We start from the raw sequence: 57,347 nt of genomic DNA on the forward strand, positions 1-57,347 counted from the left end.
GTTGTTAACGAATTCGTAGCTTACCTAAACTTCGTACCTTACGTTGGCGAGAACGCTCAAGTTGTTGCAGCGACAGGTGCAGTAATGTCTGAGAAGACTCAAGCAATCATCGCATTCGCTCTATGTGGTTTCGCAAACCTTTCTTCTATCGCGATTCTACTAGGTGGTCTAGGTGGTCTAGCTCCAAACCGTCGTCACGACATCGCTCGTATGGGTGTTAAAGCGGTTTGTGCTGGTACTCTATCTAACCTGATGGCAGCGACAATTGCTGGCTTCTTCCTATCTTTCTAATCTAGTAAGAAAGATTATATAGACGCCGTTTTATAAAGCCCCGTAGCAAGTTTCTTGCTGCGGGGCTTTTGTTTTTTCTGGATAGTGAGTGCAATAACTACGTTGAATGCGGTTTCTCACCTCGTTCACCTAGTTAACTAAGCTCCTGAGGATTCGATTCCATAGGAACCTTGTTCTTACACTCACTATATTGAAAAACGTTATGGAGGGATTAATTACCTTCATAACCAACACTTGATGAGAGTGTTTAAGGGTGTTTGCAATTGAGCAAACGTTGAACACCCTCTTTTTTGAGATACAAACCGTTTGCGCTCTATGAGCCACTACAGTTTTGCGACAAATATCTATAATGTATATATCTATAGAAAGTAGGGCATAGCTCATGAATGAAGTTATCCTCGCAACCCTAGCTGGGTTTGTTGTCGGAATCCTGTTTTCAGTCATCAAGTTACCGGTACCCGCGCCACCCGTTTTATCAGGAGTGATGGGGATTGTCGGTGTTTACTTAGGTGGCGTAACTTATCAATGGATTATTGAAAAGTTTTTTAGCTAGCGCTGATTAATACAAGGAGTATGATACGCGCTAGTCGCAGCGTGAGCTGCATATACCGTTAGACACTCAATCGCAGATTGTTGTGCCATAGACCAAACTGGTACTGTGCGGTGACAAGGATAGCAATTAGGGGGCAATTCGCTGTTTCCCCCTGAGTCTTCAAGGAACCAAGTCCGTTCATTAATGACTACATCGCCAACTCGATAGTCGGGTTGAGCCGTAAAATTTTTGAATATTGATCGGAGATAGAAATGAGCGATTTAAAAGCAGCAGCACTACGTGCACTTAAACTAATGGACCTAACTACGCTGAATGATGATGATACAGATGCGAAAGTTATTTCACTTTGTCATGACGCAAAATCAGCAGTAGGTAACACAGCTGCCATTTGTATTTACCCTCGCTTTATTCCTATTGCTAAGAAGACACTTCGTGAGCAAGGTACACCAGAAGTTCGTATCGCAACTGTAACTAACTTCCCACACGGTAACGACGACATCGAGATCGCAGTTGCTGAGACAAAAGCGGCAGTTGCTTATGGTGCAGATGAAGTAGACGTAGTATTCCCATACCGTGCTCTAATGGCAGGTAACGAAGAAGTTGGCTTCGAGCTAGTGAAGCAATGTAAAGAAGCGTGTGGTGACATCCTTCTTAAAGTGATCATCGAAACTGGTGAACTAAAAGAAGAAGCGCTAATCAAAAAAGCTTCTGAAATCTGTATCAAAGCAGGTGCTGATTTCATTAAAACTTCAACGGGTAAAGTGCCAGTAAACGCGACACCAGAATACGCTCGCATGATGCTTGAAGTGATCCGCGATATGGGCGTTGCAGAAACTGTAGGCTTCAAGCCAGCGGGTGGCGTACGTACAGCAGAAGACGCGCAAGCGTACTTAGCAATGGCTGATGATATCCTAGGTGACAACTGGGTTGATGCTCGTCACTACCGTTTCGGTGCGTCAAGCCTGCTAACTAACCTACTTAATACATTAGAAGTGACAGACGAAACTGCTGATCCAGCAGCTTACTAATTTTCTCTTCCTATTTAGAGAATTAATAAAAATAAAGTCTGTTTGGTGGAGTAGTGATTCACTGCTCCACATTACCTCTATACCTTACAACCTTGCTTCTCAAAGCATGGGAGGATCTAATGTACTTACCTCAAGAAATTATTCGTAAAAAGCGTGACGGCGAAGTTCTAACAGCCGAAGAAATCAACTTTTTCATTCAAGGCGTTGCAAAAAATGAAGTGTCTGAAGGTCAGATCGCGGCATTTGCAATGGCAATCTTTTTCAACGAAATGACAATGCCTGAGCGTATCGCACTAACTTGTGCAATGCGTGATTCTGGTATGGTGATCGACTGGAGCCACAAAGAGTTTGGTGGTCCTATCGTTGATAAACACTCAACCGGTGGTGTGGGTGACGTTACTTCACTAATGCTTGGCCCTATGGTGGCAGCATGTGGTGGTTTCGTTCCAATGATTTCTGGTCGTGGTCTTGGCCACACTGGCGGCACGCTAGACAAGCTTGAGTCAATTCCTGGCTACAACATCACACCAACCAACGAAGTATTTGGTGATGTAACTAAAGATGCAGGCGTGGCGATTATTGGTCAAACTGGTGATTTAGCACCAGCTGACAAGCGTGTATACGCGACTCGCGATATTACCGCGACAGTAGACAATATTTCGCTTATCACTGCTTCAATTCTATCTAAAAAACTAGCAGCAGGCCTTGAATCTCTAGTTATGGATGTAAAAGTAGGTTCTGGTGCATTCATGCCAACTTACGAAGCATCTGAAGAGCTAGCTAAATCAATCGTAGCAGTAGCAAATGGTGCTGGTACCAAGACAACCGCAATCCTAACTGACATGAACCAAGTACTTGCGTCTTCAGCTGGTAACGCTGTGGAAGTACGTGAAGCGGTACAGTTTTTAACGGGTGAATACCGTAACCCTCGTCTACTTGAAGTGACTATGGCATCTTGTGCAGAAATGTTAGTACTGGCTAAGCTTGCTGATAGCACTGAAGATGCGCGCGAAAAGCTGATGGCTGTGCTAGATAACGGTAAAGCTGCAGAGTGCTTTGGTAAGATGGTTGCAGGCCTTGGTGGCCCAGTAGATTTCGTAGAAAACTACGACAATTACCTCGAAAAAGCAGAAATCATCAAGCCAGTATATGCTGATGAGTCTGGCGTTGTTTCAGCAATGGACACTCGTGCAATTGGTATGGCAGTGGTTGCTATGGGCGGCGGTCGCCGTGTGGCAACGGACGTAATCGACTATGCTGTTGGTTTTGATAGCTTTATCCGCTTGGGTGAACAAGCGTCAAGTGACAAGCCTCTTGCGGTAATCCATGCTCGCAGTGAAGAGCAGTGGCAAGAAGCAGCGAATGCACTGAAAGCCGCAATCACGATTGGTGGTGAATATACGCCAACGCCAGAGGTGTACCGTCAGATTCGCGCTGAAGATCTTTAAACTCTTCATATTTGAACTTGCAGCGGCGTTAACTACGCTCGCTCACCCCAGTCACATAGACGAGCTATGCTCAGGGGATTCACTTGCTTGTTGCCTTGCTGCAAGTCCAACTATTTAGAGTTGAATTACTATTATTATTAGATTGGTCGATTGAGCTTTTGCTCTCGGCCAGTTAAAGGAAGAGAGCAATGAAAAGAGCATTTATTTTAGTCTTAGACTCATTTGGTATCGGTGCAACGGCTGATGCGAAAGATTTTGGTGATGTGGGTTCTGATACCTTAGGTCACATCGCGGAGCAGTGTGATAAAGGTTTGGCTGACAACGCAGATCGTAGCGGTGCACTTAAGCTACCTAACCTATCGAAACTTGGTCTAGCGATGGCACATAAAGAGTCGACAGGTAACTTTGCTCCTGGTCTTGACGCTGACGCTGAAATCATCGGTGCTTACGGCCATGCAGCTGAGCTTTCTTCCGGTAAAGATACACCGTCAGGCCACTGGGAAATCGCAGGCGTGCCAGTTCTATTTGATTGGGGCTATTTCACTGATAAAGAGAATAGCTTCCCTAAAGAGCTAACAGACCGCATTTTAGAGCGTGCTGGCCTAGATGGTTTCTTAGGTAATTGCCACTCATCAGGTACTGAGATCCTAGATAACCTAGGTGAAGAGCACATGAAGTCTGGTCTACCAATCTTCTATACTTCAGCGGATTCGGTATTCCAGATTGCGTGTCACGAAGAGACATTCGGTCTGCAAAAACTTCTAGACCTATGCCAAATTGCACGTGAAGAGCTTGAAGACTACAACATTGGCCGTGTTATTGCTCGTCCATTCATTGGTGCTGGTAAAGGCCAATTTGAGCGGACTGGTAACCGTCGTGACCTATCGGTCGAGCCACCAGCAGCAACCGTATTGCAAAAATTGGTTGAAGAGAAACAAGGTGAAGTGGTTTCTATCGGTAAGATTGCCGATATCTACGCTAACTGCGGTATCACTCAAAAAGTGAAAGCGACAGGCATTCCTGCACTATTTGAAGCAACGCTAGAGCAGATCAAACAAGCGGAAGACAATACAATTGTTTTCACTAACTTCGTAGATTTCGACTCAGCGTACGGCCACCGCCGTGATGTTGCAGGCTACGCGGCTGCACTAGAATATTTTGATGGTCGCATCAACGAAGTCCTAGAGCTAATGGAAGAAGACGATGTGCTTATCCTAACGGCTGACCACGGTTGTGATCCGACATGGCCAGGTACTGACCACACTCGTGAGCACATCCCAGTGATCGTTTACGGTCCAAAGGTACCAGCGGGTTCGCTTGGCCTGCGTGATACTTTTGCAGATATTGGCCAAACGCTAGCAAGCCATTTTGGTACATCACCGATGGAATATGGGAAAAACTTCCTATAATCATTTAATTCTTAATCAATAGAGGAGCATGCTCCTCTATTATTTTGTCTGTGTTTACTGACTCTGTTCAAGAAAAGGAAATTGAATCATGGCAACTCCACATATCAATGCTGAAATGGGCGCATTTGCTGATGTTGTACTTATGCCGGGTGATCCGCTACGTGCAAAATACATCGCAGAAACCTTCCTAGAAGAAGTAGTTCAAGTGTGTGATGTACGCAATATGTACGGCTACACAGGCACTTACAAAGGCCGTAAAGTCTCTGTAATGGGCCACGGTATGGGTATTCCATCATGTTCAATCTACGCTACTGAGCTGATCAAAGATTTTGGCGTGAAGAAGATCATTCGCGTCGGTAGTTGTGGCGCTGTGAGCGAAGATATTAAAGTTCGTGATGTTGTGATCGGTATGGGTGCATGTACGGATTCTAAAGTGAACCGTATTCGCTTTAAAGGTCATGACTTTGCTGCAATTGCTGACTACAAAATGGTTCGCGCAGCAGAAGATGCAGCGAAAGCATTGGGTGTGGAAGTTAAGGTTGGTAACCTATTTTCAGCAGAACTTTTCTACACGCCAGATCCTGAAATGTTCGATGTGATGGACAAATATGGCATTGTGGGCGTAGAGATGGAAGCGGCAGGTATTTATGGGGTATGTGCAGAGTACGGCGCAAAAGCACTGACAATCTGTACTGTATCTGACCATATTAAGACAGGCGAGCAAACGACTTCTGATGAGCGCCAAACCACGTTCAACGACATGATGATCATCGCGCTTGATTCGGTTCTTCTTGGTGATCAAGAGTAGAAATCAGGCTGAGTCATTCCCTATTTTCTCCTTCTGAACAGGGATGATGCGTAAAACAAAGGGTCGGCACAATGTGTCGACCCTTTCAATTCTCTTGCTTCTCGTTACATATCTTTCAGCAACAAGTTCTCACCTTGGCGTTTCGGTCTACGTCGAATAACCACCGCAAGTAAAAAGCCAGCAACGAAACTCATACCTACCATGGTGTACATGTATCGATCACTTTTACGATAATAGTGATCAGAATAGGCCGTCAGGCGTCCATTCTCAAAAGTAACGCGCACGAAACCTAACACTACATTGTCGCGAATAATAGGTTCGACTAGTTGTTGCTTACCAATACGAGCTGTTTCTAGTGGGGTATCTAGACCTAAGATCTCACGCACGGATTTAGCGCTATCACTCGATGCTAAACGAATGCCTTCAGCATCATAAATGGTTGCGTCATACACTAGTGTATCTTGCGCTAGTTGATTCGTCAGTTTAAGTAAGCGCTCTTGATCTTGGCCTACGATCATATCTCCAGCCGACAATGAAGCTTGAGAGATCAAGGTTTGAGTTAGCGTCTCAAGTTGGTTTTTCTGGATCTGCTCATTACTCTTGGTAATTTTGACACTATTTACGCCAATTACAGCCACCATAGCGATCAAAGAGAGGATTGCGAGCGCTCTAAGCGCATTTCGAAATGAAAACAGAGATGAGTCCATTAGGCACCAAAATATCGTTAAATTTAGCTGAAGAACATATTGAGACTTGCGCTTTCAAATTGCAATAGGTTAACGTGTTGTCAGGTTTTCTAAGGATTTTAAACATGGACAGGTTTACAACACTTTCTATTCGTCGTCATATCCCACTTGTTAATCGTCTCCCTGAAACTCGTTCGAGCAATAGCTTTGATAAAGCCAAAGCAAATTGGATTGTTTATGGGACTTTCTTATCAGCAGGTCAGTTTGAAGACATTGATTTCTTTACCGGATACTACAACTCAGTGGTTGATGTATGGAAAGTGGGTCAATACGAAGTGGCACTCATGGCAGGGCAATTAACACCTGAGCACGAAGAGATTTTGCAAGCACTTGAGCTTGATTATGCCAAACTGCAAGACATTCCAGATTTAACCAGGCCGGGCGTTGTGGTATTTGATATGGATTCCACTGCCATTCAAATTGAGTGTATTGATGAAATTGCAAAGCTTGCCGGTGTTGGGGAAGAAGTTGCCGAAGTCACCGAGCGCGCGATGCAAGGTGAGTTGGATTTTGAACAAAGCTTACGCCAGCGTGTTGGCACGTTAGCGGGTGCAGACGAAGCGATTCTAGCTGAAGTAAGAAAAGACCTTCCTTTCATGCCGGACTTGGTTGAGCTGATCAATACTTTTAAGCAGTTTGGTTGGAAAACGGCCATTGCATCAGGCGGATTTACCTACTTCTCCGATTATCTTAAGCAAGAGCTGGGTCTTGATCATGCTCAATCCAATCAACTGGAAATCGTTGATGGAAAGTTAACTGGGCAAGTATTAGGTGGCGTCGTTTCTGCGCAAACAAAAGCGGATATTTTGGAAGAATTAGCAGAGCAGTATGATGTTGAGCCACATAACACGATTGCCGTGGGTGATGGTGCAAATGATTTGACCATGATGGGCGTTGCAGGGTTAGGTATCGCTTACCATGCAAAACCTAAGGTTGAGCAACAAGCGCAGGCTGCGATTCGTTACAGTGGTCTTGGTGGCGTGATTTGTATTCTTTCCGCTATGCTAGTGAAGCAAAAAAGAGTGAGCTTTTCTCCACTTTAAAGAATGACTAGGGATATTAAAAAGGTGAGCTGGAATGCTCACCTTTTTTATTGAGTGAGCTCCAAGCGTATGAGTACTTCTTCCGTGATATCGGTGATCTCTCCATAGCCGACGATGCTGTTGATCTCTTTTTCAAGAGCTCTCGCTTTGTGAAGGCTAACCTGGCTCAACTCACCTAAATCTTTTTGAACCAGCGCAGTCATTGGATCAAATACGGGGGCGCCACAAACACGAATTGCGTAAAACTCACCCATCAATTGTGCTTTCTTGATGAAATCGATACGTTCTTTAATCCCATTGAATTCGCTTACTAGCTTGGATTCAACGGATTGAATACGCTTACCAAATTTAAGTACCATCAAGTAAAGGTCATGATACTGAGGTTGTGCCCCTTCGATACGCTTCATCGGTTGGGCCAATAAAGTACTCGCACGACCTTTATAGATAGGTTCTAGTGAATAGTTTTCTCCGCTACCGAGTTTTGCTAGCAGCTTTAAATAGCCTGGAATAGGGTAGTTAATACCGATGACTTTAGGGCTTAAATTACTGCCTCTTTTTTCGACGAAAATAGGTGTGCTAACTACTTTATCGAGCAGGATGTCATGCAGCCCTTCAAGCAATTCATTGCTAGGGAGCAGTTCTTGCTTCGCGACCAATTTTTCTTGGTTGTGGCTAATCAAACGACCAAAAAAGGCGATAACACGTAGGTTTTGGCTCTCTTCGATAATGGCGAGTTGCAGGCGTTTACCACTTGGGCTAATGCGAACCACTTTGTAAGGAACACTATCAAGGGGGAGCTTTTTATCGTAGAGCTGCAATTCGTTAAAGTTGATATGACAAAGATCGTCCGCTTTTAGGCGAGTAGGTTGCGAAAGGGCGATGCTTGCCCCATGCTTCGATAAGTCTAATGTCACACCAGATAAAACTTCGTCATTCTCCGTCGTGAGCTCTAATGGAGATTTAAATTGATATCTTGCTTCTTTACGACGTGATTTAGCATCAAAATAGAGGCAAACAGGGTTGTAGCTTGGGTTTCGAGTATGGCGAAAGCGGTTTAGCTCGCTACTGGCTAGTTTAGGCTTATCGGTTAACAGATAATCTTTGCGACAGGTTTCGTCACTGATCTCTTGCAGCATACCGCAATGAGTCAATGAGTTTGGCTCAAGGCCTAATTCAGTTGAGTGTTGTGATAGCTCTGCACGCTCCTCATCGGAGAGTTCAAAGACCGAGAGTCGAAACGCTTTCCAAGTCTCTTTCTTTGCACCTATGTGCCAAAAGAGTTGTCTCACTTCGCGAGTGGCTTCAGGCATCATCATTGAAAAGAATAGCGTTTGCCCTTTGTGCTCATGAGTAAAAGCGTAAAGTACGTTGTTACTGCCTTTCATACCCGGTGTGGTGAGCTGCGCCATCCTTTGATCGTGAAATAAACTATTCAAGGTTTGTTGATTGCGCTCATCTTGCCAATATTGCCAAATGGACTGATTGTTTTCCGTCATCAACACCAGCTTGAGTTCATTACCACTAAAGAAGACCGGTAAATTGCAGGTATGCTTTAGGTAAGTATGTTCAAAGCCACGTGATCGGGCGCGGATGATTTTGTCTTGGTTGTCGTGACGAGCTTTCTGCGCATCGCTTTTTAGATATTTCTCTATAACGGCAGCAAGCGTGTTGCTGTCGTCGAGTTTGAGTAAGCGCAAAAACTTGACTGCATCATTTTCATAAGAGTCATCAACACCAACAATGCGGTATGAAATAGGCTGATCGATGCCTTCGATGTCACTGTTTTTTTCCAGTTCAACAAATCGAACTTGGATGATCTCTCCAAGTTTGTAATCAAACGCAGAAGGTACCTTGAATTTTGCACCAGATGGAGAAAGATCGACGGTTACTGCATGAACGAGTTGACGGCTGGCAAGATGAATTTCTATTTGAGAAGAGAGCCTCAAGCGGTTTTCTTGACGTTTTAAGTCATAACCTAGGTTAATTGCCTCAACTTCAAGTGCGTGGCTCTCAGGGGCGCTATCGCTGCGTGCTGATTGGCCTCTTTGTTTCATAACTCGGAAGTTATTGTGAGTATTGCAAAGAGCTTCCCATACTCCCTCGGTATAGGTGCCAAATTTACGCGTGTTTTTGTGATAGGCATTGAATGCAACGTCATCTAGCCAGTGTTTTAGACCGTCTAATTCATACTCACGGCACTCACCTTGGACTCGACCTCTGAGATCAATACTCTTGGTGCAAGGCGCCATGACACGATTCAGTTCCATTTTTACTAGGATTTTGACCGATGGCGGTTCACCCTCAGTCATCTGACCTAGAAGGAAATCAAAATCGTCAGCATGATAAGCAGGTATTAGTCTTTCTGCTATAGACAGTATTTCTGGCTGTTGCATATTTTCTGTTTAAAGTACTCCGTACTTAGTGTATCGACCTTGATATTAAGATCTTTAGTGATATGTTACCGCGAATCAAGCAAAATTAAGCTCGAATCAATCTCTCACTTCACAAATACTAATTTGAGGCGACATGGCTAAAGCAAAAAGAGCATATGTATGTAATGACTGTGGTGCAGACTTCCCTCGTTGGCAAGGGCAATGTAACGCATGTGGCGCATGGAACACGATCAGTGAAGTGCGTTTAGCGGCGTCACCTGCTGCTGCTCGAAGCGAACGTTTAATGGGTTATGCGGGTAATAGTGGCGAAACGCAAGTTCAGACGTTATCTGAGATCGATCTACAAGAAGTGCCCCGCTTTACGACAGGATATAAAGAATTCGACCGTGTTTTAGGGGGCGGCGTTGTACCTGGAGCTGCAATCTTAATTGGTGGTAACCCTGGTGCGGGTAAATCGACACTATTGTTGCAAACTATGTGTTATCTAGCATCTCAAATGCCAACGCTTTATGTCACTGGTGAAGAGTCATTGCAGCAGGTCGCAATGCGCGCGTCTCGTTTAGGTTTGCCAAAAGAAAACTTAAAGATGTTGTCTGAGACCAACGTGGATCGCATCTGCCAGATCGCTGAAAAAGAGCAGCCGAAGATCATGGTGATTGACTCCATTCAGGTGATGCATGTTGCTGATGTTCAATCTTCTCCGGGAAGTGTGGCGCAAGTGAGAGAATCTGCGACGGCGCTGACCCGCTATGCAAAGCAGAACAATGTTTCTGTATTTATTGTCGGACATGTAACGAAAGACGGTACGCTTGCTGGCCCGAAAGTGCTCGAACACATCATTGACTGCTCCGTGTTGCTCGATGGGGGGACAGACAACCGTTTTAGAACCATGCGCAGCCACAAGAACCGTTTTGGTGCTGTGAATGAACTTGGTGTATTTGCGATGACGGGACAGGGACTTAGAGAGGTAAGCAACCCTTCGGCAATTTTCCTTTCTCGCGGTGAAGAAGAGACCTCTGGTAGCTCTGTGATGGTGGTTTGGGAAGGGACTCGCCCATTATTGGTAGAGATCCAAGCGTTAGTAGATTACTCGCAACTGGCAAACCCACGCCGCGTTGCTGTCGGCCTTGAGCAAAACCGCTTGTCTCTTTTACTGGCGGTACTTCACAAGCATGGTGGTCTGCAAATGGCTGATCAGGATGTCTTTGTCAATGTTGTAGGCGGCGTTAAGGTGACTGAAACCAGTGCTGACTTGGCGCTAGTGATGGCTCTGCTTTCAAGTTTCAGAGATAGACCTTTGGCTAAAGATGTCGTGGTATTTGGTGAAGTGGGCCTAGCTGGTGAAATTCGCCCAGTTCCAAGCGGGCAAGAGCGATTGAATGAAGCCTTTAAACATGGCTTTAAAAAGGCAATTGTTCCAGCTGCCAACATGCCTAAAGGTGGCATTCCAGGTATGCAGATTCATGGCGTGAAGAAGCTGTCGGAAGCGATTGAAGCGTTTGATGAGTTGTAGACGAAAGCTTTTTTAGGATCTAGAACTGTCATTCTATAGACCGAAGACGGAGCCAAAAAACGAAGGGTTGGCATTTTGCCAACCCTAAACACTCTCCATCTTTACAGCATATCTACTGCTTTCTCGACGGCTTCGATCAGCCTATCTACATCTTCTTGTGTATTGTAGATAGCAAACGAAGCTCGAATAGTCCCTTTAACATTCAAAGCGTCCATTAACGGATGGGCACAGTGGTTGCCAGCGCGGACAGCAATACCTTGTTGATCGAGCAAGGTTGCGACATCTTGGTGGTGGACTCCATCGATAACAAAAGAGATCACTGAAGCACCAGTTTGATAGCCTAATAAAGTGACATCCTCAATTTTGCTGAGGCGCTGGCGAGCGTTTTCAACCAAGCTGTGAATATGCTGTTCAACTTCAATTGGGTTAAATGATTGGCTCCAATCTATGGCTGTTTTAAGAGCAATAGCGCCTGCAACATTCGGTGTACCTGCTTCAAATTTTCCAGGTAATGCGCTGTAGGTGGTGCCAGAAAACGAGACTTTCTCAACCATCTTTCCGCCACCATGCCAAGGTGGCATAGCTTCGAGTAAATCGAGTCTTCCCCATAAAACGCCGATACCCGCAGGAGCAAATAGTTTGTGTCCTGAGAAGACATAAAAGTCCGCGCCTAGATCTTGAACGTTTACCTTTTCATGTACGATGCCTTGCGCGCCATCGATGACTACAACAGCCCCCATTTGATGGGCTTGCTCTATAATGTGTTCGATGGGCTGGCGAGTACCGGTAACATTCGTAATATGTGCCACGGCAACCAGCTTAGTTTTCTCTGACAATCGCTTTTGAAACTGCGCTATATCGAGTTGGCAGTCATCTGTCATTGGTATTTTTACTACCGTTGCACCAGTCTGCTCCGCAACGATTTGCCAAGGAACAATATTGGCATGGTGCTCCATTTCACCCACTAGAATTTCATCACCGGGCTGCAGGATGCTACGTGCATAAGTTTGAGCGATTAAGTTCAGTGCTTCTGTCGCCCCGCGAGTCCAAATGATCTCTTTGCTGGTTGCTGCGCCAATAAATTGTGCAACTGACTCACGCGCGGCTTCAAATTGGCTGGTGGCATTGGCGGTTAAGCTGTGGCTACCGCGGTGAACATTGGCATTTTGTTGGCTGTAATAGTGGCTAATACTATCAATTACACACTGGGGTTTTTGCGTTGTTGCCGCGCTATCTAAATAGACCAATCGCTGTTGGTTTACTTGTTGTTTGAGTGCCGGAAACTGAGACTGAATTTGGCTTACATCCAGCATTACGCTTCACCGAATTTGGAGTAGTGAAGCGTCGGTAAAGTGATCATGGGTTCAGCGACTTCCCAAGCCAGCGCTTTACCTGATAGGTTAAGAATGATCTCGATAGCAAACTCTAGAGCTGTCCCCGGGCCTTGGCTAGTGAGCAGGTTATGGTTTACATCATAAGTGACGCGTTTTACTCGCCATAATTTATCCGCAATGTGCTGCTGAAAGCTTGGGTGGCAAGTCATTAGAGCTTCTGGGTAGAGATTATGGTGAGCTAGAACCAGAGCAGGGGCGGCGCAAATGGCAGCAACCAGTTTGCTTTCGTACATTTGTTGTCGAACAATCTCAACTAAAACGGTGCTATCTCGGAAAGTTTCAGCGCCACCTACGCCACCAGGAAGGATGACAGCATCAAACTCATCATCTGCAATATCGACCAACTTGCAGTCAGCAGTCAAAGTGATATTACGAGAGCCTTTCATGGTTAATTGACCATCGAAATCAGCACTGGCGACCACGACGTCATATCCGGCGCGAACCATAATATCGATAATGGTTACCGCTTCCATTTCTTCGGTGCCAGGGGCGATAGGGATTAGTACTTTTTTACTCATGATTCCAGCTCTGTTCAATTTGTTTAATCTGTTGGTATAAGGCTGTATTTTCAGTTGCCGCAATATTGTGATGCTTGGCTTTATGCAGCAAATAGCCAGTAATGAAATCTATCTCAGTAGCACGGCGATGAAAAACATCTTGCTGCATAGAGGAGTGATTTTTTGCTGTTAACTCAATGACTTTGAAAATGCTATCTTCAAGTTGTTTTTTCGACAACCTTATCTCTTCTGCCGTTAGGATTTGTGATACTTCATCGATAACTCTGCTTAACAGTAGGGAAAACTCTTCTTGAGCCAGAGTTCCGTTAGTCACTTGATGAATTGCAGTAAGAGGGTTGATAGCACAGTTGATGGCTAACTTATGCCACAACGCATGAAGGATATCGTGATTCCACTTTACCTCAGGCAGTGCATGTTGAAAGACCTCTTCGAGGAACGCGCACTGTTTACCTTTATCATTGTAGCCACCTAACTGGGTTGTACCTAATCCCGTATGTAAGACACGTTGAGATGATTCTCGGTAAGCGCCATGGGTGGTTGTCGCAAGTAATAATGGATTGTTAGGCAGGAACTCAATCACATCTTCTGCCGTACCCATGCCATTGTGCATTAACATGATCATACAATCCGGAGATATCTGAGGCAGCAGAGGCGTGAGAGCAGTTATCACGTGTGGTGCTTTGACCGTAACTAATAGTAAGTCGGCATCTTGAATGCTTTGCTTATCATTGTTAGCAAATAGCGCTGCATTATACTGATCGACTTGAATCGAAAGCTGTTTGGCCGATTGCCTTGAGCAGAGAGAAACGGAGTGCCCAGCATGGAGGAATGCATTCGCCCAAAGCGAACCAACCGCTCCGGGACCGAGTATCACGATGTTCATGAGTTCAAGCTAAAAATGGATTTGCAGAAAGGATAAGGGTATCAAGGTGGAATGCAAACAAAAATGGCACCCGAAGGTGCCATTTAACAAGTCATACTTCCAATTAGAAGTTGTACTGTACGCGGTAGATTAGAATGTCTTGGTAATCACGACGCGCTAGTTTGTTCACTGTGTAACGGTAAAGAATACCTGTTGACCAATCTTGAGTAACATTCCACATTGCGTTGATGCTACCGTTCAAGCCCCAGCTTTCAGAACCTTCGCCATTACCCATGTAAGTGCTTTGAAGATCTGCATATTCATCGTTGCGAGCGAATTCTAGTTCATTCCATGTTGAGAATGTAAAGTTTTGACCAGCGATGTCAGTGTTGTAGTAACCAACGTAACCAAACATACCGCCGTTGTTACCGCTGATACCACCTTCAGTGTTTACTTGGTGAAGACCTAGGAATGGAGTGAAGCCCCAACCGTCGCCTTTAAGACCAGTATAACCAAGACCTAGAACACGGTTTTGCTCATGTAGAACTGGGCCTTTGTCTTTATCAGTATTGTAAACTTGTGCGTATAGAGATACACCAGACTCAGTTAGATTGTAGTGAATCGTACCTTTGAGTGAAGCACCACGGTCATCACCTGCACGATCAACACCTTCGTAGTCGTAGAAGCCGTAGATTTGCCCCCAATCGAATACCGCACCACCTTCGATACCGACTACCGCTTGGTTACGTTCTGAGATTTCTTGATCAAAGTTTGAAGCGTCATTACCAATACCGTGGTCCCATGATTGGTAGTCTACATACATGCTACCGAAACCGAAAAGATATTCTGCTTGTGCTGGTACTGCTGATACTGCTGCCACAACACCAAGAGCTAGAAGTGATTTACGCATAGTGGAACTCTCTATGTTTGTTAATTCAATTATTCATTGGATATTTGTTTAATTGCACAATCTTTAGCCGTGCTTTATGGGGCTGCATAATATCGATAAAAATCTCAAAATCCATCTGCAAACTATGTAAAAAAACATAAAACAGGTGATCTAGATCTCGTTAATGATCTAAATTTGTTCATGTAACGGAACCAAAGTTGAATTGCACAAAAAATGATAGAGGTAACGATTACGCAAACGCTAAAGCGCAATTTGATGGTCATCACATGTTCAACATAAAAGATAACTGATCGCTAAGCCTGCTTGTTGCGTATCTGTAATTAAAATGTTTGTTGAGAAAAAATGAATGACAGAAATAATGCTTTTTCCACTTAGCTCAATTGTTTTGCCTGAAGGAAAAATGCGTCTGAGGATCTTTGAGGCGCGTTACAAACGACTAGTGGTTGAAGCAATGAAAAATGACGGTGAATTTGGGATTTGTCTATTCGAAAAGCCTCTTAATGTAGGTGATAGTGAACTTTCTAGCGTTGGAACATTAGTAAAAATTGTTGATTTTGAGCGATTAGAGGATGGACTACTGGGTATTACGGTGACAGGTATCAAGCGCTTTACCCTAAGTAGGGTTAGAGTTGAACATGATGGTTTGCGTGTTGCTAAAGTCGTCTGGCTTCCTAATTGGGAAATGAAAGTTTTTAATAAAGAGAGTGAAGTGCTTAGCCTTCAATTGCAGCGTGTATACCAACAATTTCCTCAACTAAATGAGTTGTACGGGCAGAAGTTTTTCGATGATGCGAGTTGGGTGAGCCAGCGGTGGTTAGAGATTCTTCCTTTATCTAATAAGCAGTTCGACAATTTGGCGCTAGAGTTAGATTGTAAGGTAGCGTTAGATTTTTTAAACGATGCATTAAATAGTTCAGGATCGAGTGATCCATTGGCAACTAACTAATGTATAAAACGATACAAAAGCTGTGCAAAGGACATTGAAATGGACAATCTGGATACGCAGAACTTTTCACGAGCAGACTGGGCGTCTTGCATGGAAAAGGTCAAGCTGCAAGATAAGCAGGCATTTGCTTTGGTCTTCTTGCACTTTTCTCCGCGTTTGAAGCAATTTATTTATCGCCATGTTGGGAATGAACATACCGCTGTTGAAGTCGTTCAAGAGACGCTTGCAACTGTTTGGCAAAAAAGCGCATTGTTCAATGGCGAAAAAAGCTCTCTGTCTACGTGGATTTATACAATCGCAAGAAACCTTTGTTTCGATATGCTTAGGAAACAGAAAGGTCGAGAACAACATCTGCATTCGGAAGACTTATGGCCAAATGATTATTGCCCACCAGACATGGTCGAACACTATTCACCTGAGACTGATTTATTGAAAGATCAGGTAGTTCGTTTTTTAGATACATTACCGGATGCCCAAAAACAAGTGGTAAAGGCTGTCTATTTGGAGGAGCTACCACACCAGCAAGTCGCAGAAATGTTCAATATTCCTTTGGGTACGGTGAAATCCCGCTTGAGACTTGCGGTGGAGAAACTACGACATTCAATAGAGGCGGATAAGTTATGAGTTACCATCCAGAAAAACAAATGCTACAAGCCTATGTTGAAGGTTCATTGGATGAAATTGCAGCATTTACAGTTGCAATCCATCTAGAATCTTGTCCTGAATGTAAACGTAGAGTCGCAATACTAGAGCAAGCATGTGGTGATCGTCTTGCAGCAGATCCTGTTTTGGAGTCTAGTGGTGAAGATTTATCTGCTATGCTTGAAGCTATTGTGTCAATGGAGCAAAACAGTGAGCCATTCCGCGTCCCTCCTCAGCCGCAGCAGATAATGGTCAATGGTAAAGCGTTTTTGTTACCGCGAGCATTATCCAGACACATGGGAAAAATTGGCCAATGGCGTAGCTATGGTGGGAAAGTGTTTAGCGCTTCAGTTGATATAGCTCAAGAGTGCCGGGTAAACCTAATGTATATCGCTGAAAATGTTCAAATTCCTCAGCACACCCATAAAGGCACAGAATCAACTTTAATTCTTCATGGTGGCTTTAGTGATGAAGATGGTCACTATGAGGCTGGGGATTTTTTAGTTAAAGACGCGTCAGTGAAACATAGCCCATCAACAGGTGTTGGAGAGGATTGCTTATGTTTAACAGTTCTGACAGAACCTATGGTGTTTACTCAAGGGGTAGCACGCTTGTTTAACCGATTTGGCAAAGGGATGTACCCTTAATTGTCTGTCTATTGGATAGAAAAAAGGCTTGGTGAGTACCAAGCCTTTTTGTTATTTAGCGCGTCATGCTCATGATTCCTGTGGTGAGCGCTGTTTGTTCTCTTCGCTATCTCGTTTACGTGCTTTGGTGAGCATATCATCAAAGTAATGACGTAGAGAGTAAAGCATCAACAGACTTGGGATTACCATTAAGGCCGTTAAGATAAAGAAGGTTGACCAGTCGTTGAGGTAATCGACTAACTCACCAGAGAAAGAAGCTAATGTTGTACGACCGAAGTTTCCTAATGAAGCTAATAGAGCATATTGAGTAGCTGAGAAGGCTTGCCCAGTGACAACAGTTAAGAAAGAAACAAAGGCAACGGTCGAGAACGCAGAAGTAAAGTTATCTACGACTAATGTTGCTAAGAACAACTGTTCGTTTGGTCCGACTTTCGCAATCCATGCAAACATCAGATTACTTGCTGCCATGGCAATACCACCGATCATCAAACCGCGGACAATACCAAATTTCACGTTGACCATACTGCCAATCAAGGTAAAGAGCATGGTTAACCCCCAGCCGATTAGCTTAGAGTAGTAGCCGATCTGTTCATTCGAAAAGCCGATTTCTTTGTAGAAGGTAATCGACATACGACCTAGGAATGCTTCACCTATCTTGAATAGGAAGACGAACAATAATAGTGTCAACGCAACACGGAAACCGTTACGTTTAAAGAAGTCTAAGAAGGGTTCAACCACTGTTACTGTCAACCAAGCAACAGCACGATTGCCAACAATTTTACTATGGCGTTGTTCGGCTTCAGCTTGTAACGTATCTCGTAGCGTTTTCGGCTCTTTGACTAATAGCGTGAACACCATTAACAGAGCGACAATACCCGCCATACCATAGTAAACGCCATTCCAACCAATGGCATCCGCATTAATAAACGCTAGATATCCCGGTACTGAATAACCTGTCCACCAGCCAATAACGGCCATCGCAGAAGCTTGTGGTAGCTTAGATGGTTCAGATTTAGGGAAGGTATCAATCCGGTAAGCATCGATCGCAATATCTTGCGTTGCCGATGAAAGGGCAATACCCAGAGCCAGCATTGAGGTTAAGGCAAGGTTTTTCGATGGGTCGACGCCAGCAATAAATAGTGTGCAGATCAGCACCAAAGATTGACACAAGAAGATCCAGCTGCGTCGTTGGCCTAGCATTGCATGCAGTAATGGCAGTCTCACTCGGTCTACTAAAGGGGCCCATAAAAAGTTGATGGCATAGACGGCGAAGACACTACCAAAATAACCAATGGCTGCGCGAGTAAGGCCAGCGTCTTTGAGCCACCCAGACATGTTTGAGCCAATTAATACCCATGGAAAACCACTCGAGCAGCCCAACATGAACACCCACAATAAGCGTTTATCCATGTAGCTACGGAATGTTTCTCGCCATGACATGGAAGGGGAGTCGAAAGACATACACTATTCCTTGTTATAGTTTCGGTCAGCAAAAAAGGCTCTAACATGAGGGTTAGAGCCGAAAAGTGTTTATGGTAGGAGTGTGGCTTTAGTAATAATAATTGGCTCTACAGGAACATCACGATAACGTCCAACAGTATGCGTTGGTTTTTGTCCCATCGCTTGGATAACACCAAAACCTTTGGTTACTTTACCAAACACAGCATAGCCAGGTGGGCGCTGGTCTGGATCTAAAAAGCCATTGTCAACTAGGTTTATGAAAAACTGACGTGTTGCTGAATGAGGATCATTGGTCCGTGCCATCGCAATCGTACCTGTTTTGTTTTTCAGGCCGTTAGACGCTTCATTTTTGACAGGTGCATAGGTTGGTTTCATAGACATGTTTTTATCAAAGCCACCACCCTGAGCCATAAAGCCAGGAATAATGCGGTGGAATTGAGTGCCTACGTAACTTCCATCTTCAACATAGCGTAGAAAGTTTTTAACCGTTAATGGTGCTCGTTGTTCATTGAGCTCAACTGTGAATGCCCCAACAGTTGTTTCAAATTCAACCTTTGGTCCAGCAAGCGCGATAGTGCTAAATAAGGCGAGAGAAGCTATTGCCAACTTACGCATTAGAATCTCTCCTGCATGTATGTTTGTAGCTCTTTGTCGTTTGCTACTTCCTGAAGAACAAGGTTAACCACATCATTTAAAACGCCTTCAATATCTTCGTTAGAAGCACTTAGAGCACCAGTGCGCTTAGCTGTACCAGTGTATGTCTTTACTAATTTACCTTGAGGAGTTTCTGCTGTGATCTCGATGATGACTTTTCCGTCCATCTCATTTTCCATCACAGTATGCTTGATAGAGACTAGTGCTTCTTGTACTTCAATTTTGATGTTGTTTTCGCTGTTAACTGTATTGCGGAAACCTTGTGATTGGAATTGCTCAAGTAAAGCGTTCTCAATTGAAATTCGAACATTCTGTTTTGAGTGGATTGGTTCAATATTTGAGCGGCCACTATCCACCAAAGCTACGTATTGTGCAGAGCGTACATCCTTGCTGGTCAGGTTAAATGTAGCATCTTGAACTAGGTCGCCACTGCTGAGTACCGCTTTAGGCATAAAATTAATCTGCTGTTGCTGCGGTGCAGAACAAGCAGTGAGAAGTGCCATTGACGCGGCTAAAACCAGTTTTCTCATTGTAATTTCCTTAATTCATAACTCTATAGGTTCTAGAGATAGGATAGTGAACTATTTAGTCGCTTGTAAAATAACAAATTTATTGTTGGAAGCGATTTGCTTGACGTTCGACTTGCCAAATAATCTTGATAACTTCACATCGTAGCCGAGGTGGCGGTTACCGATAACTAATAATTGCCCAGCATTGTCGAGAACATGCTTTGCATCACAGAACATTTGCCATGCAATATGATCAGTCACTGCTTGTTGTTGGTGGAATGGCGGATTGCATACCACCAGATCGGCGCTTTTAGCTTCAAAATTGTCCAAACAGTTGTTAGCGATACAGCGAATTTCTCGTTCACCTTCTAGATTGCGCTCTAGGTTACGCTTTGCTGACTCAACAGACATGAAACTCTCGTCAACACAGGTTAAAGATATGTCAGGATTCAATTGGCCTAGTTTTACTGAAAGGACACCGTTACCACAACCTAAGTCAATGACCTTTTTATCACCAAGATTAGAAGGTAGGTGTTGTAGCATGAAGCGTGCGCCTAAATCCAAGCTCTCACCCGAGTATACATTGGGTAAGTTATCGAGCCAGAAACCATGTTCTTCAACCTCCCAGCTTGTTACTGGGCTTACTTCTTTAAGTTGAATGCTGTCTGCTTGGGAAAAGACCAAACGATGCTTTTTCCATGCTAAAGACGTCGTGGTTGTACCTAAATGCTTTTCAAATAATTTAAGTGTTGATGTGTGGATCTCTTTCGCTTTATTGACACCAATAACCGGCACATGTTCAGGGAGGGCATTTCTTAATTGGTGTAATTGCCAGATCAGATGCCGATTACTCTTCGGTAACTGCATTAATACCAGATCGACCTTGCTAGGGATTGCTTCGAAAGTGGTGGAAAATTCAACAGGATTACACTGGTTAAGAGTTAGATTAGCTTTACAGCCTTGATGAGAGATAAAGGAATCACTCATAACGGTTACGTTGTGGTTTTGAGAGAACCAGCAGCTCAGTGCGCCAAAATTGTCATTTAAAATGAGAATATGGCGGTTGGGTTCTAAGGCTAATTCTTCGACATGATTAATGAGGTACTCATCTCCGGCATCCCATGCTTGGAGTGTTTCGTTGTTTCTTTTAGGGAAACGATGCAAAGAAAGGGTGCGCTCATGTAGAGCAAGCTCAGTTTTCATAATTGAGTGATTAGCTAATAAACATGAGCTAAATTGTCGCAGATGCTAAGCAAACTGGGAACTAAAACCTTTTGCTTTGTCGCGAAGGCGATTATTATCTATCTCTTAATGCTGTTCATATTGTTATGGTGAAACACAATGCTGCAAGAAGTGATCGAGACCAAACTACACGCTCAGTTCGAGCCGGATTACCTAAAGGTCATTAATGAAAGTTATATGCACAATGTTCCTCCCGGTTCTGAAAGTCATTTCAAAGTGATTGTGGTCAGTAGTGAGTTTGAAGGACTGAGGTTGATTGCTCGTCATCGTCTCGTGAATCAAGCATTGTCAGATGAACTGGCAAATCATATCCATGCTTTATCGATTCACACCTATACTGGTGAAGAATGGAAAGCGCAAAGTGAATCTGCCCCAGATAGCCCTATGTGTTTAGGTGGCTCTAAATAAGGTGTGACAAGGCGGCGTTTGCCGCTTTTTTTGTGGCGAAGAAAACCAGTAAATATTAACAACGTATAAACAAATAAAATATTTTACTAGTTTTAAAACGAAATGTTTCACGATGTGAATGATTGGCAAAGTCGTCTGTTTTCCTTAAATAGGTGTTTGTGCGATGCATCAAACTTATGACTATTCCTTAGCCTTTTAGACTCAATTCGTTCGAAATATCGCCCCTAATGCATGCATTGGTCATGGCATCAACTTCCCAAAAGATGCTAGACTATCGCACCTGATAAATCTCGATGATTTCTTGTTGCGAGATTTTTAATAGGATGTTGCGATTTTGGCGTTTAAAACAACGCCGAAACCGGACACTAGTGTCGTGTCTAAAAGTTACGCAATCAAAGAATCTTTTTCCCGATAAAAGTAGTGCAAGTGCGTATGATTACAATAAAGAAGGGTCTGGACCTGCCAATCGCAGGAACTCCTACCCAGGTGATTAATGATGGTAAGACCATCAAAAAAGTCGCCTTGCTTGGCGAAGAGTACGTCGGCATGCGTCCTACTATGCATGTCCGCGTAGGCGATGAAGTGAAGAAAGCTCAAGTTCTTTTTGAAGACAAGAAGAACCCAGGTGTGAAATTTACTTCTCCTGTAGCCGGTAAAGTGATCGAAGTGAACCGTGGTGCAAAACGTGTTCTTCAATCTGTAGTGATTGAAGCAGCAGGTGATGAACAGGTGACATTCGATAAGTTTGAAGCTGACCAATTAGCAAAACTTGACCGTGAAGCGGTTAAAACTCAGTTAGTTGATTCAGGTCTTTGGACCGCTTTACGTACTCGTCCGTTCAGCAAGGTTCCAGCAATCGAATCTTCTACACAGGCTATCTTTGTGACTGCAATGGATACTAATCCTCTTGCGGCAGAGCCTGAGTTGATCATTAACGAACAGCAAGAAGCGTTTGTTGCCGGTTTAGATGTGCTTTCAACTCTGACTGACGGCAAGGTTTACGTTTGTAAATCTGGCACCAGTCTTCCTCGTTCTTCTCAGTCAAACGTTGAAGAGCATGTATTTGATGGCCCTCACCCAGCAGGTTTGGCTGGTACCCACATGCATTTCCTGTACCCAGTGAATGCAAACAATGTGGCATGGAGCATCGGCTACCAAGACGTTATTGCGTTTGGTAAGTTGTTCCTGACTGGTGAACTTTACACTGACCGTGTTATTTCTCTGGCTGGTCCAGTGGTAAATAACCCTCGTCTAGTTCGTACAATACTAGGTGCTAGCCTAGATGACGTAACGGACAACGAGCTAATGCCAGGTGAAGTACGTGTGATTTCTGGTTCTGTACTAACAGGTACGCAAGCAACTGGTCCTCACGCTTACCTTGGTCGTTACCACATGCAAGTTTCTGTATTGCGTGAAGGCAATGAAAAAGAACTGTTTGGCTGGGCTATGCCTGGTAAGAACAAGTTCTCAGTAACTCGCTCATTCCTTGGTCATATCTTCAAAGGTCAGTTGTTCAACATGACAACGACAACGAATGGTAGTGATCGTTCAATGGTTCCAATCGGTAACTACGAACGCGTAATGCCATTAGATATGGAGCCTACTCTGCTACTTCGTGACTTATGTGCAGGTGATACTGACAGTGCAGCAGCACTGGGTGCACTTGAATTAGACGAAGAAGACTTAGCATTGTGTACCTTTGTGTGTCCTGGTAAATACGAATACGGTGAACTCCTTCGTGAATGCCTAGATACCATCGAAAAGGAAGGGTAATTTTTCATGGGCCTTAAAAAGTTTATTGAAGACATCGAGCATCATTTTGAGCCAGGTGGTAAACATGAGAAGTGGTTTGCGCTTTACGAAGCAGCAGCAACACTTTTCTACACGCCAGGTTTGGTAACGAAAAAAAGCTCGCACGTTCGTGATAGTGTTGACTTGAAACGTATCATGATCATGGTTTGGTTCGCGGTATTCCCAGCAATGTTCTGGGGTATGTACAACGCGGGTGGCCAAGCTATCTCTGCACTTAACCATATGTACGCTGGTGAACAACTAGCGGCTGTAGTGGCTGGTAACTGGCACTACTGGTTGACGGAAGTGCTAGGTGGCACGATTGCCGCAGATGCAGGCGTCGGCAGTAAAATGCTACTGGGTGCAACTTACTTCCTACCTATTTATGCAACGGTCTTTATCGTTGGTGGTTTCTGGGAAGTTCTTTTCTGTATGGTGCGTAAGCACGAAGTTAACGAAGGTTTCTTTGTTACTTCTATCCTGTTTGCACTTATCGTTCCGCCAACACTTCCTTTATGGCAAGCAGCGCTAGGTATTACCTTCGGTGTTGTTGTTGCCAAGGAAATCTTCGGTGGTACGGGTCGTAACTTCCTTAACCCAGCGCTAGCTGGTCGTGCTTTCCTATTCTTCGCTTACCCAGCGCAAATCTCGGGTGACGTAGTTTGGACTGCAGCTGACGGCTTCTCAGGTGCTACGGCGCTAAGCCAGTGGGCTCAAGGTGGTAACGGTGCGCTAGTGAACACTGTAACAGGTGCTCCTATCACGTGGATGGACGCATTCATCGGTAACATCCCAGGTTCTATTGGTGAAGTTTCGACTCTTGCTCTAATGATTGGCGCGGCGATGATCGTTTACATGCGAATTGCATCTTGGCGCATCATTGCAGGTGTGATGATCGGTATGATTGCAACAGCTACGCTGTTTAATGTTATCGGCTCTGATACTAACCCAATGTTCAACATGCCATGGCACTGGCACCTAGTTTTAGGTGGTTTTGCATTCGGTATGTTCTTCATGGCGACAGACCCTGTATCCGCTTCATTTACTAATAAAGGTAAGTGGTGGTACGGCGCTCTAATCGGCGTAATGTGTGTACTAATCCGTGTAGTTAACCCAGCATACCCAGAAGGTATGATGCTGGCGATTCTATTCGCTAACCTGTTCGCACCTCTATTCGACCATGTAGTAATCGAGAAGAACATCAAGCGGAGACTAGCACGCTATGGCAAGTAATAACGACAGCATTAAAAAGACGCTGGGTGTTGTTGTCGGGTTGAGCCTTGTTTGTTCAATCATCGTATCAACAGCAGCCGTTGGTCTTCGTGATAAGCAAAAAGCTAACGCTGTACTAGATAAGCAAACTAAGATCGTTGAAGTTGCAGGTATCGATACTGAAGGTAAAAAAATCACAGATTTATTTGCTGAGTACATCGAACCTCGTCTTGTTGATTTCAACACAGGTAACTTTGTAGATGGTGATGCAGCAACTTACGATCAGCGTAAAGCAGCAAAAGATCCATCAGAGTCTATCAAGCTAACTGCTGAACAAGACAAAGCGAAGATCCTACGCCGTGCAAACACAGGTGTTGTTTACCTAGTGAAAGACGGCGATGCAGTATCTAAGATCATCCTTCCTGTTCACGGTAACGGTCTTTGGTCAATGATGTATGCATTTGTTGCAGTAGAAACTGATGCAAACACAGTATCTGCGATCACTTACTATGAGCAAGGTGAAACTCCTGGACTTGGTGGCGAAGTTGAAAACCCATCTTGGCGCGCTCAGTTCGAAGGTAAGAAACTGTTTGATGAGAACCACAAACCAGCAATCAAGATTGTTAAAGGTGGCGCTCCAGCAGGTTCTGAACACGGTGTTGATGGCCTTTCAGGTGCGACACTAACAGGTAACGGTGTTCAAGGTACATTTGATTTCTGGTTAGGCGATATGGGCTTTGGTCCATTCCTAGCAAAAGTTCGTGACGGAGGTCTGAACTAATGTCTAGCGCACAAAACGTTAAGAAGAGTCTGTTAGCACCAGTATTGGATAACAACCCAATCGCACTTCAGGTTCTTGGTGTTTGTTCTGCTCTTGCAGTAACAACCAAACTAGAAACGGCTTTTGTAATGACACTAGCGGTTATCTTTGTAACTGCACTGTCTAACTTCTTCGTTTCGGTAATCCGTAACCACATTCCAAACAGCGTGCGTATCATCGTACAGATGGCTATCATCGCATCGCTAGTAATCGTGGTAGACCAAGTGTTAAAAGCATACCTATACGATATCTCTAAGCAGCTATCTGTATTCGTAGGCCTAATCATTACGAACTGTATTGTAATGGGCCGTGCTGAAGCATTTGCTATGAAGTCAGAGCCACTACCGTCACTTATCGATGGTATTGGTAACGGCCTTGGTTACGGTTTCGTTCTTATCACTGTTGGTTTCTTCCGTGAACTATTTGGCTCAGGCAAACTGTTCGGTATGGAAGTGCTTCCACTAGTGAGCAATGGTGGTTGGTATCAACCAAACGGTTTGATGCTTCTAGCACCATCTGCATTCTTCCTAATCGGCTTCCTAATCTGGGCAATCCGTATTCTGAAACCAGAACAAGTAGAAGCGAAGGAGTAAGGACGTCATGGAACATTACATTAGCTTGCTAGTTAAATCGATTTTCATCGAAAACTTAGCACTATCGTTCTTCTTAGGTATGTGTACATTCCTTGCTGTATCTAAGAAAGTTAAGACCTCTTTCGGTCTTGGTGTAGCGGTTGTTTTCGTACTGACTGTAGCGGTACCTGTGAACAACCTACTTTACACCTTCGTTCTAAAAGAGAATGCGTTAGTTGAAGGTGTGGATCTTAGTTTCCTTAACTTCATCACCTTTATCGGTGTAATCGCGGCTTTGGTACAGATTCTTGAGATGATCTTGGATCGCTTCTTCCCACCTTTGTATAACGCGCTAGGTATTTTCCTACCGTTGATCACAGTAAACTGTGCGATCTTCGGTGGTGTATCTTTCATGGTTACGCGTGATTACAACTTTGCAGAGTCAGTCGTTTACGGCTTTGGTTCTGGTATTGGTTGGATGCTAGCAATCGTTGCTCTAGCAGGTATCCGCGAGAAGATGAAGTACTCAGACGTGCCTCCAGGTCTACGTGGCCTTGGTATCACGTTTATTACAGTAGGTCTGATGGCGTTAGGCTTTATGTCTTTCTCTGGTGTTCAACTGTAAGTCGGGTAAACCGCAGCAATTAAAGGAATAGTCATGAATACTATTATTTTTGGTGTAGTGATGTTTACCCTGATTATCTTGGCGCTAGTTTTAGTGATTCTTTTCGCTAAATCGAAACTAGTTCCATCAGGTGACATTACAATTTCAGTTAACGGTGATCCTGAAAAGGCGATCGTTACTCAGCCAGGTAGCAAACTACTTGGTGCACTAGCAGGCGCAGGCGTATTCGTTTCTTCTGCTTGTGGTGGCGGTGGCTCTTGTGGTCAGTGTCGCGTAAAAGTTAAATCTGGTGGTGGTGACATTCTACCAACTGAGCTTGACCATATTACTAAAGGTGAAGCACGTGAAGGTGAGCGTCTAGCGTGTCAGGTTGCAATGAAAACTGACATGGACATCGAGCTTCCAGAAGAGATTTTCGGCGTGAAGAAGTGGGAATGTTCAGTTATCTCTAACGATAACAAAGCGACATTCATCAAAGAGCTTAAGCTACAAATCCCAGATGGCGAATCAGTACCTTTCCGTGCTGGTGGTTACATCCAGATTGAAGCGCCAGCTCACCACGTGAAGTACGCTGACTTCGATGTACCTGATGAGTACCGTGAAGATTGGGACAAGTTCAATCTTTTCCGCTACGAGTCAAAGGTAAACGAAGAGACAATTCGTGCTTACTCAATGGCTAACTACCCTGAAGAAGAAGGTATTATTATGCTAAACGTGCGTATCGCTACGCCGCCGCCTAATAATCCTGATGTACCACCTGGTATTATGTCTTCATTTATCTGGTCTCTTAAAGAGGGCGATAAGTGTACGATCTCTGGTCCATTTGGTGAGTTCTTCGCGAAAGACACTGACAACGAGATGGTTTTCGTTGGTGGTGGTGCAGGTATGGCGCCAATGCGTTCACATATCTTCGATCAGCTTAAGCGTCTAAACTCTACGCGTAAGATGTCATTCTGGTATGGTGCGCGTTCTAAGCGTGAAATGTTCTACGTAGAAGATTTCGACGGCCTAGCGGCAGAAAACGACAACTTCGTGTGGCACTGTGCACTGTCTGATCCTATGCCAGAAGATAACTGGGATGGTTACACAGGCTTCATCCACAACGTATTGTACGAAAACTACCTGAAGGATCACGAAGCTCCTGAAGATTGTGAATTCTACATGTGTGGTCCACCTATGATGAATGCAGCTGTTATCGGCATGCTAAAAGATCTAGGTGTAGAAGATGAAAACATCTTGCTAGATGACTTCGGCGGTTAACCTGTCTAAGTGATTGATATTATGGCTGGCTCTTAGGAGTCAGCCATTTCTTTTTGAAATTAAGTAATTGATATAGAAAATTGGTCTTCAAGGCTGAATCAATTTCCTATATCCATTTAACGACAATAGGAGTTAACAAGTGAAAAAGTGGCTTGTTGCATTTGCTTCTCTATTGGTTCTTGCTGGTTGTGAAAAACCGGTAGAGCAAATCCATCTTAGTGGCCCAACAATGGGCACCACCTATAACATTAAGTATATTCCATCTGAAACCACGCCATCTCCAGAGGTTCTGCAAGCAGAAGTTGATCGTTTACTGGAAGAGGTAAATGATCAGATGTCGACGTATCGCAAAGACTCTGAACTAAGCCGTTTCAATCAAAACCAAAGCTCGGAGGCGTTTGAAGTATCTCCTCAAACCGCAACTGTGGTGAAAGAAGCGATTCGTTTGAACGGTCTTACTTTAGGCGCGTTAGATGTGACGGTTGGCCCTTTGGTAAATTTATGGGGCTTTGGTCCTGAAGCTCGCCCTGAGGTCGTTCCAACCGATGCGGAGTTGGCGGAACGTAAAGCGAATACGGGCATTGTGCATTTATCTGTAGAAGGTAATACACTATCTAAAGATATTCCGAACTTGTATGTCGACCTATCAACCATTGCCAAAGGATGGGGTGTGGATGTGGTGGCGGATTACATTCAGTCAGAAGGCATTCAAAACTATATGGTTGAAGTAGGCGGTGAAATGCGTCTAAAAGGCGTCAACCGTGAAGGTGTCGCTTGGCGTATTGCAATTGAAAAACCATCAGTAGAAGAGCGTGCGATCCAAGAAATCATTGAACCAGGAGATATGGCTATCGCGACGTCTGGTGATTATCGCAATTATTTTGAGCGTGATGGTGTGCGCTACTCTCACATCATTAATCCAGAGACAGGAAAGCCAATTAATCATAAGGTAGTTTCAGTCACTGTTTTGGATAAGTCTTCGATGACGGCTGACGGCTTGGCAACGGGGCTGATGGTATTAGGCGAAGAGCAAGGCATGAAGATTGCGGAAGAAAACAATATTCCTGTGTTTATGATTGTAAAAACAGAAAACGGATTCAAAGAGCTTGCATCATCGGCATACAAGCCTTTTATGAACAAATAATTACCGAGTGAGCATGTCATTATGAGTACATATCTAATTACCTTTGGCGTATTTCTAGCTGTAATAGCAGCCATGTCTATTGGTTATATTATCCAGAAGAAAGTGGTGAAAGGCAGCTGTGGTGGCTTAGGCGCTGTAGGCATCGATAAAGTGTGTAATTGTCCTGAGCCTTGTGATGCGCGTAAAAAGCGCGAAGCTCGTGAAGCAGCTAGACAAGAAAAGCTTGCTGCGTGGGAGAAAGACCGTATTGCATAGGTCATTCCCTCTGCGAGACTAATTAAATAAAAACCCCAGCTCTAGGCTGGGGTTTTGTTATCCGTCACTGACTAATTGATTTCGCCCTGCTTCTTTAGCTATATAAAGCCTATCATCGGCGCGCTTAATCTGCTCTTCCAGTGATCCTTCCGATGTACAAACACCAATACTGATTGTCACGTCAATTTGCTGTTCATTATGCTTGATACTGGTTTTCTCAACCCGTTGACGCATTTTCTCTAGTCGCGTGAGGAATTCATCAGTTTCTGCACAGGATTGGATACAAAACTCTTCCCCCCCAAAACGAACGACCACATCATCAGGGAAATAAATTTTAAGAATGTTTGCGAGTGTGACTAGTGCAGAATCACCACCATCATGCCCGTAGGTGTCATTGACCTTTTTGAAGTGATCTATATCGAGCATTGCGATGCTACGTTTTTCACACCCACTACATGCTTGATTGAATAAAAATCTGCGATTCCATAGACCAGTCAATGCATCTTGATTGGCCATTCTATATAGGTTATCTGTCGCTTCTTTCATGTCTAGTAATTGATGTACTCGACAGTAAAACTCTTCCTGATTGAACGGCTTATGTAAGAAGTCATTCGCACCAGCTTTCAGAAATCGAGCGGTCATGGTGCTATCATCACTGCCAGATAAACCGAGTATTCCCATGGTGTTTTTATCAAAAATTTGTCGAATCTCTCGTGTCATCGTAATGCCATCTTTAATCGGCATATCGTGATCGGTAATGACGAAAGTTATGTCGTTAGACTCGTTCAATACTTTTAATGCTTCCTCACCGTTTTCAACTTGAGTCGTTTTTATATATTGGTGTTCAAGTAGCTGAGTGACATGACGTCTTACAGTTTGAGAGTCATCAACCACAAGTGCGTGATGATGGATATTGTTGATGAGGCGCTTGGCTAATGGGAGTAGGTACGACACTGATGCCATGCTGTCTTTGAGAATATAGTCAACAACACCTTTTGCAATGAAATGTTCCCGAGTTTGTTCGTTGAAGGTTCCCGTCAAAACAATCACTTTTTGCTCATGGTTTAAAACAAGATCAATGACCTCGCCGTCTTGCGCATCGGGCAAGCAGTAATCAAGCACTGCAAAATGAAAATTGCCATGCTTGTCGAGAGCTTGTTTCGTTTCTTGGTAGTTTTCACAGTCCACAACATCACAACCTAAAGAGGTCAATTGCTGACACAAGTAATTTCGGTAGGCGCGACTGTCTTCAACGACCAATATTTTATGGTTCAACCTTGTTACTCCATGTTTAAGGGACGTCGATCTAATAATAACGGCTTATTTTGATACTTCTATAATCTAGTGCAAAAATTTGACGCTGTGACACGCTATTGGATTAAATCAAGTTAACGATTATACTGTGTTTGTGTACAGTGTTTGGCGTAAGCAATGAGCAGCGAAAAAGTAAAAAAAATTATCCATGTTGATATGGATTGTTTTTATGCCGCGGTTGAAATGCGTGATAACCCTAGCTATCGCGGCAGGCCTTTGGCTGTTGGCGGCCATGAAAAGCAACGGGGTGTGCTTAGTACGTGCAATTATGAGGCGCGCAAGTTTGGCATTCGTAGCGCGATGCCTACCGCTAGAGCATTGCAGCTTTGCCCGAATCTTTTGGTGGTGCCAGGGCGAATGCAGGTTTACAAAGAAGTATCTGGGCAGATTAGAGCCATCTTTGAACGTTATACTCATTTGATTGAACCTCTCTCTTTGGATGAAGCTTTCTTAGATGTTACAGAGTCTAAGCAATGCCACGGTTCCGCGACGCTGATTGCAGAGTCCATCCGACGAGATATTTGGTCAGAACTCAATTTAACCGCCTCGGCAGGTATTGCTCCTGTCAAGTTTTTGGCGAAAGTAGCTTCGGATATGAACAAACCTAATGGTCAGTACGTCATTCCACCTGAAATGGTTCAAGATGAAGTGGATAAATTGCCATTAGAAAAGATTCCTGGTGTTGGCAAAGTGAGTTTAGAAAAACTGCATCAAGCGGGCTATTTTGTTGGGAAAGATATTAAAGAGAGTAATTACCGAGACTTACTGCTTCGCTTCGGTCGCTTAGGGGCGTCGTTATGGAACAAAAGCCACGGCATAGACAACCGAGATGTGGTTGTTGAACGTGAACGGAAGTCTGTTGGTGTTGAGCGAACATTTACCCAGAACATTTCGAGTTATGACGAATGTTGGCAGGTGATTGAAGAAAAACTGTTTCCTGAACTCGATAAACGACTTGAGCGCGCTTCACCTGACAAAGCGATTATAAAGCAGGGTATAAAACTGAAATTTGCTGATTTCCAGCAAACTACGATAGAACATATTCACCCTAAGCTCGAGCTTGATGACTTTAAACAGTTACTGCGAGATATTCTTAAGCGACAAAATGGTCGAGAAATTCGTTTATTGGGCTTAAGCGTGATGCTTAAGCCCGAAGAGCAAGTGAAGCAGCTGAGTTTCTTCTAACTTGTTATATTGATCACTTGTTGTTTGACGGTAGCAAAAGGCACCGCTTCCATGCGGCCAAACCCATTCAGTGATCGGGCTTTGAGCTTGGTTAACGTTGGAGTGGTGATACCACAAAGGAATTTGGTTTTGAGAGCACTTGAAAGCGTATCTTCAGCTTTTTTATCTAATTGCTCTAGCCAATGTTCTATATCGGATGGGTTGATGCTATCTGCTGTTATTTTGGGTAGTGCAGCAACCTTACCGCGACAAACGCTGCAATGACCGCAGTTTTCAGGCGCTTGGTGATCACCGAAGTAGCTTGCTAGTCGATGGCTTAGGCATTGGTTTGACTCAAAAAAATTAAGCAGTTCATGGATTCGTTTAACATCGCTTGTTTCTTTGTCACTAAAAAGCTGAGATAACTGATCAGTCAGTGATTGAAGCGTACTTGGTGCCTGATGAACTTGATATACTTCCGTCATTAACTTGCTTTCGAGTTCTATCCAGCCCTTTTGGTGGAAGTAGTCAAGTGCCGCAATGGCTCGGTTGCGTTCACCTTGAAACTGGTGCCAAAGCGTATCGAAGTCAACCTGGCACCATGTTTTTGCTTGAGGTGAGCAGTTAAACAGGGCTGTAATGAATTCACGACGCTCCGGGTTAAAGTGATTGATGATCGCTTGTTTGTCGGCTAAGTATTTAAATCGATAGTCTGCAAAGTAGCTGTATTTTGCGCTGATTAAGCCAGCCATCTCCATGTATACCATTAGTGTTTTTAGCGGTAACTGACGAACATTACTTTCCGTAGCCAGTCGGCTTAATACGACTTCCCACTGTGGCGTATTTTGGACAGCTTGTTGCAACACAAAGGCAATTTCTGATGATTCAGGAGTATCCCCATAAATAAAGTTCTCAAGTGTGCTGATACCATTTTGATTTGCTAATAGTATGCAGTGTGAAAGCTGCCCATCTCGCCCGGCTCGACCTATCTCTTGTGCGTAGTTTTCGATCGATTTTGGCAAATCATAGTGAATGACTCGACGAATATTGGCTTTGTCTACGCCCATACCAAAAGCAATAGTTGCGACGATGCAATCAATCTCTCCACGCATAAATTGGCTTTGAATGGATTCCCGAACTTCATTGGCTAAGCCTGCATGATAGGCACTGACGTTAGTGCCACCTTCGCGCAGCATATTGGCCACTTGTTCTGCTGCGCTCTGTAACGTGACATAAACGATGGTGGGGGCAGTAGGTGCGGCTTGAACAATGGATAATAAGGCTTCCGGTTTTGTTTCATCTTGGCAAGGTGAGACGGTTATGTCGAGATTAGAGCGATAGAAACCAGTAATAACAACATGTTGCTGTGCTATCTCAAACTTAGTCTGCATATCGTCGATAACGGCTTGAGTTGCCGTGGCCGTTAACAGTAATGCTTGCGGAATATTAAGGGTTTTAAGGTACTGGGGCAGTTTTAAGTAATCAGGGCGGAAGTTGTGTCCCCATTCGGATATACAGTGCGCTTCATCGACCACGAGGAGTGAAATTGGTACTTGTGAAATGAATTGACGAAATCGCTCATTCTTCAAACGCTCAACAGAGATCATCAGGATCTTAGTGTGGCTGAGACGAACCTGCTCCATGACATGCTGCGTTTCTTCTTTAGTCTGACTCGAATCTATTGATGCTGCTGCAATCCCTTTACTCTTAAGAAAAGCGAGCTGATCTTTCATCAACGCCAGTAAGGGAGAGACGACAAGAGTTAGATTCGGCAATAAAAGGGCGGGGAGTTGGTAACAAAGCGATTTCCCCGACCCTGTCGGAAAGATAGCCGCGCTTGAGTGCCCATTAAGCACGTGATTGATGACAGATTCTTGCCCACCTCTAAGAGAATCGAAGCCAAAGGTATTGCGAAGGGTGCTGTGAACATCAAAATCTTGATTTGGGCTACTCATTGCGCTTTATTCCAGTATCTTTCAAATGCATTGACCACTATTCTAAGGACATTCGCTTGAATGGAACATGATTTTAGTATGAATAAGTTAGAGCTAAAGCAAACAATCCTAGGTTTGCTGCAGCAAAAGTGGAGTATTGCCCAGAATTCGGTTCAAAGAGCGATAGAGTCTGCGACCGATGAAGAAACAGTACCTGAACATAAATACGATACCTTAGCATTAGAAGCGTCCTATTTAGCTCACGGGCAGGCTATGCGCGTTCAAGAGTGTGAACAAGAAATACGTACTATGAGTGATTTAGTTCTTCCTACCGCACCTGATAAAGTGACGTTAGGTACCTTGGTCACTGCTGTAGACCTAGAGGACAAGGAAAAAACCTTCTTTATCGCTCCTTGTGCTGGTGGGTTGAAAGTTAACTTTGGTGGTGAAGAAGTGGTTGTTGTAACGTTTGAATCACCACTTGGACGCTCATTGAAAGGAAAATCGGTTGGTGATGAGGTTAGCTATCAGGTGTCAGACACGACGTTTTGTTACGAAATAGAAACCATAAGCTGACATGATGATAGCAATGTTTTGTTATGGTAAAAGTGAATTAACCCAGTGAGTAGAGTATGAAAAAGGTATTACTAACACTTCCATTCCTCGTTTCAAGTCACGTGTATGCCGCGCAATGTAAGGTTGATTTGAAAAATGAAATTCACTTAAGCGGTGATAAACTTGAAATTCACCAAGTGAGTGGAGATACCGCAATTGTTGATGCGGACAATAACGTTACTATTCATGGTGAACGTATCGAGTTAAATTCAGAGCAAAAACAAGCGGTAAGTGAATACCGAGAAAGCTTGAATGAATATCTGCCAAGAGCAAAACAGATCGCTCAGGATGGATTGGCACTAGCCAATGAAATTGTCGATGATGTCGCAGAGAGTTTTGATGCACCAGAAGCTTTCGAAGGGGTTAAAACTTCTATGAAAGAGTTCTATGCAGACGTAGAAGCGCGTTATTACAAGAACGGTGATCTAATATTACCAGCCGATAGTTTTTCTTCATTAGCGGATACTTGGACAGAAGATTTAGAGAAAGCGACGGCGTTATTCAATGAAGAGTTTATTACTAGCGCTTTTGGTGCAATGTCTGAAAAGATGAAGCAAGAAGGTGGCCTAAACCTGACTGAGATGGCGAATTCGATGTCTGAGCTCAAAGAGCGTATTGAAAATCGCATCAAAGAACACCAGAGCGAAGTTGAGCAACAGAGCGAAGAATTTTGTGATTCTCTAGATGATATTGCAGAGCAAGAACAAGAATTACATAAGAAAATTCCTCAACTAAAAGACTATCAAGTTTTCACCATCTAGACTTAAAGAGCACCAACAGGTGCTCTTTTTGTAGACAAGGGTGAAGTGATTGTGTTTAATTCTCGCTCATTAATGAAATGGCGTACATTATCCCAGGTGCAAGTCTCTAATTTTTCCATTAAACAACTGACCATCTTAGCGTCTGTCATGATGGCCAGTGTTTTCGTGTTCTGTTATCTCACATTTCGCTACTTTTGGACCTATGATGCTGCTGTGGACTTAGCGGTAGCACAGCAGCAGGAAGAAGTTCGTCGTGTAAAAACGTTACTTGAAATTCAAAAGGCCGATCTGGCAAAAAGTCTTCTCGATTATGCAGCATGGGATGAAGTGGCTGAGTTTATCTCTGGAGACAATGATGATCTGCTTGAAAGCAGTATCAATGAACATTCATTTTCAGCTCAGCAAGTGAGTGGGATTTTTATCTTTGATCCCAATGTAGCTTTAGTGTGGGGTAAACTTTACGACTACATATATAAAACGGAACTCTCCTACGACGAAATCCGCTATAAGTTTGGCGCTTTGCTTGCCGATAGTTTGCGTTCCCGAACAGACCAAATTACCCCGTTCGTAAAATTTCTTGTTCTAAATGAACAGCCCCACCTAATGGCGACATCGAGAGTCTGTAACAGTGATGGTATGGATTGTGATAAAGGCTTCATGATGTTTATTAAACCTGTCGGCAGCGAGTTTAGTCGGACGCTAAAGCGAGCAACAGGGCTTGATGTTGACATCCTAACTAAGCCTGATCATAGCCCTCCATTGAAGCTATCGGGTAGCAACACATCTTTGATTGAAAAACTGGATTACCAAAATGAATCAACAGTTTCAGTTGTTATCCATCATTCAGTAAAAATTCCGCCATTTATTACTTGGGGAGAGCTCTCCGCTGTTTTTGCGTTTGCCGTGTTCATGTTTGTATTTAACTTGAGCGTCGTACATATCATGGTTCGCCCTATCAAAAGAGCACGTAGCGCACTCGATTCTCTTACTAAAGGAGAGGCATCTCAATTAACTGAGCAAGATACCTTTATTTCTTATGAAATGAGGGATTTCATTTACCGTATCAATGAGGTTTTTGGACAACTAGAGAGCAAGCAGCGTGAATTGGAGTGGGTTGCACTTCATGATGCACTGACCAAAGTTGGTAATCGCCGAAGCTTACAGCAGTATTGGAGTGCACTAACGGAGTCAACAGAGCTGCACTATACCAGCTTGGTTTTGATCGATATCGACTACTTCAAGCCTTTTAATGATCATTATGGGCATATTGAAGGGGATAGCGTCTTACAGCACGTTGCACAAACTTTAAAAAATGCTCCGACTGAATGCGAGAAGTTTGTATCTCGCTTTGGTGGAGAAGAGTTCTGTATTGTTTTAAGTAGTCACTTACCCATTGATAATCAACAGGAAGCTGAATGGTTAAGAGCGTCGATTGAACAACTGAATATTCTGCATCAGTATTCTTCGATTGCGTCACATATCACAATCTCAGCTGGGGTTGCGGATTGTGCGAGCAACAAGCTTGATAAACTTCAAGATATCTTCTTAGTTGCAGATAGGGCTTTATATCAAGCGAAGGATGCTGGACGAAACACAGTAATTATTCAGCCTTACTAAGTTTTGTGTATTCGATTGTTTACAGATCGAATTGACTGATTTTTAGCCTGGGGTTCAATCTATTATTCTGCATTTATTGCTATGGGTGACTCTTTGTAATAATGTACTACCCAACTAGTTCATTAGTGCGAATTGAGTAGTATGGCACAAGTAGACACTTCACAACCTCGCGAGCATTTTGGCTCACGTCTCGGCTTTATCCTTGCAGCGGCGGGAGCCGCTGTTGGCTTAGGTAATATTTGGGGATTTCCCACTCAAGCGGCTAGCAACGGCGGTGGCGCTTTCTTACTGGTTTATTTGGTTATGATCCTTGTGGTTGCCTTTCCTATGCTCGTAGTAGAAATGGCGATTGGCCGTCATGGTCAAGCTAACCCCGTTGATAGTATGCGATCATTGACACCTAATTCACTCGGAAAGCGTGTTGGTGGTGCGATTGGCTGGATAGGCTTGAGCGTACCGAGTGCAGTATTGGCTTTCTATAGCATTGTTGGTGGATGGTTGATCTGTTTTCTATTAGGGGCGGTGGCTGACGTAGTTGGATTTGAAACCGCAGCTGCATGGTTTAAAGGCTTTAGTGTTGAGCGTAATCTTTTTGGCACTATTACTTTCTATGTGCTTACTATCCTAATTGTTCAAGGAGGCGTAAAGCAGGGTATTGAGAAATGGTCTACCCGTTTGATGCCAGCACTGTTTGTGTTATTTGGTCTTCTGTTTGTTTACATCATGACTCAATCAGGTGCAATTGAAGGTCTAAAGCACTATTTAATCCCTGATTTTGAAAAAATAATGGATCGTAAACTGATCTTAGCTGCGATGGGGCAGGGATTTTTCTCACTGACCATTGGTGGTTGCTCGATGCTGATATATGGCTCATACCTAAGTAAGAAAGAAAATCTACCCAAGATGGCGATGAACGTAACGCTGGTAGATACAGCTGTTGCTTTTATCGCTGGTTTGGTGGTGATGCCTGCAATGTTTGTCGCCATGCAAAAGGGTGTGCAGATATACGCGGAAGATGGCTCGCTACTTAGCTCAGACACGTTAGTTTTTACGGTGTTGCCACTGATGTTTGACAGCTTAGGTTTTGTTGGTCAACTTTTCTCAATTGTGTTCTTTTTGCTACTCACTATTGCAGCGTTAACGTCTTCGATATCTATGCTTGAGTGTCCAGTTGCGTTGGTAAGTGAGCGCTTTAATACTAAACGCACATCAACAAGCTGGGCACTTGGCGGCCTGATCGCTCTGTTTAGTGTGGTGATTGTTTATCACTTTGCAGAGTTGTTTGGTTTAGTGGCAATGGTTGCGACTCAATATCTTCAGCCCGCAGCGGCACTGCTATTTTGTTTGTTTGGTGGTTGGGTATGGAATCGCCATTCAAAAATTAAAGAACTTGAGCAAGGCTATCCAGAATTTACCCAAGGTTGGTTTGGTAAGCTTTGGCCTGTCTATGTGAAGTTTGTTTGCCCTGTGTTAGTTGTGACGGTTATTTGGGCTTCGTTTGGGTAGTTGAGTGCGCAAACTCTAGATATAAAACAGCCCGCGAAGTGCGGGCTATTCTATATGGGGGTTTATTAAGATGGTGAGTTAATTTGCCCAGTTGTCAGTGTTTCTACACCGATATCTGTTACTTCTTCAATAAACTCTTCAACCACTTGTTCTACTTCGTCGTCATCTTGCGTGAAGTAGGCAAGGTGGAAGATAGCATCACCCTCGTTTACCAATGGCAGTGTTTGTTGACCGATGACAATTCCGCCTTTACGAGCAGTTAGTTCGATCTCACTGTGACCCAGTGGGGCGCTGATGTAAGCCAGGACTTGGCCTTTCTCAACTTTTTCACCCAATGTCACAACAGTTCGCAAAATACCGTCGCTTTCAGCACGAAGCCAACTAGTCGATTTTGCGATCACAGGTGTTGGTAGCTTTTTACGGCTTGAGCGCAGCATGCCAATTGCCTGCATCACTCGTTGCACACCAATGAAACCAGCACTGATACAAATAGGCTCGAATCGTAGTGCCTCGCCTGCTTCGTAAGTCAAAACCGGAATGCCCAGGCGTTCTGCTTCGCTACGTAGTGAACCATCACGTAGTGGAGCATCGACGATCACTGGCGTAGCAAACGCCTGAGCAATACGAAGTGTTTCTGGGTTACTTAAATCTGCGCGAATTTGCGGCAGGTTGGTACGATGAATCGCACCGGTATGTAAATCCAGAATATAGTCACAACGCTTAGCAACCTGGTCAAAGAAAGTATGCGCCATGCGTGAAGCAAGCGATCCTTTCTCACTACCCGGGAAGCAGCGGTTTAGGTCACGTCTATCCGGTAGGTAACGTGACTTATGAATAAAACCAAATACGTTGACGATAGGTACAGCAATCAAGGTACCTTTGAGTTTGTTTACATCAATGGTGTTGATCAGCTGTCGCACAATCTCAACGCCGTTAAGTTCATCGCCGTGGATAGCCGCATTGACCATAAGGATTGGTCCTGCTTGCTTACCATTGATGATCTCAACAGGGATCGATAAAGGTGAGTGTGTATAAAGCTTGGCTGCTTCTAACTCAATAACCTTACGTTCTCCCGGTGAGACAGACTCACCGAGAAATTCAAACGCGCTATTCTTTTTAGCCTTTGCCACGAGTTTTAGTCCTTTTACTTGCCGCATTCTTCTCAATAAATTCGACAATCATTCCAGCAATATCTTTACCAGTTGCGGCTTCAATACCTTCAAGACCTGGAGATGAGTTTACTTCCATGACCAATGGACCACGGTCCGATCTTAATAGATCAACCCCAGCCACATTTAGACCCATTATTTTTGCTGCAGCAACCGCTGTGCGGCGCTCTTCTGGTGTGATCTTAATTAAAGATGCACTACCACCACGGTGTAGGTTTGAGCGGAACTCACCCTCTGCGCCTTGACGTTTCATCGCAGCGATAACTTTGTCACCAATCACGAAGCAGCGAATATCCGCACCGCCAGCTTCTTTGATGTATTCTTGTACCATGATGTTCGCTTTTAAGCCCATGAATGCTTCAACAACGCTTTCCGCTGCTTTGCGGGTTTCAGCAAGAACAACACCGATACCTTGGGTACCTTCAAGTAGCTTGATCACAACAGGTGCGCCACCAACCATCTCTAGAAGGTCTTTTACATCATCAGGTTTGCTTGCGAAACCTGTGATTGGCATACCGATGCCTTTGCGTGATAGCAGCTGCATTGAGCGAAGCTTGTCACGAGAACGTGTAATCGCAACTGATTCGTTGACTGGGTATACACCCATCATTTCAAACTGACGTAGAACCGCAGTGCCGTAGAAAGTTACGGATGCGCCAATACGAGGAATGATTGCATCGAAACCAGATAGCTCTTCACCTTTAAAGTGAATCTCTGGCTTTTCTGAGTTGATATTCATGTAACAACGTAGTGCGTCGATCACTTTTACTTCGTGACCACGACCTTCCGCCGCTTCAATTAGGCGCTTAGTTGAGTACAGGTTCGCATTGCGAGACAGAATACCAATTTTCATTATTTGCTTTCCTCGAAAGGGACTAAAAACGATTCCACAGGGTCAACCACAATACGGTCATGCATTGCAGTGCGACCTAATAACATGCGAAAAGCCATGTTTTCGCGATTAGTTAAAGTAATTTCAATTGGCCAGCTTTTCCCGCCAATGCTGAGTAGTGACTCGATCACGTAACGTGATTCTTCGTGACCACCTGAGTCGCGTACAACACGCTCATCAACTACTTTAGCTTCACATACAGTTTCTACATCCGTGTTATGTTGTATTGGGTGAATCCAGAAGCGGACCCAAAGAGCTTCGTCCTTCTTAAAGCTCTCTACTTTGAACGCGTGTAAGCAAGACGTTTTGGCGCCGGTATCAATTTTTGCGTTAATTTCGTTAATACCTAAACCTGGCAGGCTAAGAGTTTCTCGCCAACCGACTAATAGTTTTTCTTTCATCGCAGTAACATAATTTTAGAGAGTATTTAAGATGCTCGAATGAGGTGAGCATCCCCAACATAACACGGTCGAATATTGCCGAGTATAGTGCTTGAAGAGGGTAGAGAATGTACCCAAAGGCGCTTCAAGGAGGGCGACTGTAGCAACCTGTGCAGGGTGTGACTAACGAAAAGAAATCACCGTGACGACAAATATTATTTATCGTGTGGGAAATTTAGAGAATAAAAAAGCCAGCTAATCTGAGCTGGCTTTTTGGATAAGTTTTTCTAATGAAAAATGAACTTTTGTCTGATTACGCTTTTTCAGGAATCGCTTCTAGTAAGGCAACCATTTGCTCCCAGAAAAGTGCAACTGTATCAATTTTCACTTTTTCATCCGGGGAGTGTGGGAATTTAATCGTTGGACCAAAGGAGACCATATCCATATTCGGGTAAGGTTCTTTAAATAGACCACACTCAAGACCTGCGTGAATCACCATGATGTTTGGTTTGTGGCCGTAGATGCCTTCGTACATGTCACGGAAAATCGCCATGATCTCTGAGTCAGCATCAGGTTTCCAACCAGGATAAGCGCCAGAGAACTCAATCTGAGCGCCGGCCAGTTCAGCAACAGAAGTAAGCATGCCTTCAACTTGTTGACGACCAGAGTCGATCAGTGAACGAACTAAGCAAAGAACCTGAATTTGATTTTCTTCTGTTGTTATAACGCCAACATTAAGAGAAGTCTCTACTACGCCTTCGATTTCATCGCTCATACGAATCACGCCATTTGGACAAGCGTTTAGAGCAGCAATGAAGCGTTGTTGATCAGCAACCGACAGAACCAATGAGTCAGTTTCAATTGCTTCGTTGAAAGAAACAATATCAGTTTCAACTTTACCCAGTTCTGTTTTAAGCAGATTCGTATAGAACTTAAATAGTTCAGCCAGTTTAGCTTCGTTTTCAGCAGGAACTGCAACGGTCACAAACGCCTCACGAGGGATCGCATTGCGAAGGCTGCCGCCTCGGAATTCAATAAGGCGTAGGTCTAACTCTTGTGCGTGGCCAGCTAAGAAGCGGGCAACAAGTTTGTTTGCGTTGCCACGACCTGTGTGGATATCACAACCAGAGTGACCACCTTTTAGACCTTTAAGGATCAATTGACGAGTAACAAAACCTGCAGGGATTGCCTCACGGCTAATATCAAATGACATTTCACCATCAATACCGCCAGCACAGCCCATGTAGACTTCGCCTTCTTGCTCTGAATCGGTATTAAGAAGGATTTCACCCTCTAGCCAGCCTGCTTCCAAACCAAACGCGCCAGTCATACCTGCTTCTTCGTCAATAGTTAGCAGAACTTCAAGTGGGCCATGTTTGATTTCGTTTGATGCAAGTACGGCTAAGCAAGACGCCATGCCCATGCCATTATCAGCACCTAGTGTAGTGCCTTTAGCGGTTACCCACTCACCATCGATGTATGGTTGAATTGGATCTTTAGTGAAGTCATGATCGGTATCTTCGTTCTTCTGCGGCACCATATCGATGTGTGCTTGTAGGACGACACCTTTTTTGTTTTCCATACCCGCTGTTGCTGGTTTTTTAATGAAAACGTTGCCGGTTGGATCGCGACGAACATCTAGGCCTTGCTCTTTTGCCCAACCAACAATGTATTGCGCCAATGCTTCTTCATGCTTTGAAGGGTGTGGAATAGAACAGATCTTATCAAAAAACTGCCAAAGTGGAGCAGGTGATAAGTTGCTGATTTCAGAATGGAATTCAGACACGGATGACTCCTTGTAAAGAATAATGCCAGATCTTGTTGGGTGATTAGGCTTAATCAACAGAACAAAAAACTATATCTGACCTATTAAGTAGAGGCACAGAATAGCACTACCTGACTTTACGGTGTAGTGAAAGGAGGAAGGAAATTTTTTGGTGCTATCACAAATTCTAGAATCTATTGTTTGTTGGTTAAGCATCTATATTCGTAGTTTAAGTACTATTCCTTCTGAATAAGTTGATGATTCTGTAATTTAATTACGAAATTAGGTTGATCTAAATCAATAAATGACTTTTTTGTGACTTTTGTCACCTTAAAGCTTGTAATTAAATTTCCTTGATGTATATTTATCTCAACTTCCGAAGCGAAGAGAAAATGCTCAAAGGATGAGTCCGAGTTTGTCGCCTCCAAGGAACCGAGAAAATCAATATTTGTAATTTTGTTTAATTGATTTAGAAGGTGATGTTTATGAAAGGTTTACCAAGTGCAGCGTTCTGGCTAAACAGCTCTGTTTACACAAGCAACTTTGCATACCCAGCAACTTTTGGTTACTAACTGAAACTTGCTAATCTCGAACAGTTTATGTTCACCCCTATATATTGGAATTTTTTTACAGCTCCTATATAGCTGACATGATTCAACCGCCACTCAAATTGAGTGGCGTTTTTTTATCTGTCATATACCACTCTCATGCTCCTAACTCCCATCATTTAACTGCCACGTCAAATTGGTATGAATTTTATTCGCATAAACTCATATTATTGATGCCATTTATCCCCAAGAACCGACTGAAAGTTTGCTACACGGTACAAAAAAACACCTTTTTAGTACAAAAAGTTAGGCTTTTATTAACTATTGATAAATAAGGTTTTTGTGTCATCTTTGAGAAAATGTAATCGATTGAATTTGTCTTTTACACTTAGAAATATTGATTAGAGTGTTAATTCTATCTGGAATTTGAGATTTGATAACTCTATAATTCTCGCCAATCGATTACGCAACCGTTTACTTTTTACCTTTTTAGGATTCGATCATGTTCGAAAAACTGTTCAAACTCAGTGAAAATGGCACGAACGTTAAAACTGAGATCATCGCAGGTATTACTACCTTTCTAACGATGGCTTACATCATCTTTGTTAACCCAGCTATGCTTGCAGATGCGGGTATGGACAAAGGCGCTGTATTTGTCGCGACATGTCTTGCTGCTGCGATTGGCTGTTTTATCATGGGCTTTGTGGCTAACTACCCAATTGCACTCGCTCCGGGTATGGGTCTAAACGCTTTCTTCACTTACGGCGTTGTACTTGGTATGGGGCATTCATGGCAAGTTGCACTGGGAGCAGTGTTCGTATCGGGCTTGATTTTCATGGCGTTGAGTATTTTCAAAGTACGTGAATGGATTATCAACTCAATTCCAATGTCGTTACGTACTGGTATTTCGGCAGGTATTGGTCTTTTCCTTGCGTTTATAGGATTACAAAACTCAGGCATCGTGGTTGACAACCCGGCAACCTTAGTTGGCCTAGGAAATATTACAGGTTTACAACAAGTTCTTGCTGCACTTGGCTTTTTCTTAACGATTGCACTGGTTTACCGTGGTGTTCGTGGTGCCGTGATGATCTCAATCTTGATCATTACAGCTATCGGTCTTCTATTTGGTGATGTTCAGTGGGGTGGCATTATGTCTACGCCTCCAAGCATTGCTCCGACATTTATGGAAATGAACATCGCTGATGTTTTCGAAATCGGTATGATCTCGGTTGTATTTGCATTCCTTTTTGTCGACCTATTTGACACAGCGGGCACACTGGTTGGTGTTGCAACAAAAGCGGATCTGATTAAAGAAGATGGCAAGCTTCCTCGCCTAAGCAAAGCGTTACTTGCAGATTCAACGGCAACGTCTGTCGGTGCAATGTTAGGTACTTCAAGCACGACGTCTTACGTTGAGTCTACTGCGGGTGTTGCCGCAGGTGGTCGCACGGGTCTAACAGCGGTTGTCGTTGGTGTATTATTCCTACTGGCATTATTCTTCTCGCCACTTGCAGGTATGATTCCAGCATACGCGACAGCAGGGGCGTTGTTCTATGTCGCGATTTTGATGATGTCTGGTCTAGTAAGCGTTGACTGGCGTGATCTAACAGAAGCTGCACCAGTGGTTGTGACTTGTCTTTTGATGCCTTTAACTTACTCAATCGCTGAAGGTATCGCTCTAGGCTTTATCTCTTACGCTGCTATCAAGTTGCTAAGTGGTCGCGGTCGTGAAGTATCAATCAGTGTTTGGGTGCTAGCTGCAATATTTATTGTTAAGTACTTGGTCGCTTAATCTCGCTGGCGATGTTTGTCATCGCAGAGGTAGGATTTTAACCGTATCGCTATAGTGGGTAACTCCGCTATAGCGATTGTTTTTTGTTTTGGGTTTACTCGCTAAATCACAAGCTATGTCATCGAAGTCAGCTGATTTGTGCTGAAGTTTTTACGCATGACATTGGTATTATGCTGCACTTTCGGTAAAATAAACGTTTGCGTAGCTTTTCCCCTAAACTTGCCTGTTGCAATCATTTCATCATAGATGCTTTGCGGGGATGCAGATTTTTTAAATTATTAGGTTATTACAATGGCTAAGAAATTCGTTATCACTTGGGACCAAATGCACACTCTTTGTCGTGAATTGGCAGAAAAACAGATGCCAGCAGAGCAGTGGAAAGGTATTTGGGCAGTAAGCCGCGGTGGTTTAGTACCAGGTGCAATTCTTGCGCGTGAATTGGGTATTCGTCACGTTGACACTATCTGTATCTCTAGCTACGACCACGACCACCAACGTGATATGACGGTTGTGAAAGCGCCTGAAGGTGATGGTGAAGGCTTCCTAATCGTTGAAGACCTAGTAGATAGTGGTGACACGGCACGTAAACTGCGTGAAATGTACCCGAAAGCAAAACTGATTGCGGTATGTGCTAAGCCAGCAGGTGTTGAGTTGCTAGACGATTATGTTCTAGATATAGCACAAGAAACTTGGATTGAGCAGCCGTGGGATATGTCTATCCAATACGTTGAGCCAATCAACCGTAAGCAAAAATAATCGTTTTAGTGCTTATAGCAACAGATTCTTGATAAATGACCCTTCATTGGGTCATTTTTTTTATTACTATATTGGGAATTGTATTTTATTAGGTTCCACCCATGTCCGAAGAAGTGAGCAAAAATCTTTCTGAAACGCTTTTTGTTAAGCATAAGCAGGCTAAAGAAACCTCGGCCCTTACACGGTATATGCCAAGCAGCGAAACTTTTTTAGAAGAGAAGCGCGAAACGGATGGCTACAAGTGGTATCGAAACCTGCGCCGCATGCAGTGGTCTTGGCAGGGAATTGATCCGATTGAGATTGAAGCGGTGCTGGCAAAAATTGCCGCATCGAAACATTCGCGCACGCATGACCAGTGGTTAGATACGGTTATGGGCTATCACAGTGGTAACTGGACCTATGAGTGGACCAAGTTGGGTATGTTGCATCAAAAGCGTTCAGGTGAGCTGAAAGGGGAAGATGCAGCGGATGAAATGTTTAATGCTTCACTCTGTTTTAGCATTGCTGGTTACCCGCACCTTAAAGGGGATAACTTAGCTATTCAGGCTCAGGTATTGGCGAGCAGTGCTTACGCCGAAGCCGCAAAGAAAACACAATATACCGTTAAGCGCTTAGAGATCCCTTATCAGAATAAACGTATTGTCGCGCACCTTCACCTAACAAGTACTGACAAGCCGCAACCTGTAGTGATTGTAAGTGCAGGATTAGATAGCTTACAGACTGATCTTTGGACACTGTTTCGCGATCACCTTGCCAAGAAAGGTATAGCGATGCTGACAGTAGACATGCCATCAATTGGTCACAATACACACTGGAACTTAACAGAAGATACTTCGTGTTTGCACCAAGCGGTATTGAATGAGTTGTTCTCTATCCCTTGGGTTGATCATCACAAAGTGGGGCTGATTGGCTTCCGATTTGGTGGCAATGCAATGGTTCGCCTCTCTTTCATTGAACCAGACAAAATCAAAGCATGTGTCTCCATTGGTGCACCTATTCATGATGTGCTTTCGTCACCAGAAAAACTGAAACAGATGCCTAAGATGTACCTTGATGTATTGGCATCTAGGTTAGGTAAAAGTGCGGTTGATATTCATAGCCTATCGAGCCAGCTAATGGCGTGGTCGCTGAAGGTTCAAGGCATACTGACCAGTCGCAAGACTAAAGTGCCTATTTTGGCCATGAGTTTAGAGGGTGACCCAGTCTCACCGTTTAGTGACAATCAGTTGGTCGCTCTGTTTAGTGATTACGGTAAGGCTAAGAAAATTAGTGCTAAAACAATTACACAAGGATATGAGCAATCCCTCGATTTAGCTATTAAGTGGTTAGAAGATGAGCTAATTAGATGACATATCGAGTATTTTAGACGACACTGATATTAAGGCGTACCTAAAGTCACTAGTCCTTTGGTTACGCCTGTAATAATAAATTTCAGTGATGAATATGGAGATTCATAATGTCTGATACGACGAAAAGTCCTACTCACTACCGCTTGCTAACAATACTTAGAGCAATTGGACCCTACCTGCGCGAATCCCAATGTACCGAAGGTTCTTACCTTTTTGATTGTCTATCTGTCTGCGTTGATGACAAAAAATCACCCGAACAACGAGAGTTTTGGGGCTGGTGGTTAGAACTTGTTGATGAGGGGTGCGGTTATCAAGCTCGCTATCGCAGCGGCTTGTACGATATCTCTGGGGATTGGAAAGAGAAAAAGCTACCTAAGAAGGTGGTGGAAGATGTTAATCGAACTCAGGAAGCGTTCCATACCAAGTTGGTTGAAACGATGCAGAAAGAGTTTGCGCTGGCTATCGAAATGCACGAAGAATCGGTCGAATTTGTCTAATTTTCTCTGCTTATCTTCTTCTACCAACAAAAAGGCGCATTTTAGCGCCTTTTCTGCTTGTGAATTTTGTATTTGATTGCTAAAACATCAGGTCTAATCAATCTTCAGCGCAATAGAGTGCTTAGACAGGTTGTGACGATTTTTATTTATTTCATAGTAGAAAGGCAATGAATCAAGAAAGCGGAAAAACACTACAACCACAGACCGTCGTAGTGAAACTAGGTACCAGTGTTTTGACTGGTGGTACGCTGGCATTGGACCGAGCTCATATGGTTGAGCTTGTGCGTCAATGTGCCGAGCTAAAAAAACAAGGCCACTCAGTGGTTATGGTTTCGTCTGGCGCGATTGCTGCTGGCCGTGAGCACCTAGGTTACCCCGCACTGCCCAACTCTATGGCGAGCAAACAGCTTCTCGCCGCTGTTGGCCAAATCCAGCTTATCCAAACTTGGGAATCTTTGTTTGCGATTTATGGACTTAAAATTGGTCAGATGCTACTCACTCGTGCAGATCTAGAAGATCGCGAGCGTTTTCTGAATGCGCGCGACACCATTAATGCACTGGTTGAAAATGATATTATTCCCGTCGTAAACGAAAACGATGCGGTAGCAACAAGCGAAATTAAAGTCGGCGATAACGATAACTTGTCTGCCTTAGTTGGGATCCTATGTGGTGCTGATAAACTGCTCCTGTTAACCGATCAAAAAGGGCTCTTCACTGCAGATCCGCGTAAAGACCCAAATGCTGAGCTGATCAAAGAAGTGAAAACCATTGACGATACGCTGCGCAAAATTGCAGGCGGTAGTGGTACAACTTTGGGAACTGGTGGCATGGCCACTAAGCTTCAAGCGGCAGACATTGCACGCCGAGCGGGTATTGAAGTGATCATTGCTGCGGGTAGTGCGCCGAATGTTGTGTTCGACTCCTTGGGCGAAAACCCACAAGGGACTCGCTTCCTACCTTGCGAAGAGGCGCTAGAAAATCGCAAACGCTGGATCTTAGCGGGCCCAGCGGCATCTGGTGATATTGTGATTGATGATGGCGCGGTTAATGCGGTTATTGGTAAGGGCAGTAGCTTGTTAGCAAAAGGCGTCACGAGTGTCAGCGGCGAGTTTGCTCGTGGTGATGTGGTTCGCGTTAATAACGCCCAAGGTAAAATTGTGGCGCGCGGCATTGCGAGTTACTCAAGCCAAGATATGGCAAAAATTGTCGGCAAACACAGTAAAGATATCATTGGAATACTCGGTTATGACTACGGCAATGAAGTACTGCACCGTGATGATATGGTCGTAATCCAAGAATAAGGAAAGTAACGTGGAACTGATTTCTATGGGTAAAGCGGCTAAAAATGCGGCTTTCCAACTAGCGACTGCTTCGACAGCGCAAAAAAACCAAGCATTAGCGATCATTGCTGATGAATTAGAAGCGAATGCAGCAACCATTTTAGCTGCGAACGCAAAAGACATTGAAAAGGGCCGCGAAGCCGGTCTAACAGAGGCATTGCTAGACCGCCTCCTGCTTAATGAAGAGCGTCTGTCTGGTATTGCCAATGATGTTCGTAATGTGATCAGCCTAAATGATCCAGTAGGCAGTGAGCTAGATAGCAAGGTGCTAGAAAATGGCATGTCGCTCTCTCGTCGTCGCGTACCACTTGGTGTGGTTGGTGTGATTTATGAAGCGCGCCCGAATGTCACGATTGATATTGCAGCTCTGTGTTTGAAGACGGGGAACGCGAGTATTTTACGTGGCGGTAAAGAGACCTTCTTCTCTAACATGGAACTTGTTAAAGTTATTCAGTCTGCACTTGCAAAAGCGAACCTGCCTGCTGCATCTGTGCAATATATTGAAAAGCCTGACCGTGAGTTAGTGTCTCAACTGCTTAAATTAGATGATTATGTCGACATGATCATTCCTCGTGGTGGTGCTGGTTTGCATAAAATGTGTAAAGAGAACAGCACGATACCTGTCATCATTGGTGGATTTGGTATCAGCCATATCTTCGTTGATGAAAGTGCCGATCTGGTGAAGTCTCTTGATGTGGTAGAGAACTCAAAAGTTCAGCGACCATCTGCGTGTAACTCGCTTGACACTCTGCTTGTGCATGAAAGTGTTGCAGCAGAATTTCTGCCAATGCTTGCTGAACGCTTAGCAGACAAAGTTACTTTGGTTGCAACACCAAACGCCAAAGAGCTTGTGGCTCAAGCGAAAGAAGTACGTGACGCTGTTGAAGGCGATTTTGATACGGAATGGCTAGGCTACACCTTAGGCGTGAAAGTGGTGAAAGATGTTCATGAAGCGGTCGACCACATGCGTATTCATAACGCAAGCCACTCCGATGCCATCATGACCAACAGCCTAGAGAACTCTGAGATCTTCATAAACTCAGTGGGTTCAGCGGCAGTCTATGTCAATGCATCAACTCGTTTTACTGATGGCGCTCAGTTCGGTCTAGGTGCAGAAGTCGCGGTTTCAACTCAGAAGCTACACGCTCGCGGCCCTATGGGCTTAGAAGAGCTAACTAGCTACAAATGGGTGGGTAAAGCGAACTACTTGCCGCGCAGTTAACAAAAACTGAACGATATTGTTTGAAAAAGGGGCTATCTAGCCCCTTTTGCTTTTCTTGTGTTTAGCAAATCCGCTACACTGTCTGTCACTTATATGGAGGTGATATGCATTGTCCTTTTTGTTCTGAGAATGACACCAAAGTGATTGATTCTCGTCTGGTTGCTGATGGCCATCAAGTACGTCGCCGCCGTCAATGTCTAGCGTGTAGTGAGCGATTTACAACTTTTGAAACCGCAGAGCTGGTGATGCCACGCGTGATCAAGTCAAATGGTAACCGTGAACCTTTTAACGAAGATAAGATGGTTGGTGGATTACAACGTGCATTAGAAAAACGCCCAGTAAGCGCAGACTCTGTTGATGTCTCTATCAGTTTGATTAAATCGCAATTGCGAGCAACAGGTGAACGAGAAGTACCAAGCGAAATGATTGGTAACTTAGTCATGGATCAGCTTAAAGAGCTAGATAAAGTCGCTTATATTCGTTTTGCATCTGTTTATCGCAGCTTCGAGGATATCCGAGAGTTTGGCGAAGAGATTGCAAAACTCGAAGACTAACGGTGACCTCGAATGCCTCAATTTTCCCCTCAAGATTTTCAAATGATGTCGCGTGCTATTGAATTAGCGAAAGGCGGCATCTTCACTACTGCACCAAACCCAAATGTCGGCTGTGTTATTACTCATGATGGCGAGATTGTGGGTGAAGGTTTTCACTTTCAAGCCGGAGAGCCGCACGCTGAAGTTCATGCGCTACGTATGGCGGGTGAAAAGTCTATTGGTGCTACCGCTTATGTCACATTAGAGCCATGCTCCCACTACGGCAGAACACCGCCTTGCGCTGAAGGTTTAATTAAAGCCAAGGTTGCTAAAGTGATTTGTGCGATGCAAGACCCGAATCCTCAAGTTGCAGGGCGTGGCATTCAGATGCTTCGTGATGCGGGGATTGAGGTAGAAGTTGGCTTACTAGAACAAGATGCATTGGCACTAAACCCGTCGTTTATCAAACGTATGAAAACAGGGATGCCTTTTGTTCAGTTAAAAATGGCGGCCAGTTTAGATGGGCAAACCGCTCTTGCTAATGGACAAAGTCAATGGATTACTTCATCGGCAGCGCGCCAAGATGTTCAAGCCTTTCGAGCTCAAAGCAGTGCGATTCTCTCGACGAGTAAAACAGTCGTTGATGATAACGCGTCACTTAATGTGCGTTGGGATGACTTACCAACATCGATTCAAGCTAAGTATTGCAAAACAAATCTGCGCCAACCCACCCGAGTCATTTTAGACAGGCAGAGCCAACTGACACCTGAATTGAAGCTATTTCAAACCGAAGGGGAGCGTTTAATCGTTTCTGAGTCGGGAGATGTGCCTGTTCCGCTGAATTCAGAACAACAGGTCGATTTAGAAGCCTTGTTTGCACAGCTTTCCAGCGAGCACAATATTAATCACCTTTGGGTCGAGGCGGGAGCAACACTCGCAAGCAGTTTGATTAAAGCAAATCTAGTCGATGAGCTCATTTTGTATCTAGCGCCTAAAATTATGGGCAGCGATGGGCGCGGATTGCTCGGTGCACTTGGCTTAGAATCAATGGCAGATGTCATTGAACTTGATATCAAAGATGTTAGACAGGTGGGGCAGGATATTCGTATTCGGGCCACACTCAAAAATAAAGAATTGTAATTATGTTTACAGGTATTGTTGAAGCAGTTGGTACTCTGACTGCCATTACGCCAAAGGGCGAAGATATTAGCGTAACCGTCAGTGTCGGCAAGCTCGACATGGGCGATGTAAAGCTTGGTGATAGTATTGCGACCAATGGTGTCTGTTTGACGGTGGTGGACTACAGTGAAACCAGTTATACCGCTGATCTATCACTAGAGACACTACAAAAAACTGGGTTTGCTGACTACCAAGCTGGTGACAAAGTAAACCTAGAGAAAGCGATGTTACCAACCACACGTTTTGGTGGACATATCGTTTCTGGACACGTTGATGGCGTGGGTGAAATTGTTGAACGTAACATGGTTGGCCGTGCGATTGAGTTTTGGGTTTCTATGCCTGAAGAGATCACTAAATATGTTGCTGAAAAAGGTTCAATAACGGTTGATGGTATTAGCCTTACGGTCAATGCGCTGCGTAAGAATGCGTTTAAGTTGACCATAGTGCCACATACTGGTGAAGAGACGACAATTGCTGATTTTCACGTTGGTCGCAAAGTGAATTTGGAAGTCGATGTTTTGGCTCGTTATATGGAGCGACTGCTCACGAGTCAAAAAGAGCAGCAACCAGAATCAAACATCACACTCGAGTTTTTACAACAAAATGGATTTGCCTAGGTTAGCGACGTTGCTAACTGACTCAACTAGCCGCTAGAAGCCAAGATAGGAATGCAAAGATGCCGATTAGTACGCCACAGGAAATTATTGAAGATATTCGCTTAGGTAAAATGGTTATCCTTATGGATGACGAAGACCGAGAAAATGAAGGCGATTTAATTATGGCTGCGGAACACGTGACGCCAGAAGCGATCAACTTCATGGCAACTCACGGTCGTGGTTTGATTTGTTTGACCATGACTAAAGAGCGTTGTGAGCGTCTTGGTCTGCCTCCTATGGTGCAAGACAATAATGCGCAATACACCACGAACTTTACTGTTTCTATTGAAGCCGCTGAAGGTGTGACAACGGGTATTTCGGCTGCAGATCGTGCGCGAACGGTACAAGCTGCGGTAGCGAAAGAAGCAAAAGCCGCAGATTTGGTTCAACCTGGTCATATTTTCCCACTGGCCGCACAAGAAGGTGGCGTATTGACTCGCGCAGGGCATACGGAAGCTGGCTGTGATTTGGCTCGTCTAGCCGGTCTTGAGCCATCTGGCGTTATTGTCGAAATTCTAAATGACGATGGCACCATGGCGCGTCGTCCAGATTTAGAGATTTTTGCCGAAAAACATGACATTAAATTGGGCACAATTGCCGATTTGATCGAATATCGCAATAACACGGAAACAACCATTGAACGTGTGGCTGAATGTAAATTGCCCACTGAGTTTGGTGAATTTAAGTTGGTGACGTTCCGCGATACTATCGACAATCAGATCCACTACGCTTTGTGCAAAGGTGATCTCACAGCTGAAGCGCCGTTAGTACGCGTTCACTTACAAGATACATTTACCGATTTACTACACAGTGATCGTAACGCTGAGCGCAGCTGGACACTTGATGCGGCAATGAAACGCATTGGCCAAGATGGTGGCGTATTGGTGATTTTGGGCAATGAAGAGTCAACCGATTTACTTGTGCATCGCGTTAAGATGTTCGAGGCTCAAGATAAAGGTGAGGCACCAACATTAGCTAAGAAGCAAGGTACATCACGCCGCGTTGGTGTTGGCTCTCAAATTCTGGCTGATCTTGGTGTTCATGACATGCGTTTACTTTCATCAACCAATAAGAAATACCACGCGTTAGGTGGTTTCGGTCTTAATGTCGTTGAATACGTTTGTGAGTAATCGCTAACAATAGTTGATTGTTAAGAAGGCAAATGTTTCCAGCATTTGCCTTCTTTGTTTTCAATCTGTTGTGAACAGGAAGAGTAATGCTAAATTTCCATTAGATATTGCTCACAGATTTGTGCTAGAATCCGGCGATTCTCACTTGATGAACATAGTTAAAGGAAGGCTTATGAAAGTGATCGAGGGTGGCTTCCCAGCGCCAAACGCAAAAATTGCTATCGTTATTTCTCGTTTCAACAGTTTTATTAACGAAAGTCTATTGTCTGGTGCAATCGATACTTTAAAACGTCATGGCCAAGTTAGCGAAGACAACATCACTGTTGTTCGTTGTCCTGGTGCTGTAGAGCTTCCACTTGTTGCTCAACGCGTAGCAAAAACAGGCAAATACGATGCAATCGTATCTTTAGGTACTGTTATTCGTGGCGGAACTCCACACTTCGACTATGTTTGTAGTGAATGTAACAAAGGTCTTGCGCAAGTTTCTCTGGAATACAGCCTTCCAGTAGCATTCGGCGTACTGACGGTTGATACAATTGACCAAGCAATTGAGCGCGCAGGAACCAAGGCTGGTAATAAAGGTGCAGAGGCTGCACTAAGCGCACTTGAGATGATTAACGTTCTTTCTGAAATTGATTCCTAATGGGGGCCAGTGTGAAACCAGCCGCACGTCGTAATGCACGTCGATTTGCTCTACAAGCAATCTACTCTTGGCAAATTACTAAAGAAAATGTTGCTACGATTGAGGAGCAGTTTTTGTCAGGTGGTAAGTATGATGAAGAAGAGCATCATGCATCAGAGCCTGCACTTTCTACTCCAGACACAGACGTTACATACTTCCGTGACCTGCTAACAGGTGTTGTGCTAAGTCACACAGAGCTAGATAGCAAGATTCGTCCATACACAGCGCGTCCTATGCAGGATCTAGATATGATGGAGCTTGCACTGCTTCGTCTTGCTATGTATGAAATGACACGTCGTGAAGACGTACCTTACAAAGTGGTTATTAACGAAGCGATTGAACTTGCAAAAGTATTCGCAGCGGAAGACAGCCACAAGTTCGTGAATGGTGTACTTGATAAAGCCGCACCACACGTTCGTAAGAAGTAATCGAAAATAGATTTCAAAAAGGTCAGCACTTGCTGACCTTTTTTATAGCTTCAAATTGTTGAACCATATTTTTAGATAGCAAAGCTGATGTCTGGTGAATTTAATCTAATCGAAAAATACTTGGTCGGTCGTCAAAAGCAGCGTAGCGATGTACTCTTAGCTGCTGGAGACGATTGCGCGTTAGTTCAAGTCCCTACAGGCCTGTCTGTTGCGATCAGCACTGATACTTTAGTGGCTGGCACTCATTTTTTAGCTGAAGCTGATCCTGCGTTGGTTGCGCACAAGGCGCTCGCTTCCAATGTCAGCGATTTAGCGGCAATGGGGGCGACACCTGCGTGGGTTTCATTTGCGTTAACGATGCCGAGCCCTGATGAAGATTGGTTGGCTCCGTTTTGCGACTCGTTTTTTAAACTTGCCGACTATTATGGTATTCAACTTATTGGCGGTGATACCACCAAAGGTCCTTTGAGCTTAACACTAACGGTTCAAGGTCTAGTCGATCCTGATAAAGCCTTGCGCCGAGACGGTGCGAAAGTAGGGGATTGGGTTTACGTGACTGGTAACTTGGGTGACAGCAAAGCGGGTTTAGACGTAGTGCTTGAGCCGGGGTTAAAAGAGCGCCCATTTGCGGATGAATTGGAGCAACGCCACTACCTGTCTACACCACGTGTGTTGGTTGGTCAGGCACTTCTTGGCTTAGCCAGCTCCGCGATTGATATCTCGGACGGTTTAATATCTGATGTACAGCACATTTTAAAGCGATCTAAGGTTGGGGTGAGTATTGACGCCGCGACACTTCCTGTTTCTAATGAACTTGTTCAGTTCTTGGGAAATCCGGAAGCTGCTCAGAAGTATGCACTATCGAGTGGTGAAGAGTACGAGCTTTGTTTTACTGTGCCTGAAGAGAACCAGGGCGCAATAGAGAGTGCGTTGGCTCATTGCGGTACAAAGATCACTTGTATTGGACAAATTCGACCAGAGGGCACGTTTGACATTCATTCTCAGGGCAATGGGCTTGAGTGGTCACTCAGTGGCTATGATCATTTCAAATAATTAAGCAGTACTATGACCAATCCTCTCTCTTTAATTTCATTGAAAAACCCTTGGCACCTGCTTGCTACCGGATTTGGTAGTGGTTTATCGCCAATTATTCCAGGCACGATGGGCACATTGGCCGCGATCCCGTTTTACCTGCTTTTAGTCCAATTGCCATTGCCAATCTATATTTTGGTTGTCGTGGTTTCTTGTGTGATTGGGATTAAGATCTGCCAAGTAACATCCGACGATATGGGCGTGCACGATCATGGCTCAATTGTATGGGATGAGTTTGCGGGCTTTTGGATTACCATGCTGGTGGTTCCGCTCTTTAATTTGAATAGCATGGATTGGAAATGGATATTGACCGGGTTTGTATTGTTTCGCTTCTTTGATATGGTCAAACCGTGGCCGATTGGCTGGCTAGATAAGCGCGTTCATGGCGGCCTAGGTATTATGGTTGATGATATCGTAGCGGGGGCGATGGCTGGTGTTGCCCTGTATCTTGTCGGTAAATATGCCGGATGGTTGATTTAAGAGCATTCTTAGTCATTCCATATACCAAACAACAAAAAAGGGTTGGCACGAGTGCCAACCCTTAATTTTTCGTTTTTCGATTACTTCAGCTTTTCTAGATCCGATTCAATCTCTGCAATTTTGCTCGAGACGACTTTTTCTAGGTGTCTCAAGTCAGATAGAATTTTTTCTTTCACATCCAACTCAACCGATTTCTCTGGTTTCGTTATTTTGTTCAGTTCGTCAATCACTAGGGTTAAGTTGCGATTTATTTCTGTCACTTCTTTGTACTTGTGACTACCGCTATCAACCAGTACATTCTTTACTTGGCGTGGATATTTGAACTTAACGCTTTTCGCAAACAACTCACCTTTTTGCTTACGAAAATAAATTTTTAACACGTCCTTGTGCGCTTCTTGGCGGAGTGAATAGCGCTCAATCTGTTTAGGTTCATGAATACCTAAACCAGTGAGGTGTGGAAACATAGGCTACCTCTTTAACTGTGTTTGTATTTAGTGATCACTAGCTAATGTAGCAGCCTATTCACGTTGTAGATAGTTGATTTTTCGAGCAGTGTGATAACTTGTGGTCAAGATCGCTTAAGGTGCCAGTTCCGCCACATTTGCTATTAACTTCTCTCTCAATAGGATTTCCTCTTCATCAGTGAGTTTACCGCCATTCTCACTCGTAATAATGAATAAATCCTCTGCTCTCTCACCAATAGTTGTAATCTTTGCAGCATGTAGATGTACACCTAAATCCGCAAACGTCGCCCCCACGGTTGCAAGTAACCCTGGTGTGTCGAGAGCAACAAACTCCATTAAAGTCCGCTTTTTACTTTTGGTCGGTAGAAAGTCGACTTTGGTCTTCACCGTGAAGTGCTGTAAGTTTCGCGGAACTCGGCGGGTTTTAATTTTGGTTGGTCGGCCATCTTCTAGCACATGGGCCAGATGTTTGGTAACAGCTTTGTGGCGGCTCTCATCAATAACGTCACCATGTTGATCAAGGACCATGAAAGTATCTAGGACATAACCATCTTTGCTGGTCATGACTTGGGCATCGTGAACGTTGAAGTTACGTCGGTCGAGCTCTGCAACCACAGAGGCAAATAGAGCGTGCTGATCTCGGCTGTAAACAAAGACTTCGGTACCACCACGTGTTGCTTTCTTAGAAATCAATATAAGCGGTTTTGATGGTTCATCGTGGCGAAGCAAGTGCATGCAGTGCCACGCAATCTGCTTATGAGTGTGACGTAAGAAGTAGTCCGCTTTAAAACGTTGCCAAAGGACTTCAATTTCACGTGCGCTAAACCCTTCTTTACGCAGCAAAGCCGATGCAAGGTGCTGATTGTGACGAATACGCTCTCGCACGTCGACTGGGTTTTCTAATCCGCGGCGCAATGCGCGTTGTGTTGAATAGAACAACTCTGCAAGTAGAGTACGTTTCCAGCTGTTCCATAGTTC

The 57,347-nt window shown here is 44.1% G+C and carries 58 protein-coding genes (2 of these 58 only partly in view); 40 read left to right on the forward strand and 18 right to left on the reverse strand.

Annotated features, from left to right (window positions below; genetic code table 11):
- The 6 genes from GVO60_RS14125 to deoD form a co-directional block, all read left to right on the forward strand.
- Positions 1-291: the end of a NupC/NupG family nucleoside CNT transporter gene (locus GVO60_RS14125; protein ID WP_159655118.1), read on the forward strand. The gene continues 972 nt to the left of window position 1, outside the view; only the last 291 of its 1,263 coding nucleotides appear in the window; its start codon lies beyond the left edge, outside the window; the stop codon is at positions 289-291.
- A 382-nt stretch (positions 292-673) separates the two neighbouring features.
- Positions 674-844, forward strand: coding sequence for a XapX domain-containing protein (locus tag GVO60_RS14130; RefSeq protein WP_159655120.1), 171 nt, complete (start codon positions 674-676; stop codon positions 842-844).
- A gap of 251 nt (positions 845-1,095) precedes the next feature.
- Positions 1,096-1,872, forward strand: a complete 777-nt coding sequence (gene deoC, locus GVO60_RS14135; RefSeq protein ID WP_159655122.1) for a deoxyribose-phosphate aldolase — start codon at positions 1,096-1,098, stop codon at positions 1,870-1,872.
- Between the two features lie 119 nt (positions 1,873-1,991).
- Complete coding sequence (gene deoA, locus GVO60_RS14140; protein WP_159655124.1) at positions 1,992-3,320, forward strand: thymidine phosphorylase; 1,329 nt, start codon at positions 1,992-1,994, stop codon at positions 3,318-3,320.
- Between the two features lie 188 nt (positions 3,321-3,508).
- Positions 3,509-4,729 carry a phosphopentomutase gene (locus GVO60_RS14145; protein WP_159655126.1) on the forward strand — a complete coding sequence of 407 codons (1,221 nt, stop codon included), beginning with the start codon at positions 3,509-3,511 and terminating at the stop codon, positions 4,727-4,729.
- 88 nt (positions 4,730-4,817) lie between these two features.
- Complete coding sequence (gene deoD / locus GVO60_RS14150; protein WP_159655128.1) at positions 4,818-5,537, forward strand: purine-nucleoside phosphorylase; 720 nt, start codon at positions 4,818-4,820, stop codon at positions 5,535-5,537.
- Positions 5,538-5,641: 104 nt separating this feature from the next.
- Here deoD and GVO60_RS14155 read toward each other — a convergent pair whose 3' ends face one another.
- Positions 5,642-6,244 carry a YtjB family periplasmic protein gene (locus tag GVO60_RS14155; RefSeq protein ID WP_159655130.1) on the reverse strand — a complete coding sequence of 201 codons (603 nt, stop codon included), beginning with the start codon at positions 6,242-6,244 and terminating at the stop codon, positions 5,642-5,644.
- Between the two features lie 104 nt (positions 6,245-6,348).
- Here GVO60_RS14155 and serB point away from each other — a divergent pair, with 104 nt between their 5' ends.
- Positions 6,349-7,326 (forward strand): phosphoserine phosphatase, encoded by a 978-nt coding sequence (serB, locus tag GVO60_RS14160; protein WP_159655132.1) that lies wholly within the window; start codon positions 6,349-6,351, stop codon positions 7,324-7,326.
- 47 nt (positions 7,327-7,373) lie between these two features.
- On the opposite strand, the gene GVO60_RS14165 is transcribed toward serB, so the two are convergent.
- A complete protein-coding gene (locus tag GVO60_RS14165; RefSeq protein ID WP_159655134.1) occupies positions 7,374-9,719 on the reverse strand; it encodes a PilZ domain-containing protein in 2,346 nt (781 codons plus the stop codon).
- A 133-nt stretch (positions 9,720-9,852) separates the two neighbouring features.
- Between GVO60_RS14165 and radA the strand changes: the two genes are divergently transcribed.
- Positions 9,853-11,232 carry a DNA repair protein RadA gene (radA, locus tag GVO60_RS14170; RefSeq protein WP_159655136.1) on the forward strand — a complete coding sequence of 460 codons (1,380 nt, stop codon included), beginning with the start codon at positions 9,853-9,855 and terminating at the stop codon, positions 11,230-11,232.
- A 101-nt stretch (positions 11,233-11,333) separates the two neighbouring features.
- Here the strand turns inward: radA and csdA are convergent, their stop codons facing one another.
- The 4 genes from csdA to GVO60_RS14190 all read right to left on the reverse strand — a co-directional run bounded on the left by csdA (position 11,334) and on the right by GVO60_RS14190 (position 14,916).
- Positions 11,334-12,545, reverse strand: a complete 1,212-nt coding sequence (csdA, locus tag GVO60_RS14175) for a cysteine desulfurase CsdA (RefSeq protein WP_159655138.1) — start codon at positions 12,543-12,545, stop codon at positions 11,334-11,336.
- Positions 12,545-13,144, reverse strand: coding sequence for a DJ-1 family glyoxalase III (locus GVO60_RS14180; protein WP_159655140.1), 600 nt, complete (start codon positions 13,142-13,144; stop codon positions 12,545-12,547). The genes csdA and GVO60_RS14180 overlap by 1 nt, the downstream gene beginning before the upstream one ends.
- Complete coding sequence (gene panE, locus GVO60_RS14185) at positions 13,137-14,027, reverse strand: 2-dehydropantoate 2-reductase (RefSeq protein WP_159655142.1); 891 nt, start codon at positions 14,025-14,027, stop codon at positions 13,137-13,139. The genes GVO60_RS14180 and panE overlap by 8 nt, the downstream gene beginning before the upstream one ends.
- Before the next feature lie 103 nt (positions 14,028-14,130).
- Positions 14,131-14,916 (reverse strand): outer membrane protein OmpK, encoded by a 786-nt coding sequence (locus tag GVO60_RS14190; RefSeq protein ID WP_159655144.1) that lies wholly within the window; start codon positions 14,914-14,916, stop codon positions 14,131-14,133.
- Between the two features lie 346 nt (positions 14,917-15,262).
- Here GVO60_RS14190 and GVO60_RS14195 point away from each other — a divergent pair, with 346 nt between their 5' ends.
- From GVO60_RS14195 to GVO60_RS14205, 3 genes are read left to right on the forward strand one after another with little or no spacing between them, the layout of a single operon-like run.
- Positions 15,263-15,862, forward strand: a complete 600-nt coding sequence (locus tag GVO60_RS14195; protein WP_159655146.1) for an LON peptidase substrate-binding domain-containing protein — start codon at positions 15,263-15,265, stop codon at positions 15,860-15,862.
- Positions 15,863-15,901: 39 nt separating this feature from the next.
- Complete coding sequence (locus GVO60_RS14200) at positions 15,902-16,486, forward strand: sigma-70 family RNA polymerase sigma factor (protein ID WP_159655148.1); 585 nt, start codon at positions 15,902-15,904, stop codon at positions 16,484-16,486.
- Positions 16,483-17,151 (forward strand): ChrR family anti-sigma-E factor, encoded by a 669-nt coding sequence (locus GVO60_RS14205; RefSeq protein ID WP_159655150.1) that lies wholly within the window; start codon positions 16,483-16,485, stop codon positions 17,149-17,151. The genes GVO60_RS14200 and GVO60_RS14205 overlap by 4 nt, the downstream gene beginning before the upstream one ends.
- A gap of 69 nt (positions 17,152-17,220) precedes the next feature.
- On the opposite strand, the gene GVO60_RS14210 is transcribed toward GVO60_RS14205, so the two are convergent.
- From GVO60_RS14210 to GVO60_RS14225, 4 genes are all read right to left on the reverse strand, one after another.
- Positions 17,221-18,612 (reverse strand): AmpG family muropeptide MFS transporter, encoded by a 1,392-nt coding sequence (locus tag GVO60_RS14210; protein ID WP_159655152.1) that lies wholly within the window; start codon positions 18,610-18,612, stop codon positions 17,221-17,223.
- Between the two features lie 69 nt (positions 18,613-18,681).
- The gene (locus GVO60_RS14215) at positions 18,682-19,227 is read right to left on the reverse strand and encodes a peptidylprolyl isomerase (protein WP_159655154.1); all 546 of its coding nucleotides are present in this window, start codon (positions 19,225-19,227) and stop codon (positions 18,682-18,684) included.
- The gene (locus GVO60_RS14220; protein WP_159655156.1) at positions 19,227-19,796 is read right to left on the reverse strand and encodes a YajG family lipoprotein; all 570 of its coding nucleotides are present in this window, start codon (positions 19,794-19,796) and stop codon (positions 19,227-19,229) included. Before GVO60_RS14220 ends, GVO60_RS14215 begins: the two co-directional genes overlap by 1 nt.
- A gap of 51 nt (positions 19,797-19,847) precedes the next feature.
- Positions 19,848-20,978: a methyltransferase gene (locus GVO60_RS14225; RefSeq protein ID WP_159655158.1), complete on the reverse strand. Its 1,131-nt coding sequence runs from the start codon at positions 20,976-20,978 to the stop codon at positions 19,848-19,850.
- Between the two features lie 138 nt (positions 20,979-21,116).
- Here GVO60_RS14225 and GVO60_RS14230 point away from each other — a divergent pair, with 138 nt between their 5' ends.
- The 9 genes from GVO60_RS14230 (at position 21,117) to nqrM (ending at position 29,104) form a co-directional block, all read left to right on the forward strand.
- A complete protein-coding gene (locus GVO60_RS14230) occupies positions 21,117-21,425 on the forward strand; it encodes a BolA family protein (RefSeq protein ID WP_159655160.1) in 309 nt (102 codons plus the stop codon).
- 432 nt (positions 21,426-21,857) lie between these two features.
- A complete protein-coding gene (locus GVO60_RS14235) occupies positions 21,858-23,198 on the forward strand; it encodes a Na(+)-translocating NADH-quinone reductase subunit A (RefSeq protein WP_159655162.1) in 1,341 nt (446 codons plus the stop codon).
- A 6-nt stretch (positions 23,199-23,204) separates the two neighbouring features.
- Positions 23,205-24,449, forward strand: coding sequence for an NADH:ubiquinone reductase (Na(+)-transporting) subunit B (locus GVO60_RS14240; RefSeq protein ID WP_159655164.1), 1,245 nt, complete (start codon positions 23,205-23,207; stop codon positions 24,447-24,449).
- Positions 24,439-25,209, forward strand: a complete 771-nt coding sequence (locus tag GVO60_RS14245) for a Na(+)-translocating NADH-quinone reductase subunit C (protein ID WP_159655166.1) — start codon at positions 24,439-24,441, stop codon at positions 25,207-25,209. Before GVO60_RS14240 ends, GVO60_RS14245 begins: the two co-directional genes overlap by 11 nt.
- Positions 25,209-25,841: an NADH:ubiquinone reductase (Na(+)-transporting) subunit D gene (locus GVO60_RS14250; protein WP_004415330.1), complete on the forward strand. Its 633-nt coding sequence runs from the start codon at positions 25,209-25,211 to the stop codon at positions 25,839-25,841. Before GVO60_RS14245 ends, GVO60_RS14250 begins: the two co-directional genes overlap by 1 nt.
- Before the next feature lie 7 nt (positions 25,842-25,848).
- Positions 25,849-26,445 (forward strand): NADH:ubiquinone reductase (Na(+)-transporting) subunit E, encoded by a 597-nt coding sequence (nqrE, locus tag GVO60_RS14255; protein WP_159655168.1) that lies wholly within the window; start codon positions 25,849-25,851, stop codon positions 26,443-26,445.
- A 33-nt stretch (positions 26,446-26,478) separates the two neighbouring features.
- Positions 26,479-27,705: an NADH:ubiquinone reductase (Na(+)-transporting) subunit F gene (nqrF, locus tag GVO60_RS14260; RefSeq protein ID WP_159655170.1), complete on the forward strand. Its 1,227-nt coding sequence runs from the start codon at positions 26,479-26,481 to the stop codon at positions 27,703-27,705.
- Between the two features lie 139 nt (positions 27,706-27,844).
- Positions 27,845-28,849, forward strand: a complete 1,005-nt coding sequence (locus tag GVO60_RS14265; RefSeq protein ID WP_159655172.1) for an FAD:protein FMN transferase — start codon at positions 27,845-27,847, stop codon at positions 28,847-28,849.
- Between the two features lie 21 nt (positions 28,850-28,870).
- On the forward strand, positions 28,871-29,104 hold the full coding sequence (gene nqrM, locus GVO60_RS14270; protein WP_159655174.1) for a (Na+)-NQR maturation NqrM: 234 nt from the start codon (positions 28,871-28,873) through the stop codon (positions 29,102-29,104).
- 57 nt (positions 29,105-29,161) lie between these two features.
- Here nqrM and GVO60_RS14275 read toward each other — a convergent pair whose 3' ends face one another.
- Positions 29,162-30,379, reverse strand: coding sequence for a GGDEF domain-containing response regulator (locus GVO60_RS14275; protein ID WP_159655176.1), 1,218 nt, complete (start codon positions 30,377-30,379; stop codon positions 29,162-29,164).
- 156 nt (positions 30,380-30,535) lie between these two features.
- On the opposite strand from GVO60_RS14275, the gene dinB reads away from it, so the two are divergent.
- Entirely contained in the window at positions 30,536-31,603 is a 1,068-nt protein-coding gene (gene dinB / locus GVO60_RS14280) for a DNA polymerase IV (RefSeq protein ID WP_159655178.1), read from the forward strand.
- Here the strand turns inward: dinB and GVO60_RS14285 are convergent.
- On the reverse strand, positions 31,600-33,537 hold the full coding sequence (locus GVO60_RS14285) for a RecQ family ATP-dependent DNA helicase (protein WP_159655180.1): 1,938 nt from the start codon (positions 33,535-33,537) through the stop codon (positions 31,600-31,602). The two genes, dinB and GVO60_RS14285, sit on opposite strands and share 4 nt — an antisense overlap.
- 78 nt (positions 33,538-33,615) lie before the next feature.
- Here GVO60_RS14285 and GVO60_RS14290 point away from each other — a divergent pair, with 78 nt between their 5' ends.
- From GVO60_RS14290 to GVO60_RS14305, 4 genes are all read left to right on the forward strand, one after another.
- Positions 33,616-34,092, forward strand: a complete 477-nt coding sequence (locus GVO60_RS14290) for a GreA/GreB family elongation factor (RefSeq protein ID WP_159655387.1) — start codon at positions 33,616-33,618, stop codon at positions 34,090-34,092.
- Between the two features lie 56 nt (positions 34,093-34,148).
- Complete coding sequence (locus GVO60_RS14295; protein ID WP_159655182.1) at positions 34,149-34,892, forward strand: YggN family protein; 744 nt, start codon at positions 34,149-34,151, stop codon at positions 34,890-34,892.
- A gap of 51 nt (positions 34,893-34,943) precedes the next feature.
- Positions 34,944-36,509, forward strand: a complete 1,566-nt coding sequence (locus GVO60_RS14300) for a sensor domain-containing diguanylate cyclase (protein ID WP_225874936.1) — start codon at positions 34,944-34,946, stop codon at positions 36,507-36,509.
- A 141-nt stretch (positions 36,510-36,650) separates the two neighbouring features.
- On the forward strand, positions 36,651-38,015 hold the full coding sequence (locus GVO60_RS14305) for a sodium-dependent transporter (protein ID WP_159655184.1): 1,365 nt from the start codon (positions 36,651-36,653) through the stop codon (positions 38,013-38,015).
- Positions 38,016-38,080: 65 nt separating this feature from the next.
- Here GVO60_RS14305 and GVO60_RS14310 read toward each other — a convergent pair whose 3' ends face one another.
- The 4 genes from GVO60_RS14310 to GVO60_RS14325 all read right to left on the reverse strand — a co-directional run bounded on the left by GVO60_RS14310 (position 38,081) and on the right by GVO60_RS14325 (position 42,242).
- Positions 38,081-39,172, reverse strand: a complete 1,092-nt coding sequence (locus GVO60_RS14310; protein ID WP_159655186.1) for a succinylglutamate desuccinylase/aspartoacylase family protein — start codon at positions 39,170-39,172, stop codon at positions 38,081-38,083.
- Positions 39,132-40,037 (reverse strand): 30S ribosomal protein S6--L-glutamate ligase, encoded by a 906-nt coding sequence (gene rimK / locus GVO60_RS14315; protein WP_159655188.1) that lies wholly within the window; start codon positions 40,035-40,037, stop codon positions 39,132-39,134. The genes GVO60_RS14310 and rimK overlap by 41 nt, the downstream gene beginning before the upstream one ends.
- A complete protein-coding gene (locus GVO60_RS14320) occupies positions 40,037-40,477 on the reverse strand; it encodes an ATP-dependent zinc protease family protein (protein ID WP_159655190.1) in 441 nt (146 codons plus the stop codon). The genes rimK and GVO60_RS14320 overlap by 1 nt, the downstream gene beginning before the upstream one ends.
- A gap of 292 nt (positions 40,478-40,769) precedes the next feature.
- A complete protein-coding gene (locus GVO60_RS14325) occupies positions 40,770-42,242 on the reverse strand; it encodes an aminoacyl-histidine dipeptidase (protein WP_159655192.1) in 1,473 nt (490 codons plus the stop codon).
- Positions 42,243-42,706: 464 nt separating this feature from the next.
- Here GVO60_RS14325 and vcdP point away from each other — a divergent pair, with 464 nt between their 5' ends.
- From vcdP to pgpA, 15 genes are all read left to right on the forward strand, one after another.
- On the forward strand, positions 42,707-42,793 hold the full coding sequence (vcdP, locus tag GVO60_RS22715; protein ID WP_503827285.1) for a small protein VcdP: 87 nt from the start codon (positions 42,707-42,709) through the stop codon (positions 42,791-42,793).
- A 478-nt stretch (positions 42,794-43,271) separates the two neighbouring features.
- On the forward strand, positions 43,272-44,561 hold the full coding sequence (locus GVO60_RS14330; protein WP_159655194.1) for an NCS2 family permease: 1,290 nt from the start codon (positions 43,272-43,274) through the stop codon (positions 44,559-44,561).
- A gap of 291 nt (positions 44,562-44,852) precedes the next feature.
- On the forward strand, positions 44,853-45,317 hold the full coding sequence (gene gpt / locus GVO60_RS14335) for a xanthine phosphoribosyltransferase (protein ID WP_159655196.1): 465 nt from the start codon (positions 44,853-44,855) through the stop codon (positions 45,315-45,317).
- Positions 45,318-45,418: 101 nt separating this feature from the next.
- A complete protein-coding gene (gene frsA / locus GVO60_RS14340) occupies positions 45,419-46,666 on the forward strand; it encodes an esterase FrsA (protein WP_159655198.1) in 1,248 nt (415 codons plus the stop codon).
- A 107-nt stretch (positions 46,667-46,773) separates the two neighbouring features.
- Positions 46,774-47,163 carry a sigma factor-binding protein Crl gene (gene crl / locus GVO60_RS14345; protein WP_159655200.1) on the forward strand — a complete coding sequence of 130 codons (390 nt, stop codon included), beginning with the start codon at positions 46,774-46,776 and terminating at the stop codon, positions 47,161-47,163.
- 167 nt (positions 47,164-47,330) lie between these two features.
- Positions 47,331-48,464 (forward strand): glutamate 5-kinase, encoded by a 1,134-nt coding sequence (proB, locus tag GVO60_RS14350; RefSeq protein ID WP_159655202.1) that lies wholly within the window; start codon positions 47,331-47,333, stop codon positions 48,462-48,464.
- Between the two features lie 10 nt (positions 48,465-48,474).
- On the forward strand, positions 48,475-49,725 hold the full coding sequence (locus tag GVO60_RS14355; RefSeq protein ID WP_159655204.1) for a glutamate-5-semialdehyde dehydrogenase: 1,251 nt from the start codon (positions 48,475-48,477) through the stop codon (positions 49,723-49,725).
- 104 nt (positions 49,726-49,829) lie between these two features.
- On the forward strand, positions 49,830-50,279 hold the full coding sequence (nrdR, locus tag GVO60_RS14360; RefSeq protein ID WP_159655206.1) for a transcriptional regulator NrdR: 450 nt from the start codon (positions 49,830-49,832) through the stop codon (positions 50,277-50,279).
- A 12-nt stretch (positions 50,280-50,291) separates the two neighbouring features.
- Positions 50,292-51,398 (forward strand): bifunctional diaminohydroxyphosphoribosylaminopyrimidine deaminase/5-amino-6-(5-phosphoribosylamino)uracil reductase RibD, encoded by a 1,107-nt coding sequence (gene ribD, locus GVO60_RS14365; RefSeq protein WP_159655208.1) that lies wholly within the window; start codon positions 50,292-50,294, stop codon positions 51,396-51,398.
- Positions 51,399-51,400: 2 nt separating this feature from the next.
- A complete protein-coding gene (locus GVO60_RS14370; protein ID WP_159655210.1) occupies positions 51,401-52,054 on the forward strand; it encodes a riboflavin synthase in 654 nt (217 codons plus the stop codon).
- A 59-nt stretch (positions 52,055-52,113) separates the two neighbouring features.
- Entirely contained in the window at positions 52,114-53,223 is a 1,110-nt protein-coding gene (gene ribBA / locus GVO60_RS14375; RefSeq protein ID WP_159655212.1) for a bifunctional 3,4-dihydroxy-2-butanone-4-phosphate synthase/GTP cyclohydrolase II, read from the forward strand.
- A 172-nt stretch (positions 53,224-53,395) separates the two neighbouring features.
- Positions 53,396-53,866, forward strand: a complete 471-nt coding sequence (gene ribH / locus GVO60_RS14380) for a 6,7-dimethyl-8-ribityllumazine synthase (protein ID WP_005440184.1) — start codon at positions 53,396-53,398, stop codon at positions 53,864-53,866.
- Complete coding sequence (nusB, locus tag GVO60_RS14385) at positions 53,866-54,333, forward strand: transcription antitermination factor NusB (RefSeq protein WP_159655214.1); 468 nt, start codon at positions 53,866-53,868, stop codon at positions 54,331-54,333. Before ribH ends, nusB begins: the two co-directional genes overlap by 1 nt.
- A gap of 87 nt (positions 54,334-54,420) precedes the next feature.
- On the forward strand, positions 54,421-55,386 hold the full coding sequence (gene thiL / locus GVO60_RS14390; RefSeq protein ID WP_159655216.1) for a thiamine-phosphate kinase: 966 nt from the start codon (positions 54,421-54,423) through the stop codon (positions 55,384-55,386).
- Positions 55,387-55,398: 12 nt separating this feature from the next.
- Entirely contained in the window at positions 55,399-55,905 is a 507-nt protein-coding gene (pgpA, locus tag GVO60_RS14395; protein WP_159655218.1) for a phosphatidylglycerophosphatase A, read from the forward strand.
- An 80-nt stretch (positions 55,906-55,985) separates the two neighbouring features.
- Here the strand turns inward: pgpA and GVO60_RS14400 are convergent, their stop codons facing one another.
- Together GVO60_RS14400 and glnD are read right to left on the reverse strand one after the other, a co-directional pair.
- Positions 55,986-56,369, reverse strand: coding sequence for a DUF3461 family protein (locus tag GVO60_RS14400; protein ID WP_159655220.1), 384 nt, complete (start codon positions 56,367-56,369; stop codon positions 55,986-55,988).
- Positions 56,370-56,483: 114 nt separating this feature from the next.
- On the reverse strand, positions 56,484-57,347 hold the 3' end of the coding sequence (gene glnD, locus GVO60_RS14405) for a bifunctional uridylyltransferase/uridylyl-removing protein GlnD (RefSeq protein WP_159655222.1). Its footprint extends 1,758 nt past the window's final position; only the last 864 of its 2,622 coding nucleotides appear in the window; its start codon lies beyond the right edge, outside the window; it ends in the stop codon at positions 56,484-56,486.

Origin of the sequence: Vibrio atypicus, assembly GCF_009811315.1 — a bacterium.
GTDB classification, from domain to species: Bacteria; Pseudomonadota; Gammaproteobacteria; order Enterobacterales; family Vibrionaceae; genus Vibrio; species Vibrio atypicus.

Excerpts from the sequence above, each read along its gene's own strand:
- GVO60_RS14130 (WP_159655120.1), top strand. The coding sequence starts at position 674 with ATGAATGAAGTTATCCTCGCAACCCTAGCTGGGTTTGTTGTCGGAATC.
- deoC (WP_159655122.1), top strand. The coding sequence starts at position 1,096 with ATGAGCGATTTAAAAGCAGCAGCACTACGTGCACTTAAACTAATGGAC.
- deoA (WP_159655124.1), top strand. The coding sequence starts at position 1,992 with ATGTACTTACCTCAAGAAATTATTCGTAAAAAGCGTGACGGCGAAGTT.
- GVO60_RS14145 (WP_159655126.1), top strand. The coding sequence starts at position 3,509 with ATGAAAAGAGCATTTATTTTAGTCTTAGACTCATTTGGTATCGGTGCA.
- deoD (WP_159655128.1), top strand. The coding sequence starts at position 4,818 with ATGGCAACTCCACATATCAATGCTGAAATGGGCGCATTTGCTGATGTT.
- GVO60_RS14155 (WP_159655130.1), bottom strand. The coding sequence starts at position 6,244 with ATGGACTCATCTCTGTTTTCATTTCGAAATGCGCTTAGAGCGCTCGCA.
- serB (WP_159655132.1), top strand. The coding sequence starts at position 6,349 with ATGGACAGGTTTACAACACTTTCTATTCGTCGTCATATCCCACTTGTT.
- GVO60_RS14165 (WP_159655134.1), bottom strand. The coding sequence starts at position 9,719 with ATGCAACAGCCAGAAATACTGTCTATAGCAGAAAGACTAATACCTGCT.
- radA (WP_159655136.1), top strand. The coding sequence starts at position 9,853 with ATGGCTAAAGCAAAAAGAGCATATGTATGTAATGACTGTGGTGCAGAC.
- csdA (WP_159655138.1), bottom strand. The coding sequence starts at position 12,545 with ATGCTGGATGTAAGCCAAATTCAGTCTCAGTTTCCGGCACTCAAACAA.
- GVO60_RS14180 (WP_159655140.1), bottom strand. The coding sequence starts at position 13,144 with ATGAGTAAAAAAGTACTAATCCCTATCGCCCCTGGCACCGAAGAAATG.
- panE (WP_159655142.1), bottom strand. The coding sequence starts at position 14,027 with ATGAACATCGTGATACTCGGTCCCGGAGCGGTTGGTTCGCTTTGGGCG.
- GVO60_RS14190 (WP_159655144.1), bottom strand. The coding sequence starts at position 14,916 with ATGCGTAAATCACTTCTAGCTCTTGGTGTTGTGGCAGCAGTATCAGCA.
- GVO60_RS14195 (WP_159655146.1), top strand. The coding sequence starts at position 15,263 with ATGACAGAAATAATGCTTTTTCCACTTAGCTCAATTGTTTTGCCTGAA.
- GVO60_RS14200 (WP_159655148.1), top strand. The coding sequence starts at position 15,902 with ATGGACAATCTGGATACGCAGAACTTTTCACGAGCAGACTGGGCGTCT.
- GVO60_RS14205 (WP_159655150.1), top strand. The coding sequence starts at position 16,483 with ATGAGTTACCATCCAGAAAAACAAATGCTACAAGCCTATGTTGAAGGT.
- GVO60_RS14210 (WP_159655152.1), bottom strand. The coding sequence starts at position 18,612 with ATGTCTTTCGACTCCCCTTCCATGTCATGGCGAGAAACATTCCGTAGC.
- GVO60_RS14215 (WP_159655154.1), bottom strand. The coding sequence starts at position 19,227 with ATGCGTAAGTTGGCAATAGCTTCTCTCGCCTTATTTAGCACTATCGCG.
- GVO60_RS14220 (WP_159655156.1), bottom strand. The coding sequence starts at position 19,796 with ATGAGAAAACTGGTTTTAGCCGCGTCAATGGCACTTCTCACTGCTTGT.
- GVO60_RS14225 (WP_159655158.1), bottom strand. The coding sequence starts at position 20,978 with ATGAAAACTGAGCTTGCTCTACATGAGCGCACCCTTTCTTTGCATCGT.
- GVO60_RS14230 (WP_159655160.1), top strand. The coding sequence starts at position 21,117 with ATGCTGCAAGAAGTGATCGAGACCAAACTACACGCTCAGTTCGAGCCG.
- GVO60_RS14235 (WP_159655162.1), top strand. The coding sequence starts at position 21,858 with ATGATTACAATAAAGAAGGGTCTGGACCTGCCAATCGCAGGAACTCCT.
- GVO60_RS14240 (WP_159655164.1), top strand. The coding sequence starts at position 23,205 with ATGGGCCTTAAAAAGTTTATTGAAGACATCGAGCATCATTTTGAGCCA.
- GVO60_RS14245 (WP_159655166.1), top strand. The coding sequence starts at position 24,439 with ATGGCAAGTAATAACGACAGCATTAAAAAGACGCTGGGTGTTGTTGTC.
- GVO60_RS14250 (WP_004415330.1), top strand. The coding sequence starts at position 25,209 with ATGTCTAGCGCACAAAACGTTAAGAAGAGTCTGTTAGCACCAGTATTG.
- nqrE (WP_159655168.1), top strand. The coding sequence starts at position 25,849 with ATGGAACATTACATTAGCTTGCTAGTTAAATCGATTTTCATCGAAAAC.
- nqrF (WP_159655170.1), top strand. The coding sequence starts at position 26,479 with ATGAATACTATTATTTTTGGTGTAGTGATGTTTACCCTGATTATCTTG.
- nqrM (WP_159655174.1), top strand. The coding sequence starts at position 28,871 with ATGAGTACATATCTAATTACCTTTGGCGTATTTCTAGCTGTAATAGCA.
- dinB (WP_159655178.1), top strand. The coding sequence starts at position 30,536 with ATGAGCAGCGAAAAAGTAAAAAAAATTATCCATGTTGATATGGATTGT.
- GVO60_RS14285 (WP_159655180.1), bottom strand. The coding sequence starts at position 33,537 with ATGAGTAGCCCAAATCAAGATTTTGATGTTCACAGCACCCTTCGCAAT.
- GVO60_RS14290 (WP_159655387.1), top strand. The coding sequence starts at position 33,616 with ATGAATAAGTTAGAGCTAAAGCAAACAATCCTAGGTTTGCTGCAGCAA.
- GVO60_RS14295 (WP_159655182.1), top strand. The coding sequence starts at position 34,149 with ATGAAAAAGGTATTACTAACACTTCCATTCCTCGTTTCAAGTCACGTG.
- GVO60_RS14305 (WP_159655184.1), top strand. The coding sequence starts at position 36,651 with ATGGCACAAGTAGACACTTCACAACCTCGCGAGCATTTTGGCTCACGT.
- GVO60_RS14310 (WP_159655186.1), bottom strand. The coding sequence starts at position 39,172 with ATGCGGCAAGTAAAAGGACTAAAACTCGTGGCAAAGGCTAAAAAGAAT.
- rimK (WP_159655188.1), bottom strand. The coding sequence starts at position 40,037 with ATGAAAATTGGTATTCTGTCTCGCAATGCGAACCTGTACTCAACTAAG.
- GVO60_RS14320 (WP_159655190.1), bottom strand. The coding sequence starts at position 40,477 with ATGAAAGAAAAACTATTAGTCGGTTGGCGAGAAACTCTTAGCCTGCCA.
- vcdP (WP_503827285.1), top strand. The coding sequence starts at position 42,707 with ATGAAAGGTTTACCAAGTGCAGCGTTCTGGCTAAACAGCTCTGTTTAC.
- GVO60_RS14330 (WP_159655194.1), top strand. The coding sequence starts at position 43,272 with ATGTTCGAAAAACTGTTCAAACTCAGTGAAAATGGCACGAACGTTAAA.
- gpt (WP_159655196.1), top strand. The coding sequence starts at position 44,853 with ATGGCTAAGAAATTCGTTATCACTTGGGACCAAATGCACACTCTTTGT.
- frsA (WP_159655198.1), top strand. The coding sequence starts at position 45,419 with ATGTCCGAAGAAGTGAGCAAAAATCTTTCTGAAACGCTTTTTGTTAAG.
- crl (WP_159655200.1), top strand. The coding sequence starts at position 46,774 with ATGTCTGATACGACGAAAAGTCCTACTCACTACCGCTTGCTAACAATA.
- proB (WP_159655202.1), top strand. The coding sequence starts at position 47,331 with ATGAATCAAGAAAGCGGAAAAACACTACAACCACAGACCGTCGTAGTG.
- nrdR (WP_159655206.1), top strand. The coding sequence starts at position 49,830 with ATGCATTGTCCTTTTTGTTCTGAGAATGACACCAAAGTGATTGATTCT.
- ribD (WP_159655208.1), top strand. The coding sequence starts at position 50,292 with ATGCCTCAATTTTCCCCTCAAGATTTTCAAATGATGTCGCGTGCTATT.
- GVO60_RS14370 (WP_159655210.1), top strand. The coding sequence starts at position 51,401 with ATGTTTACAGGTATTGTTGAAGCAGTTGGTACTCTGACTGCCATTACG.
- ribBA (WP_159655212.1), top strand. The coding sequence starts at position 52,114 with ATGCCGATTAGTACGCCACAGGAAATTATTGAAGATATTCGCTTAGGT.
- ribH (WP_005440184.1), top strand. The coding sequence starts at position 53,396 with ATGAAAGTGATCGAGGGTGGCTTCCCAGCGCCAAACGCAAAAATTGCT.
- nusB (WP_159655214.1), top strand. The coding sequence starts at position 53,866 with ATGGGGGCCAGTGTGAAACCAGCCGCACGTCGTAATGCACGTCGATTT.
- thiL (WP_159655216.1), top strand. The coding sequence starts at position 54,421 with ATGTCTGGTGAATTTAATCTAATCGAAAAATACTTGGTCGGTCGTCAA.
- pgpA (WP_159655218.1), top strand. The coding sequence starts at position 55,399 with ATGACCAATCCTCTCTCTTTAATTTCATTGAAAAACCCTTGGCACCTG.
- GVO60_RS14400 (WP_159655220.1), bottom strand. The coding sequence starts at position 56,369 with ATGTTTCCACACCTCACTGGTTTAGGTATTCATGAACCTAAACAGATT.